We start from the raw sequence: 57515 nt of genomic DNA, 5'->3' as shown, positions 1-57515 counted from the left end.
AGGGCGACGCCGATGAGACTGGTCTCGACGACCCGGCCGGGGCGGACGCGGTGCATCCACAAGCCCATGAACAGGGCGATGGGGATCGTCATCGCGACGGAGAACGTGCCCCACGGGGAGTGGGCCAGCGCGTTCACGACCACCAGGGCCAGCACCCCGAGCAGGATGATCATGATGGCGAAGACCGCGACCAAGGCGGCGATCCCGCCCGCCCGGCCGATCTCCTCGCGGGCCAGCTGCCCGAGCGACCTGCCGTCCCGGCGCATCGACAGGAACAGCACCACCATGTCCTGGACCGCCCCGGCGAAGATCACCCCGGCCACGATCCACAGCGTTCCCGGCAGATAGCCCATCTGCGCCGCGAGGACCGGGCCGACCAGCGGACCGGCGCCGGCGATCGCGGCGAAGTGGTGGCCGAGCAGCACCCTGCGGTCGGTCGGCTGGAAGTCGACGCCGTCCTCCAGGCGTTCGGCGGGAGTGGCCCTGCGGTCGTCCGGGCGCAGGACGCGGCGGGCGATGAAGCGGGAGTAGAAGCGGTAGGCGATGGCGTACGAGCCGAGCGCGGCGACGACGAGCCAGACCGCGGAGATCTTCTCGCCACGGGCCAGCGCGAGGACGCCCCAGGCGACGGCACCCAGCAGGGCCACACCGGCCCACAGCAGGACGGACCGGAGTGACATACGCGACCTTTCGGGCGCCGACGGGTCGGTTTCGGACAGGGTGGACACAGGCATGGCGGCTCCTCACCGGGGCGGTGCGGGGCGCCTCGTGTCACGGGGCGCCCGGAGATCAGCGACGGCGGCTCTCCCGTCCGCTGTCGGTCTGTGCAAGAGTTGCCCACCCGCCGGAACCGGTTGACAGCGAAAGTCCATGACATTTCCCGCCGGTTCCGTGTCCTCCGATCGGGGTCACCGCGCAACTCCCCCGTGAGGAATCAGGCACACCAAGGACGGTGACCCATGGCCGACGGCACCATGACCGCGACGTTCCTCGCGGTGATCGGCGGAGCGTCGCTGCTCGCCGTGACCGCGCGGCGCCTGCGTCCCAGCGACCGGCTGCCGTCCCTGGAGGGCTGGGCGCTGGCGGACCGCAGTCTGGGGCCGGTGTGGACCTGGTTCCTGCTGGGCGGCACGATCTTCACCGCGTACACCTTCACCGCCGTGCCGGGCCTCGCCTACGGCAACGGCGCGGCGGCCTTCTTCGCCGTGCCGTACACGGTGATCGTCTGTCCGCTGGCCTTCGTGCTGCTCGGCCGTCTGTGGACCGTGGCCCGGGCGCACGGCTACGTCACCGTCGCCGACTTCGTCCGCGGCCGGTACGGGTCCGCGCCCGTCGCGCTGGTCGTGGCGCTGACCGGGATCCTCGCCACCATGCCCTACCTGGCGCTGCAACTGCTCGGCATCCGCGCCGTGCTGACGGCCGGCGGGGTGTATCCGCGCGGGGCGGCCGGTGACCTGGTGACGGTGGCGCTGTTCGCGGGACTCGCCGTGGCCACGTACCGGCACGGGCTGCGCGCGCCCACCGTCATCTCGGCGCTCAAGGCGGTGGCCGTCTTCGTGTCGCTCACCGCGGTGACCTGGCTGGTCCTGGAGCGGCTGGGCGGTCCGGGTGCCGTCTTCGAGGGGGCGGCCGGGCAGCTCGGCGACCGGGCGCTGGTCCTCACCCCGGCCCAGCAGCCCGCCTACGCCACCCTCGGGCTGGGTTCCGCGCTCGCCCTGCTGATGTACCCGCACGTGCTGACGGCGGGCTTCGCCGCCGACGGGCCGCGCACCCTGCGCAAGGTCTCGGTGGCGCTGCCCGCCTGGACGGCGCTGCTCGCGCTCTTCGGCGTCCTCGGTTTCGCGGCGCTCGCCGCCGGGGTGCGGGCCCCGGACGGCGCAGCCGAGGCGGCCGTGCCCATGCTGGTCGACCGGTTGATGCCGGGCCCGCTGGCCGGGCTGGTGTTCGGCGCGATCACCGTCGGGGCGCTGGTCCCGGCGGCGGTGATGTCGATCGCGGCCGCCACCAGCTTCGTCCGCAACGTGTACGTCGAGTACGTGCACCCCACGGCCACCCCCAAGCGGCAGGTCCGCATCGCCAAGGCCGTCTCGCTCATCGCCAAGGCCGGGGCCGTCGCCTTCGTGATCGGGCTGCGCGACCAGGACGCGATCAACCTCCAGTTGCTCGGCGGGGTCTGGATCCTGCAGATCTTCCCGGCCGTCGCCGTCGGCCTGTACACCGGACGGCTGCATCCCCGGGCGCTGCTCGCCGGGTGGGGCGTGGGCATGGCGGCCGGGACGTTCCTGGTCGTCCGCGAGGGGTTCTCCTCCATCGTGGGCTTCGGCTCGGGGCCGCCGGAGATCTACGCCGGCCTCGCCGCGCTCGTGCTCAACCTGATCGTCGCGGTGGCGGGCACCGCCGTACTCGAACGTCTCGGCGTCCCACGCGGCGCCGATCTGACCGACCTGCCGTCCCGCCTGACCCTCGGGCGGCGTCCGGAGACGGGAGCGAACCAGCAGTGAGACACAGACATCCGATACCGGTGCCGGAGCAGGGCGTCGAGGCGCTGACGCCCGCGCCGGCCGACCCGGCGGAGGTGGAGCGAGAGGCCGGACTGGCCGGTCTCTTCGAGTTGCACTACGCCTCGATGCTGCGCCTGGCCGTGCTACTGGGCGCGGATGATCCGGAGAACGTGGTGGCCGAGGCGTACTACCAGATCTACCGGAAGTGGCGGCGCCTGCGGGACACCGCGGCGGCGGAGGCGTATCTGCGCTCCACGGTGTGCAACCTGACCCGGATGCGCATCCGGCACCTCCAGGTCGCCCGCAAGCACACGGAGAACCCACCCGAGGAGACCGTCGTCTCCGCCGAGAGCGCGGCGTTGCTCCGTGACGACCAGCGCGTCCTGATCGACGCGCTGCAACAGCTGCCGGCCCGGCAGCGCGAGGCCCTCGTCCTGCGGCACTGGCTCGGGCTGAAGGAGGGCGAGATCGCCGCCGCGATGGGCATCTCCTCCGGTTCGGTGAAGACGCACACCGCACGCGGCCTCGCCGCACTGACCCAGGCGATGGAGGCCCGGCGATGAACCACACCGACCCGGACCGCACGGAGCGGGAGCTGACCGAAGCCCTGGCCGCCCTCGCCGGCGGGGTGCGCGCCGCGCCGGACGCCTATCGCACGGCACGTGGTGAGTGGCTGCGCCGCGAACGTCGTCGCCGACTGGTCCTCGCCGTGCTCGTGACCGTCGTGTTCGCGTTGGCCACACTGATCGGCCTGTGGGTGCTGAACGAGGCGCCGTCCCATCCGGGAGTGATCTTCTCGGGCCTCCCGGGCACCCGGGCCGGCACGGGGTAGGCGGACAGGCCCACGACGGCCCTGCCGCACCGGGCAGTGGGACAGTGTGACAGCCCCACCCGCCGGGGCGGCACTCCCGGACACCCGACCCCGGACCGTCCCGTCGGTGTCGAACCGCAGGAGGCGCGGTTGCGGGTCACCGGGCGGGTCAGGAACGTCCCCGCGGTTCTGACACATCTCGCCCGGGTGGCCGGTCGGTTCACGGGGTGCGGAACCCGCGGAACGTCACGTGCTTGCGGGTCTCGAAGCCGAGCCGTTCGTAGAGGGCGAGCGCCCCGGTGTTCGCCTCGGCCACGTGCAGGAAGGGACGGTCACCGCGAGCGACGACCCTCGCGATGTGCGCGCCCAGCAGGCGGACGGCGTGGCCCCGGCCGCGCGCCTCGGGCGCGGTGCAGACGGCGCTGATCTCCGTCCAACCGGGAGGCCGCAGCCGCTCCCCCACCATCGCCACCAGGGTCCCGCCGTCGCGGATGCCGAGGTAGGTGCCGAGTTCGTGCGTGCGCGGCTGGAAGGGCCCCGGCCGGGTCCGCTCGACGAGGTCGAGCATCTCGGGCACGTCCCCGGCACCGAGCCGGACCACGCCGGTCCCGGAGCCCTCAGGTGACGGGTCCGGGACACTGCCGCCGGCCCAGACCATCTGGCGGCCCTCGAGGACGAAGACCGGTTCCCAGTCCGGCGGCGGTGTCGCCGGGCAGCTGAACATGTCCGCGAACTCGCCCGGTCCGAGCAGCTTGGCCAGGTCGTGCCAGGCCGCCGCGTCCGGCTCGGCGGGCACCGCGGAGAACGTCGCGACTCCGGGTGCATAGGTGGCGGCACCGCCGAGCCGACGGGCGAGATGCGCGTGGTGCCCGCGGAGCGACTCGCCCACCGGGTCGTCGAGTGCGGCGGCGTCGCTGAGACCCGTCATCGTGCTGCGCCCTTCCATGTCCTGCCGCAGCCGGTCGGCCGGCGGGCCGACGCGACCGTCGGATGTCGGCAGCCATGCTAATCAGCGCGTCGCGACCGCATCCGGGCGCTACCGGCGACAGGCGCCGCACGCCACCCGAACGTCACCGGCGACGCCGACGGCGCCCGCATCCTGCGCAGCGTCCTGATGAAGCCGGAGTCCGAGGACCACGTGCAGCGCCTCCACGAGCGGGTGGCACGTCTCGCCCGGCCCTGAGCGCGGCCGCCGGGTACCCTCCACGACCGGGTCGCGCGTCTCGCCCGGCCCTGAGCGCGGCCGCACAGGTTCACGTCAGGTCGGGGTCGCCCCTGAGTGCGTGCGCCTCCGCGAGGAGGAGGTAGCTGCTTGCGGTCCAGGTGTAGGCCCGGTCGCGCAGGCCCGTCCCGACGAGGGCGTCGAAGTTCTCGGCGAAGCCGTGGGCTTCGCACAGGGCGCGGAAGCGGGTGCTGATGTCGTCCGCCAGGCGGTGGTGGCCGGCCCTGCGCAGGCCGTCCTCGATGAGGACGGTGGCGGGAGCCCAGATGGGACCGCGCCAGTAGCCGTCGTCGAGGTAGCGGGGTGACGTCGGCAGTTCGGTGGCGAGGCCGTACGGGGTCAGGTGGGCCTTGATGTGGTCGGCCAGGGCGCCGCTGACATGGGGAGGGAGATGCTCGCCGAGCACGATGGGCATCAGGTCGAGGAGACTTGAGCTGCTCCAGGTGTCCCCCGTGCCCACTCCCCGGGTGACGAACCGGTCGCCCCTCCAGAGCTGGTCCAGCAGGCTCGTCCGGGTCTCCTCGGCGGCACGCACCCAGCCGCGGGCCTCGTCCGCCAGACCCAGTTCCGTCGCCAGCTCGGCCAGTTCACGGAACTGGAGGACGAGGAAGGCGGACAGGTCGGCGGTCTCGACCACCCGCTCGGGGTCGAAGGTGGTGGCGTTGTCCCAGCCGCTGTCGTTGCCGTGCTGGTAGTGCGGGAAGGCGGAGCCCGGGGCGCGGCGGGCGGTGAGCCAGAAGTTCGTCCAGCGTTCCAGCCGGCGGTAGACCTCGCTCAGTTCGGCCGGGTCGGGAGGCTCAGGCAGGCGGCGGCGCAGGTGACCGTAGGCCCAGCCGTGGATCGGCGGTTTGACGAAGTTGTGCAGGACCTCGGAGTGGGTCACCGAGTCGGGGAGGGCGCCGCTGCCGTCCTGGTGGTCGAAGGGCAGGGCGAACTGGTCCCGGGCCAGTTCCGGGCAACCGGGCGCCAGGGCGAGGGCGTTGAAGCAGTGGTCCCAGCTCCACACCTTGTCCATCCAGTGCTTGGACATCAGCACCGCGGGCCGGGTGACCAGACCGGTCGGGTTCACGGTGGCCGACCAGACGACGTAGGCGGCCAGTTCCGCGGCCGGGGTGGCGGACGAACGCCAGGGGGCCACCGCGTCCACGAACGCGGCGAACGAGCCCTGCGCGGCTGCCGCGACGCCGGCGAAGTCCGCTGTGGACGTGTAGGGCGGGCGGGCGGTGCCGAGTTCCTCGATCGCCGTCTCCCAGGTCCCGTCGGGCCCGGCGGCGGTGGCGACACCCCGCTCGGCGCTGCCCAGTGTCTGGGCGCCGGTCGCGTCGAGGCCGCCGAACAGGGCGGTGACCCGGTACCGGCGTCCCGTCTCGTAGGACGTGAACACGTGGGCCCCGGCGGCGGCGTCGTGGAAGAAGTAGCTGCCGCTGAACGGCGTCAGGGTCCGTGCGGCCGCCCGTACGGCCATCCCCAGGCCGTGTCCCCGCAGTCGCACGGTGTCCGGCGACTCGTAGGCGAGGTCGACGCGCCCGTCCGCGCCGATCCAGCTGAGCAGGCCCGGTCTAGCCTCCACCCGGGTCTCGGCCCGGTCGCCCGTCACCGGGTGCAGCGGGGTGAGGCTCAGCACGGCGTGCATGCCGTTCTGGTGGGAGACGAGGTGCAGATCCTCGGCGTACGTCTTCTCCGCCACCACGGGCGAGATGCCGAACCAGGATCCGTGGGTGCTGAACGGGATGTCGTGGACGGAGAAGGCCGGGCCGGAACGGCTGGCGGTCATGAGGTGTCACTCGTTTCTCGAGCAGGGGGAAGGTCAGTCCTTGACCGCGCCGGCCGTCACGCCGGCGGCGACGTAACGCTGGGCCAGGACGAGGATGACCGCGGCGGGCAGCGAGGCCACGACGGCGGTGGCCATGATGGCGTTCCACTCCTGGTTGTTGTTGCCGATGTAGTGGTAGATGCCGAGGGTGATCGGCTCGTGCGCCCCTCCGTTGACGAGGGTGCCGGCGAAGACGAAGTCGGACCAGGACCACAGGAAGGCGAAGAGCGACACCGTCACCACGGCATTGCGGCTCATGGGCAGGACGATCGACCAGAAGGTGCGCACCGGGCCGGCGCCGTCCGTCCGGGCCGCCTGGAGCAGTTCACCGGGGATGCCGGACATGAAAGCGGTGAAGATCAGCACCGCGAAGGGGACGGCCAGGGTCGAGTCGGCGACGATCAGCCCGGGGACGGACTGGAGCAGGCCCAGTTGCAGGTAGATGGCGTAGAAGCCCATCGCCATGATGATGCCGGGGATCATCTGCGCGGCGAGGAGGAGGAAGCTCAGCACTCCCCCGCCACGCGGCCGCAGTTTGGCCAGGGCGTAGCCGGCGGGAGCGGACAGGGCGACGGTGAGGACGACGGTGCCCAGGCCGATGACCAGGCTGGTGCCCAGGTAGGGCAACTGCTCGTCGAGGACGGTGCGGTAGCCGGCCAGAGTGCCGTGGACGGGGAACAGGTGGGGCGGTGACTTGCGCATGTCCTGGTCGCGGGTGAGGGACACGTTCAGCATCCAGTAGACCGGGAAGAGCATGATCGCGGTCAGCAGGACACCGACGGCCGTCTTTCCCGGAGTGCGCGGGCTTTTCATGAGTACGCCTGCTTTCGCTGGGCCCTCATGTAGACGAGGCCGAACGCCAGGGCGGCCACCACGAGCAGGTTGCCCACGGCCGCGCCCGGGCCGAAGGCGGGCAGCAGGTTGCCGAAGCCGAGCCGGTAGGACCAGGTGGCGAAGGTCGTGGAGGCGTCCGCCGGGCCTCCCTTGGTCATGATCCAGATGATGTCGAAGACCTTGAGCGTGTAGACGAGTCCGAGGAGCAGCGTGATGGCGGACACGGGACGCAGCAGCGGGAAGGTGATGCTCCAGAAGCGGCGCCAGGCACCCGCCCCGTCCAGGGCGGCTGCCTCGTACAGACCGGAGGGGATGGACTGCAGGCCGCTGTAGAGCACGACCAGGTTGAACGGCACGCCGATCCAGACGTTCGCGATGATCACCGAGGTGAGCGACCAGGACGGTGACGTGAGCCAGTTGACGGCGTCGAGGCCGACGGCGTGCAGCGCCGCGTTGACGATGCCGGAGTCGCTGTTGAACATCCACGACCAGGTCGAGGCCGACACGATCAGCGGCAGCAGCCACGGGACGAGGAACAGCGCCCGAAGGGTCGCCGAGAGTCGGAAGTGCTGGTTGAAGAAGACCGCGAGGGCCAGCCCGATGGCGTACTGGAAGGCCAGGCACACGCCGGTGAAGACCACGGTGTGGAGCAGGGCCGGGGCGAAGGTCGGGTCGTCGAAGACCTTCCGGTAGTTCTCCAGGCCGGTGAACGGGGCGTCGCCCTGGACGAAGGAACGGACGGTGTAGTTGCGCAGGCTCAGGTCGAGGTTGCGGTACAGCGGATAGGCGTAGAAGAGGGCGAGGTAGAGGGTCACCGGGGTGAGGAAGGCCCAGGCGGCCCACTGCGGGGAGGCGGGCCGGCGGTTGCGCGGGGCGCGGTCCGGGGGCTGCGCGGCGTGGGCCGCGCCGCTCCGGACCCGCATGGAGCGGTGGTCCGGTGGTTGGAGGGTCTGCTTCATCGGTCCGCCGTCACTCGGCCGCGCCCTGAGCGGACGTCAGGGCGTCCTCGGGCGACTTGGACCCGCTCAGTGCGGACTGCACCGCCTTCCACATCTGCTCGGAGATCTTGGGGTACCTGGTGCCCAGGTCGTCGCTGGTGCGGCCCTTGGCCGCCTTGACCGCGTCGACCCACGGCTTCAGCGCGGGGTCGGCCGCCACCTGCTTCTTCCGGACCTCTTCGGTGGGGGCGACGTAGGACAGGGTGGTGTCGGTGTCGTACAGGTTCGTCGAGCTGGTCAGGCATGCCGTGAGCTTGCCCGTGGTGGCGTAGCGGGCGGTGTCGCTCTGGACGGGGACGGTGACGAACTCGCCGCCCGTCGGGGCCGCGGCGTCGCCTTTGCCGGTGGCCGGGACGGGCAGGACACCGAAGTCGAAGCCGGCCTTCTTGGCGGCCGCGAGCTGCCAGGTGCTGTTCTCGGCGAAGGCGTAGTCGCCGCTCGCGAACTCCTGCCAGCTGGTGGTCTGGGTGTTGTTGAGGACGGAGTTGGGGGCGTAGCCCTTGTCCAGCCAGTTCTTCCACAGGGACAGAGCGGATACGGCCTGGGGGGAGTCGAGCTCCGTCAGCTTCGCGCCGGAGCCCCAGAACCACGGCAGGAACTGGAAGCTGCCCTCCTCGGTGCCGATCGCGGAGAAGGTGATGCCCTTCTTGCCCGCCTTGTCGACCTTGGAGAGCGCCGCCGTCAGCGACTTCCAGTCCTTGACGGAGGCGATGTCGACACCGGCCTCCTCGAGGACCTTCTTGTTGTAGTAGAGCGCGAGGGTGTTGGCCCCGATGGGGGTGCCGTAGGTCTTGCCGTCCGACTGTCCGGCCGCGAGGAGGTTGGCGTCCACGGCGGAGGTGTCGAGCTTGTTCTCGTCGGTCGTGGTGAGCACGCCCGCCTCGGCCAGGGTCGACACCACGGGATTGTCGACGATGAGCACGTCCGGGGAGTTGCCCTGCTGGGCCGCGAGCAGCGTCTTGTTGGCGAGGTCGCTGGTGTCGAAGCCGGTCCGCTTGACCTTCACACCGGCCTTGTCGCCGCAGGCGTCCAGCAGCTTCACCCAGGCCGAGCCCTTGGAGAACTGCGGGTAGGGGTCCCAGATGGTGTAGGTGCCGCTGTCCGCGCCCTTGGTGTCGGTGCTGCCCGAGCCGGCGGAGCAGGCGGTGCCGGCCGCGGCGAGGACGGTCGACACGGCCACTGCGGCGAGGCGCCGTCTGGAGGAGCTGTGCATCGCTGGTTCCTTCGTTCTGGGCACAGGGGTGCCGTGGCGGGGGCGATGGGGGGAAGCGGGCACACCGGAGGGAGGCGGTAAGGGGGTGTGCTCGGAGAGGGAGGGAGAGGCGGGGTGGGGGCCGGATCAGGGCTGTGGGGAGCCGGAGGCGGGGCCGGTGCTGGCCCGCAGCGAGATAGGGGGTGTGAGCAGGTGGTGCCTGGCGGGGGCGCCGGGCTGGTCGAGCCGCTCCACCAGAAGTTCGACGGCGCGCCGGCCCAGTTCCTCCGCCGGCACGTCGGCGGCGGTGAGCTGCGGGGTCACCGTCTCCGCCCACCGGCTCGCCACCACTCCGGTGACGGAGAAGTCACAAGGCACATGGCGACCGGCGCGGGCCAGCCCTCGGTACAGGCCGCCCAGCGCGGCCTCGTTCAGGGTGACCAGGGCGGTGGTCTGCGGGTCGTCGTGCAGGATCCGCTCCAGGCACGTCTGGCCGGCGGCCGCGTCGTCCCCGCAGCAGTACGTCCGGACGGTCAGCCCGCGCTCGGCCGCGGCTTTGGTGAAGCCGTCCAGGCCGCGGTGCGCGGATTCGTACCCGGCCCGCAGGAGTTGTTCGGGCCGGTTGACGAAGGCCACCCGGCGGTGTCCCAGGTCGGCGAGGTGGTGGACGCACGCCGCCGCCAGCGCGGTGTGGTCCAGCCCCACCCACCAGAGGTTCTCCGGATGGGCGGTGCGGCCGATGGCGACGGCCGGGAAGTCCAGGGCGGCCAGGTGGTCGGCCCGGTCGTCCTCCAGCCGGATCTCCATCAGGATGGCACCGTCGACCCGCCGCTCCCCCAGCAGCCGCTGGAAGGACCGGTCGCTGTCCACACCGCTCGGCGACAGCAGCACGTCGTAGTCGTAGGCCGCTGCGGCCTCCACGACACTGCCGATGAAGTCCAGTTGCATCCCGGTGTAGTGGTTCCCGGCCGGCGGGAAGACGAGGCCGATCGTGCTGGTGCGCCCGTTGGCCAGGGCCCGGGCACTGGCGCTGGGCCGGTAGCCCAGCTCGTCGACCACCTGCTGGATCTTCCGGCGGGTGTCCTCCGAGACCGGGCGCTTGCCGCTGAGTGCGTAGGACACGGTGCTGCGGGAGACACCGGCACGTCGGGCGATCTCACCGATGTTCACGGCAACTCCTGGCTCGTCGAACCGGTTCGCATGGCAGGAACGTAGGAACTGCCCCGACTCCTGTCAACACCTCGAACGCACTTCGCTGGTCCGCCGGTGGAGTGCCCCAGATCTTCGTGCCGCAGGGATTGTCGGCCCGGGGCGCCGGTGCTAGCTTCGCGAACCGGTTCGACGCTTGCCCCCTCCGGTCGCGGAGGGACGGACCCCACGTCCCCAACCGCGCCCTCCCGCACCCGCCGTCCGGCTCATACGTCCGCCCCCTGCACACGCCACAGGTCGAACCGGTTCGACGAACCCGTGGGCCAACTGTCGCTCGACGGAGCGACGGCAGGACGACACCACGACACGACGACACGACGACTGAGGACGCCATCCATGCCATCCCCTGACAGATTCTCGCGGCGCCGGGCCCCGGCAGCCGTGGTGCTGACCCTCGGGGCGGGCCTGCTGGCCTCGCCGGCCACTCCCGCCCAGGCCGCCGAGCCCCCGAAGCCCGCCGCCCGCTACTCCTTCGACCAGGACGACCTTCCCTCCGGGAAGATCACGGACAGCTCGGGCAACGGCCTGACGGCGACCCTGGTGAACGGCTCCACCGCCCGATCGGTCGACGGCACGTCCGGAGGCAGGGCACTGTCCCTGCCCGGTGGTGCGCCCGCCTCCGACGGTGCGTACGTCCGGCTGCCCCGCCAGGTGCTCGCGGGCACGACCGACCTGACCGTCTCCGCCCGCGTGAAGTGGAGCGGCGACACCGCTCCCTGGCAGCGGATCTTCGACCTGGGCACGAACACCACCAAGTACCTCTTCAGCACTCCCTCCAACGGCGACGGGCTCTTCCAGACCTCCGTGACGACCGGCGGCGGGGGTGCGGAGAACCAGGTCCGCGGCTACGCGAGCCTGCCGGCGAACGAGTGGCGGACGGTCACCGTCACCCTCGACACGGGCGCCGGCCGGCTCACCACCTACCTGGACGGCGTGGCGGTCTCCTCCGCGGCGACCACCATCAAGGCCGGGGACCTGCTGGACGCTTCGGCCACCGCCGCCGGGTACATCGGCAAGTCCCTCTATCCCGACCCGCTGCTCCACGGCGCGATCGACGACTTCACCGTGTGGCACGCGGCGCTGAGCCCCGAGCAGGTGGCCGGTACCGTCGGTGCCGTGCCGACCCTCCGGGAACTCTCACGGACGTCCTTCGAGGTCCGTACCACCACCGGGACCGCCCCGGACCTGCCCGCCGCCGTCCGGGCCTCCTTCTCCGACAGCTACGACCGGGACACGCCCGTCACCTGGGACGCCGTGTCCTCCGAGAAGTACGCCTCACCGGGCACCTTCACCGTCGCCGGCACCGCGGCCGGACGGGCCGTGAAGGCCACCGTCACCGTGGTCCGCGAGGGGGAGCTCACCGTCGACCTCGGCTCGGACACCGGCGCGTTCCACGGTGGCGCCTCCGGCACCCTCTACGGCGTGTACGGGCCGGACGTCCCGACCAACAACCTCATCGAGGGCATGGGGCTGCGCACGGTCTCCACCAAGGCGCAGGACGGTCCGCAGCACCCCGGAGCGGACGCCCTGGAGGTGGTGAAGCCACTGGCCGACTCCACCGACGGTGATGTGTACATCTACATGACCGACATCCACCGGGGCTTTCCGTACCAGTGGCCCGGTGACACCCCCGCGGAGAAGCTGAAGCTCTACAAGGAGAAGATCGCCCAGCAGGTCGACCAGGTCCTGAAGCTGCCGAAGCAGTACCAGGACAACATCGTCTTCGTGCCGTTCAACGAGCCCGAGGGCAACATGTTCGGCACCGGTGAGTGGAGCTACGACAAGGTCAGCTGGCTGAGCGACCCCGACGCGTACTTCGCCGCCTGGGACGACACGTACAAGCTGATCAAGGGCAGGATGCCCGACGCCCGCATCGCGGGGCCCAACACCAGCGTCCTCTACGACCAGGTGAAGGGATTCCTCAGTCACGCCCTGGCCGCCGGCACCCTCCCGGACGTCATCACCTGGCACGAGCTCAGCCACCCGGAGGCGGTGCGCCAGAGCGTCGCGAAGTACCGCACGTGGGAGAAGGCCCTGTTCAAGGGCACCGACCGGGAAGGCACCCGGCTCCCCGTCAACATCAACGAGTACGCGTTCAACTACCACACCTCGGTGCCGGGCCAGATGATCCAGTGGGTGTCCGCGATCGAGGAGTCCAAGGTCGACGCCGACATCGCGTACTGGAACATCGACGGCAACCTGTCGGACTCCGCGGTGCAGTCGGGCCGCGGCAACGGGCAGTGGTGGCTGCTGAACTCGTACGCCTCGATGAGCGGCCACACCGTGACGGTCACCCCGCCCTTCCCCGGCGAGAACTATCGCATGCAGGGCGTCGCCACCCTCGACGAGAAGAGGAAGCAGTCCCGGCTGGTCTTCGGCGGGTCCTCCGGCAAGGGCCACATCACCTTCGAGGGCGTCCCGGAGAAGGTCTTCGGCAAGCGGGTGCACGCCTGGGTGCGGGAGATCGAGTGGAGCGGGCAGGTCGGCGACTCGCCCGGGCCGAAGCTCCTCGCCGAGACGAACCTGACGGTCGGTGACGACGGCACGGTGGCGCTCGACTTCGGCGACGGCGTCCTTCCGAAACTGAAGGAGTCCTCGGCGTACGAGGTCGTCCTCAGCCCGGCCGGGGAAGCGAGGGGCACACAGGCACCGCCCGTGCGCTGGCAGTCCTCGTACGAGGCGGAGGACGCCGCGCACACCGGCTCCGGCTGGTCGAAGAACGGCCCGGAGGGTTCACCGCGTGATGTCTCGAAGTTCTACACCTCCGGCGGCCACGACGTCGGCGGTCTGCGCACCGGCTCCGACGTCACGCTCGACTTCACCGTGGACGTGCCCGAGGACGGCACCTACGACCTGAGTGTCTTCGCCAACTCCCTCAACACTTTCGACAAAGTGAAGGAGCAGGGCCCCACCAACGTCTTCCTGCGCGTGGACGGCAAGGCGGCCGGCGAGCAGGAACTGCACCTGCCGCTCGGCTACAAGTGGGTCGTGTGGGACCACACCGACACCAAGGTCGAGCTCACCAAGGGCAAGCACACCCTGACGCTCGCCGCGAAGAGCGCCGACGGCAAGCGCGCCACCCAGGGCGACGCCATCGTCGACCGCCTCACCCTCTCCCTCCCCCGCGCCTCGGCGGACACCCAGGTCTACGAGGGGGAACTGGCATGGCCGGCCGGCGGGGCACGCCCGGTGTACGACCTTCCGAAGCCGGCGGCCACCGGTTCGGGCGCGGTCCGGCTCGCGAAGGGCCAGAGCGCGACGTTCTGGGTCTACTCACCGGCCGACCGCGAGGCCACCCTCCAGGTCGACACCCTCGGCGGCGGCGGCGCCCGGCTCTCCGTCAACGGTCATGACGTGCTGCGCCTGGCCAAGGACCGGAGCCGTGCGGCGGTCTCCCTCTCCGGCGGCGTCAACAAGGTGACGGTGACCGGCGGATCGAACACGACCCTCGTGGACCGCCTCACGGTCGCACCGACCGAGGGCGCCCTGCCGACGCGCACCTACGAAGCCGGGGACGCGACGCTCGCCGGTTCGGCCGCGCTCGCCCCGCTGTCCCTCGCCACCGACGGCACGGCGATCACGGGCATCGGCGGGTCCCCCGGCAACGACAACACCGCGACGTTCACCGTGACGGCCGAGCGGGCCGGCCTGTACGCGCTGCGCATCCGCTACTCCAACCCCGAACAGTCCGAGGCCACGCACTACAACCCCGACCCGCTCGCCCGCCACGCCGACATCAGCGTCAACGGCGGCACGGCGCGTCGCGTCGGCTTCCCGCACAGCTTCCACCGGAACAACTTCTGGGAGCTGACCGTCCCGGTCCAGCTGAAGAAGGGAAGAAACACGATCGGGTTCCGCTCCGAGGAACTGCCCAACTTCGACGGCAGCACCTACGCCTCGGACACGTTCCCCGGCCTCCTGCTCCGCTCGCGCTACGCGCCGCTGATCGACCGGATCACCGTCGCGCCCTACGCGCGCGAGGTGCGATGACCCGCTGACGCGCGGCGCCCGGGACCGTCCCCCTGGACGGTGCCGGGCGCGGCGCCGTCCTCATCTGGCCGTCCCTGGTCGCGGCAGGTCATCGGCGTCGCTGTTCCTGCCCTACGCTGGCGCGATGGGTGTGGGGATCGAGGTCCTGATCGTGGACTGGCCGCATGTGGAGGCGGTCGCCCCCGGCGACCGGGAAAAGTTGCTGATCGATGCCGCCTTCGGGGAGGCGTACAGCGACGACCTCTTCGAGCACGGCTGGTCGTGGCCTGCTCGGCCGGGTGATGCCTGGTACGGCAGGTACGCCTTTCAAAACTCGCTCGGCTCGTACAAGCCGCACTTCTGGGCCGGTCACCGCTGGGACCACATGCGCGACTTCGTCGAGCCCACGGTGCGCGACTTGCTGGACCGGTTCAACGACACGCTGTTCTGGCACGGTCTGGAAGACACCACCGGGACCGGTTCCGGGCTCCCCGAGCAGCCGTGCACCTGGGAGGCCGATCTGCTGCTGTGGTGCCCGCCCGATCATGTACAGCCGGTCTCCGGGTGGTGGAAGGAGGCGGCACCCCACCTGAAGGCTCTGCGCGAGCCGTTCACCCGGCACGCCGCGGATTCCGGCGGCTGGATCACGACCTTCGAATCGTTTGCCGGCCTCCTCACCGACTGGGGAGAGGTGGTCACGGAAGCGGAGCGCCGCGGTTGGGGCATCGTCGGCCTGCGCTGCTGACCGCACGCCCCGGGACGGCCGCGTGGTGCCGGCGCGTGACGCCGCGGTCCCCGGCCCTGTCGAGGCCCCGGTCGCGGCCCGCAGCCGGGCGGCGCCCCCTCACCCCGTCACCCCCGTCAGGGCGAGGAATTCGCTGCGGGAGCGGGCGTCGGAGCGCAGGAGTCCCAGGAGGGTGGAGGTCAGAGTGGCGGAGCCGGTGGCCTGCACACCACGCAGTGTCATGCATGCGTGCTCGGCCTCGATGACCACACCGACGCCTTTGGGCTCCAGGTGGGCCTGGAGCCAGTCGGCGACCTGCTTGGTCAGGCGCTCCTGCACCTGGGGGCGGCAGGCGAAGTGCTCGACGACGCGCGCCAGCTTGGACAGGCCCAGGATGCGGGCGCCGGGCAGGTAGCCGACGTGTGCGGTGCCGACCACCGGCAGGAGGTGGTGCTCGCAGACGGTGCGGACCGGAATGCGCCGGGCCAGGACGAGTTCGTCGTAGCCCTCGTCGTTGGGGAACGTGGTGAGGTCGAAGGGGCGGGGGCTGAAGAGTTCGGCGTACGCGCGGGCCATCCGGCCGGGGGTGCCGCGCAGGCTCTCCGAGGCCGTGGAGATGCCGAGGGCCTCCAGGAACCGGCCCGCCGCGGCCTCGGCGGCGGCCAGATCGATCCCGTCGGGTTCGTGCACCACCCGCAGGACGGGCCGTTCGAGTGCCGTCGCTTCGCCGTGCGGTGAGAGCGGGACCATGGCGACCTCCCAGGTTTCACCAACAAGTTTTTCCTTTATTCCGTGCCGGAGTCAAGGCGTGCACCCCACAGAGGCCGGATCGCTCTTGCTCCCACGTGCGTGGGAGTTACCGTGGACTCGTGGCTTCCGACCCGCCCCCGCAGGCCGATCCGGCCGCCGGCACCATCGACCCCGCCGGCGCCATCGATCCCGCCGACGCCATCGACTCCGTCAGCGCCCTGAGCGAGGACTCACGACGGCGCATGTTCGCCTTCATCCGGCGGGCCCGGCGCCCCGTCACCCGCGACGAGGCCGCCGCCAGTGTCGGCATCTCCCGCAAGCTCGCCGCCTTCCACCTCGACAAACTGGTCGACACCGGTCTGCTGCGCGCCCACTACGCTTCACCGGAGGGGACCCGCAAGGTCGGCAGGCAGCCCAAGGTGTACGAGCCCACCGGCGCCCAGATCACCGTGAACATCCCCGACCGGCGGCACGAGCTGCTGGCCGACCTGCTCCTGGACGCCGTGCTCAGCGACCGGGCCGACGAGACCGCCGCGCAGGCCGCGATGCGGGCCGCCCGGCAGCGAGGTCGGGAAATGGGCGAGGCCGTTCGGCACGAGACCCGTCCGGGCCGGCTGGGCCCCGAGCGCGGGCTGACCACCTGCGAGGGCCTGCTGGAGCAGTACGGCTACGAGCCCGTCCGGGAGGCCCCGACGCGGATCCGGCTGCGCAACTGCCCGTTCCATCCGCTGGCGGCGAAGGCGCCGGAGCTGGTGTGCGGTATGAACCAGGCGTTCCTCAGCGGCTACCTCGACGGCCTGGAGGTCGGTGGCGTGCGCGCGGTGCCGGCGCCCGAACCCGGGGAGTGCTGTGTCCGGCTCGGTTCCGACGGCGGCGAGCAGGCGACGCAACCGCCCCCGGGTCACTGAGAACGGGGATCGGGCGAGCCGCCCGATGGCCCTGCGGTTGCCGCGGCGCACGTCACGGGTTACCACGTGATTACCGCGTGTCACCCGCGACCGCGGCGAACCCAGGGAGATATCACATGGCACTCGACATCAAGCCGCTGGTGAAACCCTCCAGGCTCAGACGTCGCGCAGGCCTGGCGGGCGAGTGCCTGGCGGAGTTCCTCGGGACGTTCGTCCTCATCTCCTTCGGCTGTGGCGTGGTGGCGATGACGGTGGCCGCGCTGCCCGGCTCGGGCCGCACCGAGGGGCCCACCATCTTCTTCCTCGGCGCCGGGGACTGGCTCCTGATCACGTGGGGCTGGTGCATGGCCGTGATCCTCGGCATCTACGTGGCCGGAGGCGTCAGCGGGGCACACATCAACCCGGCCGTCACCCTGGCCTTCGCGGTCCGCCGCAGGTTCCCGTGGGTCAAGGTCCTGCCCTACTGGGCGTCCCAGGTGCTCGGCGCCCTCGCCGGGGCGGCCCTGGTCTACGCCGTGTATCACGACGCCATCAACGCCTTCGACGACGCCTTCAAGGGGCCGAAGACGGACGGGAAGACCCTCGCCTCGTTCTCCATCTTCGCGACGTTCCCGGCGCCGTACTTCGGCGGTGGCGTCTGGGGTCCGCTGATCGACCAGATCGTCGGCACGGCCTTCCTGGTCATGCTGGTCGTGGCGATCATCGACCTGCGCAACACGGCCGTGAAGGCGAACCTCGGCCCGGTGGTGATCGGCTTCGTCGTGGCGGCCATCGGCATGTCGTACGGGGCGAACGCGGGCTACGCGATCAACCCGGCCCGTGACTTCGGCCCGCGCCTGTTCACCTGGATGGCGGGATGGGACGGACTGGCTTTTCCCGGCAGCCTGGCCGGGGCGTTCAGCGACTACTGGTGGATCCCGATCGTCGGGCCGCTCATCGGCGGTGTGATCGGCGTGCTGGTGTACGACCTGTTCATCGGCGACGTGCTGCACGCCCGCGCGCTGCAGGGCGAGGCGCCGGAGCCCGGCCGGACCCGCCCCACCACCTCCGACGAGGAGTGAGCGGCATCTGGCATCGGCCGGGCCGCCGGCCGATGCTAGATTCCTCCGGGCGTCCGCCCAGGAGAGGTGCGGATCGCCGGCCGGGCAGGTCAACCGGCCCAGGTAAGGCCCGTATCGGATGGTGGCACGATCCATGACTGACCCGGAGGAGCTCCCCGGCGCGGCCGGCGCTCCCACTGCGCGGATCCTCGGCAACACCGGGGCGCTCGCCGCTGCCGACCCGGAAGCGACCGGAGCCCTGTGGCGACTGGCCGAGCCCGGCCGGCAGCTGGACGCCAACCTCATCCGGGTCCCGCCCCGGGGATCCATCGACGCGCACGCCGAACCCGACCTCGACGTCCTGCTGCTGGTCGTCTCCGGAGACGGCACCCTCGGCTCCGCTGCGGGACCGCACCCGGTGGAGCCCGGCAGCCTCGTCTGGCTGCCGCACGGCAGTGTCCGCAGCGTGACCGCGGGCACGGACGGCCTGTCGTACGTGACAGTGCACCGCCGCCGCCCCGGTATGCAGATCCAGGGCAGGCCCCGGGCATGACAGCCGTACCCGGCGCGTGAGGCGCGGCCGGGCCGGCGGCATTTCATGGGTCATGCAGGGTTGAGCGCAGGACTCCCGCGGAACACGCGTCCTCCGCAGCGGAAACAGATCCGAGGGAGGAATCGTGAGCCGGATTCTGGTGACCGGGTCCGCGGAAGGGCTGGGCAGGGCCACGGCCGAGACGTTGCTGGCCGCCGGGCACGACGTCGTGGTGCATGCACGGCGTCCCGAACGGGCCGAGGTTCTGGGCGACTTGGCCGACCGCGGGGCGGACGTCGTGGTGGGGGACTTCGCCGAGCGGGACGCCGTGCGGCGGATCGCCGACGAGCTGGACGCCTCACGGCCGCTCGACGCCGTGGTCCACAACGCCGGTGTGTGGAGCGGCCCCGCGGTCATGCCGGTCAACATCGTCGCGCCCTATCTGCTGACGGCCCTGCTGCGCGGGCCGCGCCGGCTCGTGTACCTGAGCAGCGGCTCGCATCTGGGCGGACGCCCGTCGGCGCTGGAGGGGACCGACTGGCGGGGCACGAGCGCCGGGTCGTACGCCGACAGCAAGCTGTTCGTGACGGCGCTGGCGGCCGCGGTGGCCCGGCTGCGCCCCGGGGTGGCGAGCAACGCCGTCGATCCCGGCTGGGTTCCGACGCGGATGGGCGGGCCCGACGCGCCGGACGACCTGGAGCTCGGCCACCGGACGCAGGAGTGGCTGGCTTCGAGCGACGACCCTCAGGCCCTGTCCACGGGCGGGTACTGGTACCACGGCAAACGGACGCAGCCGCACCGCGCCGTCCACGACGAGGCGTTCCAGGACCGTCTCGTGCAGGCCTTGGCGGAGGAGACCGGCACGGCGCTGTGAGCGGCGGTCCGGGCTTCCTTGTGCGGGCACCGACGGAGGAGACCGCCACGGCGCGGCGTGCGGCGGTCCCGGGCCTCCTTGTGCGGGCTCGGGCGGGTGCCTGCGGAGGAGACCGGCACGGCGCTGCATGCGGCGGCCCGTCCCCTGTCCCCCGCCACGCCCGCTCCGGTCGAACCCGCACTGCCGGGTGCGGGTCAGCGCAGGCGGGACGTCAGGCTGTACGAGCCGGACGGCAGCCGGTAACGGCCGCCAGGGTGACGGACGGCTCCCGGGCCACGAGGTGCGTGACGTCGTAGGCGAGGTAGGTGACGCGCGCGTCGTAGTTGGTCCAGCCCGGAGGGAGCAGTTCGAGCGTGGTTGCGCCGTCCTGCGGGACGGTCACGCGGTGCCCGTTGACGTGGGCCTCGTAGACCCCGAGCGCGGTGACGTACAGGCGGGCTTCACGGACCCGGCCCTCCAGCGGGACCTCGGTGCGCAGCATCGGCGCGCCCGGCGAGCGGGGCTCCTTGCCCCGCATGCCGATCCACGGCGCTTCGTCCCAGCCGGTGACGCCGTCGGTGCTCATCAGGCCGGTCTCGAACCAGGCGAGGGGGCCGCTGCCGATCCTGCGTCCGGAGGTGTCCCGGACGCTGACGGTCCAGTAGTAGCGGGTCGACGGCTCGAGGGGTCCGCCCCGGTAGCGGACGCCCACCGAATCGGCGGAGTGGACGCGGCCGCTGTTCCAGACGTCCGCCCGGGCCGGGGTCAGCCTGCCGGGGGACTCCGCCACGAGGATCTCGTACGAGCCCTGCCCGCGTCCGCGTCCGCCGGACCGCATGCGCCAGCCGAAGCGGGGGTGTGGGGCGTCCACGCCGAGCGGGTCGGTGCGGTGTTCGACGGTCAGCGCGTACACGGCTGCGTCCTCCTCGGGGCGGGGTGCCGCCTGCGCGCCTGAAACGATTCACAAACGGGCGGGGAATGCGTGGATCACCCTGCCCAGCGGTGGTGCCAGACCCCAGGGAGCCCCTTCGGCGACGTCAAGGCATTCCGGAGCCCGATCTGACGGGCTGTCGCGCTCCCACATGGGAGGGGCCGGACGGGGCACCCGTGTGCTCGTCCGGCCAGCTAGGGGAGCCGGTTCCGAAGGGCCCGGCACCGTACGCCCGGGGCCGACTGCGCGAGCCGAACGGGGAGTCGAGTGATGAGCGCCGAAGACGCCGACAAGCTGCTGGACGGGCTGACCGTGGACACCAGCCGGCAGGAGCAGCCGATCGTGCTGGACGGTGACGGGCGCCCCATCCGGACCTGGCGGGAGAACTATCCGTACGACCACAAGGTGAGCCGCAAGGATTACGAGCGGACCAAGCGCATCCTGCAGATAGAGCTGCTCAAGCTCCAGCGTTGGGTCAAGGACACCGGCGCCCGCCTGGTCGTCGTGTGCGAGGGGCGGGACGCGGCAGGCAAGGGCGGCACGATCCAGCGCCTCACCGAACGGCTCAACCCGCGCGGCGCACGCGTGGTCGCCCTGGACAAGCCCACCGAACGCGAGGCGGGTCAGTGGTACTTCCAGCGGTACATCGCGCACCTGCCGACGGCCGGAGAGATCGTCTTCCTCGACCGTTCCTGGTACAACCGGGCCGGCGTGGAACGGGTGATGGGCTACTGCTCCAAGGACGAGTACGAGCTGTTCCTCGACCAGTGCCCGGCCTTCGAGCGGATGCTGGTGGACGACGGGATCCTGCTGGTGAAGTTCTGGTTCTCGGTGTCGCGCTCCGAGCAGCGCACGCGCTTCGCGATCCGGCAGGTCGACCCGGTGCGCCAGTGGAAGCTCTCCCCCACCGACCTGGCGTCGCTGGACCTCTGGGACGACTACACGGAGGCGAAGGTGGACATGTTCCGCGCCACGGACACCGCACACGCGCCCTGGACCGTCGTCAAGAGCAACGACAAGCGGCGCGCCCGGCTGGAGACCATGCGCAGTCTGCTGTCGCGTGTCGACTACGCGAGCAAGGACCGCGAGGCGGTGGGCACCCCCGACCCTCTCATCGTGGGAGCCGCCGACACCCTGCTGGAGCCGGGCGAGGAGGACACCACACTGTCGCCCACTCCTTTGTTCCCCGGCGCCGAGGGACCCGGCAAGCACCCCGGGTCGGGCTGACGCCCCCGGGACCGGGGCCCCTCCCAGGAGCGGTGAGGGGCCCCGGTCCCGGGAGGGTGAGCAGCTCGGATCGGGTCACCGCCGCGCCGAGGCGATCGTTTGCGTGCGGTGGTCGTAGTACGCCCAGAGGGTCACGGCCACCACGGCCGTGAACCCGACCGACAGAACCCGCACCGCGCCACTGGTGAGGTAGGCGGCGCACCCCGTGAGCGCCGCACCGCACAGCATGATCACGCGACTGACCAGGCGGTTCTCGGGCGGCTGAGGGTCCTCCCGGTCCTTGAGGTCGTGCAGGGCGTCCTGGGCAGGATGGGCGGAACCGCGCCGTGCGCGGGCACGGTAGGTCAGTCCGTAGCTGATCAGCGCGTACAGCGCGAGAGCACCCAGGACCCAGAGCCAGACATAAGGGTCGTCATCACTCGATCCTCGTGCCAGGTACACAACACTTCTCCTTCGGAAGCGGGAGGGCGCGACGGTGAGCGGCGCTCAACTGCCGCCGCCGCCCTGCCGGTCACCGGCGGCCTCGGGGTCCGCCGGACGGAAGCACGCGGTCACGGTCTTGCCGTGCCGCTGGCACCTCATACCCCACTCGTCGGCAAGCCTGCGCACGATCGCGACACCGCGGCCGGAGACCTCACCCGGCTCCGGGTCACGCTGGCGCGGCAGCGTCGGGTCCTCGTCGTGGACGCTCACGTGGAGGCAGTCGCCGTCCCACGTCAGGACCAGGTGTGCGTCGCTGTGTGCGTGGATGTGCGCGTTGGTGATCAGCTCGGACACCGCCAGCACGACGGCGTCCACCGTGTCCGGCTCGGCAGCGGCCCAGGGCAGGGAGTCGAGACGCCCGCGCGTCCACTCCCTGCCCGCACGCACTCCTTCGGACATTCGGAACGAGTGCGCCCACCCCATCGCCTTTACCGCCACTGCACCCGGTCCCCTCTACTCGGTCCACACCGGCTCATGCGAGAACCGTGTACCCGGTCCGGGGCCCGGCAGGCATGAGGACAGGCGCGCCCGGCTCATCCCCGAGCAGGTCGGGCTGCCCGCCGGCGGCCGGAGCCGGATCCCGGGGCTGCGCCGGGAGGAGGGTGCAGTTCCCGCCGGTGTGAGCACCGAGTGGTACACGCGGCTTGGGACAGCGGCGCCCGGATCACCGACGCGCTGCTGCGCGCAAAGGCGGGCCGGTACCCCCACGGCCGGGGTCTGCGCGAGTTCGTGGGTGAACTCTTCACGGTCAGCGACGAGTTCCGCACTCGCTGGGCGGCTCACGACGTGCGGATCCACCACGGCGGGGTGAAACGCCTCCACCGCCCCGGGGCCGGTTTCCTTGAACTGACCCACCAGCCCCTGGACCTGCCGGTGTCCGCCCACGAAGCACTTGCTGACCCGCTGCACGGCTGGGCCCGGCACGGTGTACGAGGACCGGCTGAAACCCCTCGCCGGTTGGGCGGCGATCGGGCCCGGAGGAGCCGCGGTCCGCCGGTGAGGTGGATCGCTGAGCGCCGCTCGCGTCTCCCGGGGGCGAGCAGGACCCGCCCCGATGCGGATGGTGGGCGGGCCCTGCTCGTGCGCACCATTGTGGGGACCTCGGGGCGGGCGGGCCACGCGTGAGATCGCCCGATGTGCGCGCGGCGCGCACACCCGGCGTGCGCGGTGCACATCCCGTGCACCCGGCGCCACTCGCGGCCCGGCGCACCACCCGGTGCCGCATCGCGCCGCATCGCGCCGCCCGGTCGTCGCACGCCGCCGTGCTCGTGTCACATGGTGCAGCCCCGCGTGGGTAGGCGGTGCCCATGACCGACGGTGAGACGGACGGAGAGCGGGGCGTGCGGGTGACCGGGCAGGCCGCCGCAGACACAGGGCCCGGTGTGCCCGGGCGGGTGCCGTGGCGTGTCCTGGCCCGGCCGGGAGGTGAACGGTGGTAGACACGTACGCCACCGGCACCGCCGTCCCCGTGCGACCCCGGGTAGCACCCGTCGGCCTGCGGCGACGATACTGGCAGGCGCCCCCACCCCCGTTCACAGATGGACCCATGCTGACCTCCCTCACCGTCCGCCCCATGACTCCCGACACGGTGTGGCTGGCGCGCGGCCGCCACGCCCCGGGCCCCGCGGAAGACGTTCTCCGGCGCACGCTGCAGCAGCGCAAGGACAGCCAGGCGATCGACGACTTTCTGGAGTTGCCCGACGAGGGGGCCCCCTCGGCGGAGCGGGTCTTCGAGGCCCGCTGGCGCGCCGGTGCCGACGTGACCGTAAGGGCCCGGCTGAGCGTGCGGCCCGCCGGGGACGACGGGCACGGGCAGGAGTGGACACTGGTCGCGGAGGCCGAGCAGCCGTGGAGCGACGCCTGGCCCTCCCCCACGGGCCTGTTCTGGCCGGAGGAGCCGGACACCGCCTGGTGCCAGGACGCCGCCACGCGGCTGGCCCTGGGGGAGATCAACGCGCTGCCTCAGGACGACAGGGAGATCCGGCGCCTGCTGAAGAGCGCCGTGCGCGGCGGATGGCACCTCCACGTGGTCGTCCACGAGGCCATGACCACCGACGACCGAGGGCGTGCGCCGGTGGCGCGGTGGCTGCCGCCGGGCCTGCGTCACCGGGTGGTGGAACACCACGCCGCGCCGCAGCAATTGCGCGGGCTGAACTGGGCCCTGCGGGACTCCGGCGTCCAGGTGCCGCGCGGTGGCGCGGTGGTTCTGCCGGGCGTCCCGGCGCCGGAGGGCTACGAGGCCCAGGACTTCTCGGTCCGCGCGGTCTTCCTCGACGGCTCCGAGCCGGCCGACCTCGTCGACGCGGTGACCCGGTTCGCCGCGCTGCCCAGGCCTCTGCCCGACGGCGCGGCCGAGGCGCTCACCGCTCTGCGGGACGACTGGCACCTGCTGACGCTCCAGGAGGAACTGGACCGCCAGCGCGGCCTGGTGGCCATGTACGCGGAGGCGCTGGAGGCCATGACGAAGTCCCGTGACCTGTACCGGGCGGCGGCCGAGAGCGCCCACGAGGCCCTGGCCGCCTACCAGGAGTCCGCAGCGAGCGCTCCCGCGGTCCCACGGCCGTCCGGTCAGCCCGCGGTGTCCCCGCTCCAGCAGCTGACACGGACGTTCGAACGCTTCAAGGTCAAGCGCCCGGTGACCGCTGCCGGTGCCGAGCGCAGCCACGAGGAGGGTGACGAAAGGAGCACCGCCGCTCAGCACGCGACGTCCGAGGGGTGACACCTGCCTCGCAGGTGTCAGTCGTCGCCTCCTGGATACGCGGTCCGTACGGCATCACGGCCCGCCCCGGAAGGTCCCCCACGACATGGGCAACCACCAGCACCACTCGCGGACCACGCTCCGCGTCAACGGCAAACCCCACACGCTGACCGTCGACCACCGGCGTGTCCTGCTGGACCTCCTGCGCGAGGATCTCGGGCTCACGGGCGCCAAGAAGGGCTGTGACCACGGCCAGTGCGGCGCCTGCACGGTCCTGGTGGACGGGCGGCGGGTCAACAGCTGTCTGCTGTTCGCGGTCGCGCTGGACGGCTGCGAGGTGACCACGGTCGAAGGTCTCTCCGGCGACGGGGAGGAACCGCATCCGCTCCAGACCGCCTTCCTGGAACGCGACGCCTTCCAGTGCGGCTACTGCACCCCGGGCCAGATCTGCTCCGCGGCCGGTGTCCTCGCCGAGGCGGCGGCCGGTCACCCGTCGCACGTCACCGACCCTGCGGCGCCGTCGGGCGAGCCGGTGAAGCTGGACCGTGCGGAGATCCGGGAGCGGCTGAGCGGCAATCTGTGCCGGTGCGGTGCGTATCCGCGGATCGCCGAGGCCGTCGAGGACGTGATGCCGTGAAGGAGTTCGCCTACGTCCGCGCCGGCAGTGTCGAGGAGGCGACCTCCGCGTTCGCCTCGCACGCCGGCTCCCGCTATCTCGGCGGCGGCACCAACCTGGTCGACCTGATGAAGCTCGGCGTCGAGACGCCCGCCACGCTCATCGACGTCACCCGGCTGCCCCTGGACACGATCGACGAACTGCCCGACGGTGCCGTGCGCGTCGGGGCGATGGTCCGCAACAGCGACCTCGCCGCCCACCCCGTGGTCCGCGACCGGTACCCGGCGTTGTCCCAGGCGCTGCTCGCGGGGGCCTCCGGGCAGCTGCGCAACGCGGCGACGACCGGGGGGAACCTGCTCCAGCGCACCCGCTGCCCATACTTCCAGGACGTGTCGAAACCGTGCAACAAACGGGATCCGGGCAGCGGCTGCGGTGCGCGGGACGGTGTCCACCGTGACCACGCGGTGCTCGGGCAATCCGCGCACTGCATCGCCACTCATCCGTCGGACATGGCGGTGGCGCTCGCCGCTCTCGACGCGCGGGTCGAGCTGGTCGGACCCGGGGGTGCCCGCAGCGTTCCGGCGGCCGGCTTCCACCGGCTGCCCGGCGACCGGCCCGAGCAGGACACCGAGATCCGCCCGGGCGAGCTGATCACCGGTGTGGTGCTGCCGGCGGACACGGCCGGGGTGCCCTCGGCGTACCGCAAGGCCCGTGACCGGGCCTCCTACGCCTTCGCGCTCGCGTCGGTCGCGGTCGTGCTGCGTCTGGAGGACGGTGTGATCGGCCATGCCGGCATCGCCTTCGGGGCGCTGGCGCACCGGCCTTGGCGGGCCCGGCTCGCGGAGGAGGCGCTGCTGGGTGCGGCCCCGACCGTTGCGGCGTTCGAGCAGGCCGCCGAGCGGGAGCTGGCCGCCGCGCAGCCGCTGCGGGACAACGCCTACAAGGTGCCGCTCGCCCGCAATCTCGCCGTGGACGTGCTGACGCGGCTCAGCGGCACCGCGCTCACCGGGAGGGCCTCATGACCGGCAGTGTGGGCGCCCCGGTGGAGCGCCGGGAGGGACGCGAGAAGGTCGGGGGCACCGCCCGCTACGCCGCCGAGTTCCACGACCCCGGCCGGGCGCAGGCCTGGCCCGTACCGGCGAGTGTGGCCCGGGGCCGGGTGAGCGGCGTCGACACGGCGGACGCCCTGGCGGTGCCCGGTGTCCTCACCGTCCTCAGCCACGAGAACGCGCCGCGTCTCGCGGAGCCGGACGATCCCACGCTCGCCGTGCTGCAGAACACCCGGGTCCCGCACCGCGGTTGGTTCGTGGCCCTGGTCGTGGCCGAGAGCCTGGAGGCGGCCCGCGCCGGTGCGGCCGCCGTCCGCGTCACCTACGACACCGAAGAGCACGACGTGGCCCTCACGGCCGGCCACCCCGGCGTGTACGTGCCCGAGGAGGCCAACGGCGGTCACCCGGCCGTGCGGGAACAGGGCGACCCCGACGAGGCGTTCGGGTCGTCGGCCGTCCGGGTGGACGTCGCCTACCGGGTGCCGCCGCTGCACAACCATCCGATGGAGCCGCACACCAGCACCGCCCGGTGGGACGACGGCCGGCTGACCGTGCACACCTCCAGCCAGGGCACCGGTGCCGTACGGGCCACGCTCGCCGCGCTGTTCGGCCTGCCGCGGGAGCGGATCGTCGTCACCGCCGAGCACGTGGGCGGCGGCTTCGGGTCCAAGGGCACGCCCCGGCCCGACGTGGTGCTCGCCGCCATGGCGGCGCGTCACACCGGGCGCCCGGTGACGGTGGCCCTGCCCCGTCGCCATCTGGCCGCCGTCGTCGGACACCGCGCGCCGACCCTGCACAGGCTGCGGCTCGGGGCCGGCGCGGACGGCCGTCTGGTGTCGCTCGTCCACGAGGCCACCACGCACACCTCGCGCATCAAGGAGTTCGTGGAGCAGGCGGCGGTGCCCGCGCGGGTGATGTACGCCGCGCCGCACAGCCGTACGGTGCACCGGGTGGCGGCGCTGGACGTCCCGTCGCCGTCCTGGATGCGGGCCCCGGGTGAGGCTCCCGGCATGCACGCGCTGGAGTCCGCCATGGACGAGCTCGCCACCGAACTCGGCATGGATCCGATCGAGTTGCGCGTCCGCAACGAGCCGGGCGTCGAGCCCGACAGCGGCAAGCCGTTCAGCAGCAGGCACCTGGTCGAGTGTCTGTACGAAGGCGCCCGGCGCTTCGGCTGGGCCGGGCGGGACCCCCGCCCGGGCACCCGCCGGGACGGGCCCCTGCTGCTGGGGACGGGCGTGGCGGCGGCGACCTACCCCGTCATGGTCGCCCCGTCCAAGGCGTCGGCTCGCGCACGGCCCGACGGGACGTTCCTGGTGCGGATCAACGCGACCGACATCGGCACGGGCGCCCGGACCGTACTCGCGCAGATCGCCGCCGACGCCCTCGGGGTGCCCCTGGAGCGGGTCCGGATCGAGGTGGGCAGCACCGAACTGCCGTCGGCGTCGCTGGCCGGCGGCTCGTCCGGCACCGCCTCCTGGGGCTGGGCGGTGCACGACGCGTGTGACCGGCTGGCCCGGCGCCTCGCGGAACACCCGGGTGCGCTGCCGGAGGAGGGTCTGCACACCCGCGCCGAAACGAAGGGCACCGCGGACGCCGAGAGTGACTTCGCGCGGCACGCCTTCGGGGCGCACTTCGCCGAGGTCGCCGTGGACACGGTCACCGGCGAGGTGCGGGTCGGGCGGCTGCTCGGGGTGTACGCGGCGGGCCGCATCCTCAACGCCCGTACGGCGCGCTCCCAGTTCGTCGGCGGCATGACGATGGGCCTGGGCATGGCGCTGACCGAGGGCAGCACCATGGACGCCGCGTTCGGTGACTTCACCGAGTCCGACCTGGCGTCGTACCACGTGCCGGTGCACGCCGACGTCGCCGGGATCGAGGCGCACTGGCTCGACGAGGAGGACTCCCGGCTCAACCCCATGGGCAGCAAGGGGATCGGGGAGATCGGCATCGTCGGAACGGCCGCGGCCATCGGCAACGCGGTGCACCACGCCACGGGCGTCCGCCTGCGTGAACTCCCGCTCACGCCCGACCGGGTGCTGACCGGGCTGCTGGAGCGCCGGACTCAGCGGGCGGTGTGAGACGGCGGTCTTCCCGGTCCCGGATCGGCTACCGGAGACCGGGCGGCTGCGCGGAATCCGTCCCGTCCGGTACGGGCGCCGCGGGCCGCGTCCCCGCCGGATCCCAGCCAGTCGTCGGCAGGAGGAGCCGGCTGCGTGCGGGTCCGGTCCGGGTGGGGGCGAAGGGCCGGTCGGCGGTCCGGTTCGTCCGATCAGTCCGGCCCGTCAGGTCGGTCGGCTCCGGTTCCAGGGCCGGCGGCTGTGTTCCCGCCGCTGCCGCCGGGTGGGAGCCCAGGGTGACGGATGCGGCGGCCGCCAGGTCGGCCCCGAGGGAATGGGCGACGGGCCCGGAGGCCCCGCCCGGTGCGTCTCCTGCGGGCCTGTGGGCTGCGCGCTCGTCCGCTCCACCTGGTGCGTACCGGTGGCGACGGTCGTCTCGCGGACGGCTGGGCGGACCGTACGACTCGTCGGGTAGGAGGGGTGGGTTCGAGCCGGGGAATGAGGAGCGGGTGGTCGTGCCCGCCTCCGAGGGAGGAGCGCGGCCGCTCCAGCGCCCCTCCCTGTGACGAACGTCATCACGCTGACCGGCACGGGGCGCCCCTGTCCCTCCGTGCCACCCGGGTGGGCCACCGGGACGGCCCGCGCGCACGGGAAAATGCGCCGACTCGCCGACATGTCGGGCTCCGGCCGCAATACAGCCGCGCGAAAAGGGAATCCAGCTAGGGACATCCCGTGTCGCGGCATGCCAGGAGGAGGGCAACCCGTGGATACGACCACAAAGGTGATCGTCCTGGCCGCGGTCCTCGCGGCCGTCGTCCTCGTCATCGCCCTGGCCGTCTTCGTACGGCTGGTCCGGACCCGGCGCGATCTGCGCCGCGCGGGACTGCCCACGGGTCCGCGCTGGGCCTTCTGGGGCGCGGTCCTCTACCTGGTGCTGCCCACCGATCTGGTGCCGGACCCGGTGTACCTGGACGACATCGGAGTCCTGCTGCTCGCTCTGCGCACCGTCCGCGGCTCCCTCGGCGAACGGGAGCGCAGTACGGCACACCGGCCGGACCGGCAACCGGCCGATGACTACGGAAAGTAAGGAAACCAACCACCCGTTCGATTCGTATAAGTCTCTGGAAGCCGAAACAGAATCGGCGGACCGGGCGTATTCACCCCTGGACCGACGCCTGTTCGGCGCAGTACCGACGAGGGAGAGACGATGCAACCGTTCGCGCTCAACTACGCGCGCCCAGCAGTGGAGTTGGAAGCCGCCATTCCGTACGTGTACGACGCCGGACTGCAGTTGAACGTGCTCCGCGACGGCCGCGTCGCGGCCTGTGACTTCGCCCTGTTGAGGGAGTTCGGCACCACGACGTCCACGGCCGGCTCCAAGACGCACTTCGACGACTGATCACGGACCGCAGACTATGACCGTACTGATCCTCACCTGCGAGGAGGACGTGACCGCGGACATGGTGGTCGTGCACCTGAACGCAACGGGCGTGCCGGTGGTCCGGGTCGATCCCGCGGACCTGACCGGTGGTGTCGCGCTGTCGGGGGAATACGTGCACGGCCGGTTCCGTGGCCATCTGTCCGCCGGGGGGCGGCTGGTGAGCATCGGGGGGCTCCGGTCCGTCTGGGTGCGCCGTCCCGGCGTCCCCGCCGCGCGGGCGGCCCAGCCGTCCGACTGGCTGACCGAGGAGGCCGCGCAGGCGCTCTACGGCATGCTGCGGGGCTCGGACGCGCGCTGGATGAACCACCCCGACGCGGCGCGCCGGGCCCGCCACAAGCCGTGGCAGCTGCGGCTCGCCCAGAGATGCGGCCTGCCCGTGCCCGCGACGCTGATCACGACGTTTCCGCGCGCCGCCCGCGAGTTCGCCGAGCGCTACCCGGAACTGGTGGTCAAGCCGGTGTCGGGCGCGCATCCGCAGGACCCGCCGCGGGCCGTGCCGACCAGCCGGGTCGCGCCGGACACGGACTTCGCCGCCGTGGCGTTCGGGCCGACGCTGCTGCAGCGGCGGATCACCAAGCGGGCCGACATCCGGCTCACCGTCGTGGGCGAGCGGATGCTGGCCGCCCGCAAGGCGACCGCGCCGGACGCGGACCCGGACGACGTCGACGTGCGGTTCGCCGCGCCCGGCTCGCCGTGGATGCCCGTCGACGTGCCGTCCTGCATCGCGCCGGGCGTCCTGGCCTATCTGCGCGAGGCCGATCTGGCCTACGGGGCCTTCGACTTCGTCGAGGACTCCGATGGGACATGGTGGTTCCTGGAGTGCAACCAGTCGGGGCAGTTCGGGTTCGTCGAGGTGGAGACGGGTCAGCCGATCGCCCGCACCATCGCCGAGTGGCTGGCCCGGCCCGTCCCGGTCCAGCCCTCACCCGTCAACGGCGCGCGTACGAGGGCCCATTGAAAAGCCCGGGGGCCCGGCACGGGCCGGTCCCCGGGCCGTGGCCCCGCTCACTGCGGGCGCGGACCCGGGAGCATGCCCGCGCGCTGCCAGCCCGCGCCCGGGGACTGCGGCCGGTCGTAGCCGAGGGACTGTGAGGGCCGCATGACCAGCTCCAGTTCCCTGCTCACACGTTCGGCCTCGCGGCGCACCTGTGCCGGTACGTCACCGCGCTCCGCGATGAGTCGGTCGTAGATGGGGGAATCCTGGAACACCCGTCAACGCGCCTTTCTGCTCGTCGGCCCCGTGCGGGGGCGAGACTGCGAGTGTAGGCGGCACGGTGTCCCGGAGTGTGAATTCCTTGGGATGACTTGACGCAGACCGGACATCTGTGACATGAGGACGGCTGTTTTCCTCAGGCGCCCGTCGTGGAACCGGGCCGGACGACCATGAGGACGGTGACCGTCGCCCACAGCAGGTTGAAGACGCCGGTGAACATGGCGAGTTGCACGGTGGCGCGGTGGTCGGGCGTCCGCTCGCCCTTGAGTTGGCCCAGGATCTCCTCCTGCCGGGGCAGGACGAACGCGGCCAGGACGCCCGCGGCCGCGGCGGTCAGGGCGATGGAGGTGACGAGCCATCCGCTGCCGAGGACGCCCATCGCTGCCGCGGTGGCGAACCCCAGCAGGGGGACGGCCAGTCCGACGCCGGCGTAGACGCGGCAGATGCGGTGCAGGAGCGCGGCCGTGCCGGCGCTCGTGGGGGCCGCACGGCGTACGGCGGGCGGGAACATGCTGGCCGCGACGGTCACGGGACCGACGGCGACGATGGCGGCCAGGACGTGGAGGGACAGCAGGATCTTGGTCACGGGGCTCTTTCCGGTATGCGCGGTCGACGGCGCCCACGCTAGGACGCCTCCCGATGGACGCACAGGGGCGGGAACGACAGCTTCCAACGGGTTCCCGCCACCCACCCGACCTGCGTCTCAGCGCCGAAGCCGGCACCGGCCCCACGTCACAGGTCCGGCGGGAAGATGTCTAGGGTGGCCGCCATGCACTCCGTGGCGATCCTGGTTCTCGATCATGTGGTGCCGTTCGACATGGCGGCACCCCAGCAGACGTTCGCCTGGACCCGCCTGCCGGACGGGCGGCCCGCCTACCGGGTCCGGCTGTGCGCCGAGACACCCGAGGTGCGCGCGGACGGCGGCTTCACCCTGCGGATCGACCGGGGGCTGGAGGCGCTGGCGGAGGCGGACACCATCATCGTGCCGGGCTGCTCCCCCGACGCCGCGCCGCCCTCCGCCCGGGTGCTGGCGGCCCTGCGCGAGGCGGCCCGGGCCGGTACCCGGATCGCGTCGGTGTGCGTCGGTGCCTTCGTGCTGGCGGAGGCGGGGCTGCTGGACGGGCTGCGCGCCACCACGCACTGGGTGGCCGCCGGCGAACTGGCCCGGCGCTTCCCGCGGGTCGACGTGGAGCCGGACGTCCTGTACGTGGACAACGGCCAGATCCTAACCTCGGCCGGAGCGGCCGCGGCGCTCGATCTGAGTCTGCACATGATCCGGCGGGACCTGGGGTCGGCCGTCGCCGCGAACATCGCCCGGATGTCGGTCATGCCGCTGGAACGCGAGGGCGGCCAGGCGCAGTTCATCGTGCACCGGCATCCGCCCGTGCCCCGGGGGTCGGCGCTGGAACCGGTCCTGGAGTGGATCGAGGACAACCTCGCACGTGAGGTGACGCTGGGCGCCCTGGCGGAGCGGGCGGGAATGAGCGAGCGGACCTTCAGCCGCCGCTTCCGCGAGCAGACCGGCACCACACCGTTGCAGTGGCTGCTGCGGGCGCGGGTGCGGCGCGCCCAGTACCTGCTGGAGAACTCCGACCACTCCGTCGAACGGATCGCGCGCCAGGCGGGATTCGGCTCACCGACCGCGTTCCGGGAGCGGTTCCGCAAGGTGGTCGGCACCACGCCGTACGCCTACCGTGCGGCGTTCCACGGGCGGACGAACGCCTCGGCGGCCCCGTCCTAGGGGCCGCCGAGGCGCGCTGCCCGGTCCGTGCCGGGCCTTCGTCAACCGACCAGCGTCAGGCCGTTCTCCCCGTCCGCGTCCGCCGCGTCCGTCCGCCCCTCGGTGAGCAGCAGGACATCCGCCTTGGCAATGGCGTCACTGATGTCGGACGTCCCCATCATCACGCACAGCGTGTAACTGACGTCCTCCAGTTCGCGTGCCGCCGTCGGCACGTGCCTCTCCGACTGAGCGATCCTCAGCGACGCGTACCGCGTCAGCAACTCCCTGACGATCTTCCGGTCCGGTACAAGCACGTAGCGCCCCTCTCTGTGTTTTCGCTGCGTATGCCCGAACCACGCGGAAACATTCACACGATTTACTCACCTGGGGCGGATTTGACGAGAACTGATCGGATGCGACCGGTCTCAGGTGAGCTGACCGCTGTGCAGAGCCGTGTAGCCCCGCATGTGCGCAGGGGTTCCTCATGGCCCCCTTTCAGGCGGCGTCCAGCTCCGCCAGTTCGTCCGCTGTCAGGACGAGGTCGGTGGCGGCGAACGAGTCGCGGATGGTGTCGGGCCTGCTCGCGCCCGGGATCGGGACGACCACCGGGGACTTGGCGAGCATCCAGGCCAGGCACACGCGCTGCGGGCTCACCCCGTGGGCCTCGGCGATGCGGGCGAAGGGCGCGTGACCGGAGCCGAGTTCACGGGCCCTGGAGATCCCGCCGAGGGGGCTCCACGGCAGGAAAGCGACGCCGAGCTCGTCGCACAGGCGCAGCTCCGGGTCGCTGGAGCGGAAGGCCGGGGAGAACTGGTTCTGCACGGAGACCAGACGCCCGCCGAGGATTTCGTTCGCCTGCCGGATCTGCTCGGGGTTCGCGTTGGAGACGCCGGCCATGCGGATCTTGCCCTCGTCCAGCAGGTCGCGGATCGCGCCGACGGACTCGGCGTAGGGCACTCGAGGGTCGGGACGGTGGAACTGGTAGAGGCCGATGGCCTCGGCACCGAGCCGGCGCAGGGACTCCTCGCAGGCCGCCTTGAGGTGGCGGGGGCTGCCGTCGAGCGTCCAGCTGCCGTCCCCGGGGCGCAGGTGGCCTCCCTTCGTGGCGACCAGGACGTCGCCACCACGATCGTGGGAGGCGAGCGCCTTGGCGACCAGGGTCTCGTTGTGACCGACCTCGTCGGCGCCCAGGTGGTAGGCGTCCGCGGTGTCGATCAGGGTCACTCCGGCGTCGAGGGCGGCGTGGATGGTGGCGAGGGAACGTTCCTCGTCCGGACGTCCCTCGATGGACATGGGCATCGCGCCCAGACCGATCGCGCTGACCTCGACATCACCGATGCGGCGGGTGTGCATGGGTTCATGACCTCTTCCGGCTGTCGGACGATGGTGCATTCCAGCCTGGACGCCGCGCGGCCGGGGGTCCAACAGAAGAAGGAGAACGCATTCAGCACCCGGACCTCTGAATCGCGTCCGGCCCTCGACGGACCGGTTGTCACACCCGGATGAAACACCGCGCCCGAGGACTCAACTCCCCCACACGAAAAGCAGATCCGTCGGGTATTCCTGTGCCTCGCTGCCATATTCGAGAACCACTTCGGAGGTGGTTGTGAGCACAGAGGTGACAGCATCCGGTCCGGGGGAGACGGCGACGCACACGCCCGAGGGCACCGCGCAGCGCGTCGCCGGCCTGGAGCACCGCCGGGAGCGGGCGCTCGCCCCGGGCGGGCCACGCAGACGCGGGGAGTACCGGGCCCGGGAGCGGATCGAGCGGCTGCTGGACAAGGACTCCTTCACCGAGACCGGGCTCTTCGTCCGGGCCCGGCCCGCCGGGCACGACGCCCGCCGCCCCTGCGGCGACGGGGTCGTCACCGGGTACGGCACGGTCGACGGCCGCCCGGTGTGCGTGTTCGCGCAGGACTCCACCGTGTTCGGCGGCAGCATGGGCGAGGCCTTCGGGGAGAAGACCGTCGCCCTGATGGACCTGGCCCTGAAGACCGGCTGCCCGGTGATCGGCTTGAACGACTCCGGCGGGGCGAGGATCCAGGAGGGTGTCGCCGCTCTCGCGCTCTACGCGGAACTGGTACGCCGCAACGTCAAGGCGTCCGGGGTGATCCCGCAGATCTCCGTCGTCCTCGGCCCCTGCGCGGGTGGCGCGGCCTACTCGCCGGCGATCACCGACTTCACGGTGATGGTGGACGGCGCCTCGCACATGTTCGTCACCGGCCCCGACGTCATCGAGACCGTCACGGGCGAGCGCACCACCGCCGAGGAACTGGGCGGCGCCCGCGCCAGCAACACCGTCAACGGCAACGCCCACTTCCTGGCCGCCGACGAGGGGGACGCCCTCGACACCGTGCGCGACCTGCTGTCGTACCTGCCGGCGAACAACCTGGAACGGCCGCCGGAGTACGCCCCCGGGCACGCTCCGCCCGGGATGGCGCTCGACGAGGTCGTCCCGGACCGGCTCGGCGAGGCCTACGACATGCGGGACATCCTGCACGCGGTCGTCGACGACGGTGAACTGCTGCCGGTGCAGGAGCTGTTCGCGCCGAACATCATCTGCGCCCTGGCCCGCGTGGAGGGGCGGTCGGTGGGTGTCGTCGCCAATCAGCCGCTGCACGCCGCCGGGGTCCTCGACATCGACGCGTCCGAGAAGGCGGCGCGGTTCGTGCGGTTCTGCGACGCGTTCGGCATCCCCCTGCTGACGTTCGCCGACGTGCCCGGCTATCTCTCCGGGGTGCGGCAGGAGCAGGCCGGGATCATCCGCCGCGGCGCGAAGCTGCTGTACGCCTACGCCGAGGCCACCGTCCCCAAGGTCACGGTCGTGGTGCGCAAGGCGTACGGCGGCGGCTACGCGGTGATGGGCTCCAAGCACCTCGGTGCCGACGTCAACCTCGCCTGGCCCACCGCGCGGATCGCGGTGATGGGCGCCGAGGGGGCCGTGGGTGTCCTGCACCGGCGTGAACTCGCCGCGTCCGACCACCCGGAGGCCCTGCGCGCCCGCCTCCTCGCCGCGTACGAACGCACGCACGGCACCCCGTACCTCGCCGCCGAGCGCGGCTACGTCGACGCCGTCATCGCGCCGCGTGAGACCCGGGAACAGGTCTGCCGCGCCCTGCGCGCCCTGCGCGGCAAACGCGCCCCGATGCCGGAACGCCGGCACGGGAACATCCCCCTCTGACTCCCTCCCCTTCCCCTCTCCCCCCTTCGCGACCCGTAGGCCGATCCGCGCCGTGAGGAGCCCCGCTTGATGGACAGCCGCCGCCCCCCGCTCGCGCCCGAGTGCCCCACGCTGCCGCAGTACGTGCGGCACTGGGCCGAAGCCACCCCCGACCGCAGGGCCTTCACCTTCGTCGAGCACCCGGCGCCGCACTCGCGCGGCGTCCACCGCACCCTGACCTGGCGACGCCTGGACGTACGGGTTCGGTCGCTCTCCGCACGTCTGGCGGAGGAGACCTCGCCCGGGGACCGGATCGCGCTGCTGTGCCCGCAGGGCACCGAATACGTGACGGCCTTCCTCGCGGCACTGAATGCCGGACTGGTCGCCGTCCCGCTGTACCCGCCGGGCCTGCCCGGGCACACGAACCGGCTGGCGGGCGTCCTGGCCGACGCGCGCCCCGAGGTGGTGGTGACCACGAGGCGGACCCGGGACGAGGTACGGGACTTCCTCGGGACCGGCGGTCCGCGGATCGTCGTGGCGGACGAGGTTCCCGACGACGAGGGCCGGGACCTGCGACCGGTCGCCCGGGACCCGAAAGCCCCCGCCTACCTCCAGTACACGTCCGGCTCGACCCGCGCCCCGGCCGGTGTGGAGATCACCCACGGCAACGTCGTCGCCAACGCCCGCCAGGCGCTCACCGCGTATGGCCTCGACACCCGCCCGATGACCAGTGTGGGCTGGCTGCCGCTCTACCACGACATGGGACTGGTGCTCAGCGTCGCCGCCCCGGTGGCGCGCGGCGCGCTGTCGGTGCTGATGGACCCGGCGGCGTTCCTGCACGAGCCGGTGCGCTGGCTGCGGCTGCTCGCCGCGCACCCCGATGCCGTGAGCGCCGCGCCGAACTTCGCCTACGACTACTGCGTCGCGACCGTCACCGCCGACCAGAAGGAGGGCCTGCGGCTGGACAGGGTGACAGCGCTGATCAACGGCAGTGAACCGGTCCGCCCGGGTACGGCCGACCGGTTCCACGCGGCGTTCGCGGACCAGGGCCTCGTGCCCGGGACGCACTGCCCTTCGTACGGGCTGGCCGAGGCCACGGTGTTCGTGTGCGCGGCCCGGCCGGGTGAGCCGCTCCGCCGGTTCGCCCTCGACCGCGACGCCCTGGCGGCCGGAAAGGCCCTGCCCGCCCGGCCCGACGACCCCCGGGCAGTGCTGCTGGCGGGCTGCGGCACCCCCGCGGGCCAACGGGTCCGGATCGCCGACCCCGTGACACGGGCCCCGCTGTCGGAGGGCGAAGTCGGGGAGATCTGGGTGCAGGGACCGAACGTCGGCCGCGGCTACTGGGGCCGCGACTCGGAGGAGTTCTTCGGCGCGGAGTTCGCGGACGCCACGGCCGGCCCGGGGCGCTGGCTGCGCACAGGTGATCTGGGGACGGTGCTGGAAGGGCGGCTGGTCGTCACGGGGCGGCTGAAGGACCTGATCATCGTGGACGGGCGCAACCACTATCCACAGGACGTCGAGGCGACGGTGCAGGAGGCGCACGAGGCGGTGCGCCGCGACCGGCTCGCCGCCTTCGCGGTGCCGGGGGGCGCCGGTGGCGAGTGCGCGGTCGTCGTGGCGGAACACGCGCGGACCGTGCGGCTCGCCGAGCTGGACGTGGCCGCCCTGGTGCGTGCCGTGCGCAGCGCGGTCTCCGCCCGGCACGGACTGCGGCTCGCCGATGTCGTCCTGGTCCCACCGGGCACGGTGCCGCGCACCTCCAGCGGCAAGGTCTCGCGGGCCCTGACCCGCGCCCGGTACCTGGAGGGGGTCAGCGGCGGGCAGGTCGGGGCGGGTGCCGCGGGATGAGCGCCGTCGACGAGGCCGCGCTGCGCCTGCTGATCACCGAGCGGGTGGCCGCCTGGAACGGCGTCGCCCCGCAGGACGTGCCGATGGACCGGCCGCTCGCGGACCTCGGCATGGCCTCGCGCGATGCCGTCGCCCTGGCCGGTGAACTGTCCCGCGCCACGGGCCGCGACCTGCCGACGACCCTGCTGTGGGAGGCGCCCACCGGCCAGGACCTGGTGGCGCGGCTGTGCCGGGCGGGGGCCACGCGGGCGGAGGCGGCGCCGGCCCCGCCTTCGGCCCTGCCGGGGGCGCCGCCTTCGGCCCTGCCGGGCGGGACGGCAGAGCCGGTGGCGGTCGTCGGGGTCGGCTGCCGCCTGCCCGGCGGCGCGCACGGCCCGGGCGGCTTCTGGCGCCTGCTCAGTGACGGTGCCGACGCGATCCGTGGCGTCCCGGAGGACCGCTGGCGCGACTTCACCGCGTTCCCGCCCGCCGACGCGCATCCCTACGGCGGCTACCTCGACGACATCGCCGGGTTCGACGCCGATTTCTTCCGCATCACGCCGCGCGAGGCCGCGGTGATGGATCCCCAGCAGCGGATCCTGCTGGAGGTCGTCCACGAGGCGCTCGACCACGCCGCCGTGCCGGCCGCATCCCTGGCCGGCACGGCCACCGGCGTGTTCGTGGGCATCTCGGCGCCGGAGTACGGGCAGCTCACGGGCGCCGACCCGGCCGCCGTCGATCCCCGGGCGCCCGCCGGGGGCGCCCTGAGCGTCGCGGCAGGACGGCTCTCCTACGTCCTGGACGCGCGGGGTCCGAGCCTGGCCGTCGACACGGCCTGCTCCTCCTCGCTGGTCGCCGTGCACCACGCGTGCGTCAGCCTGCGCACGGGCGAGAGCGACACGGCGATCGCCGCGGGCGTCAACCTGCTGCTGTCACCGGCCGTCACCGTCGCCTTCCGCAGGGCGGGCGCTCTCGCGGCGGATGGACGCTGCAAGCCGTTCTCGGCGGCGGCCGACGGCATCGGGCGCGGTGAGGGCTGTGCGGCCGTGATCCTGAAGCGGCTGTCCGACGCCGAGCGGGACGGCGACCGGGTGCTGGCCGTCGTCCGCGCCAGCACCGTCAACTCAGACGGCCGCTCCAACGGACTGATGGCACCCAACCCGGCCGCCCAGCAGGCGTTGCTGGAGCGGGCTTACACGCAGGCCGGGATCGCCGCGGCTCTCGTCGACTACGTGGAGGCGCACGGCACCGGTACCCCCCTCGGTGACCCGATCGAGGCGGAGGCGCTCGGCGCGGTGCTCGGGGTGGGACGCAACCCCGATCAGCCGCTGCTGCTCGGTTCGGCGAAGGGCAACCTCGGTCATCTGGAGTCCGCGGCGGGCATCGCCGGGCTGGTGAAGACCGTGCTGGCCCTGCACCACGACGCCATACCGCCGTCCCTGCACTGCGAGCGCGGCAGCTCGCTCAGCGATCCCCGGCTGCGGGTGGTGACCGAGCCGGAGCCATGGCCCCGCTACAGCGGGACGGCCGTGGCGGGGGTCTCCGGGTTCGGCTTCGGCGGCACCAACGCGCACGTGGTGCTGGAGGAGGCACCACCGGACCTGGTCCCGGCACGTCCGGCCGAGGAACCGGCCGCGCGCTTGCATCTGCTCTCCGACTTCGACGCCGAGCGCCTGCGCGACACGGCGGGCCGGCTGGCCGCCCGGCTCCGCGACAGCCCCGCGCACCCCGCCGACGTGGCCCGGACCCTGGCCGGGCGCACCGGCCGGGGCCCTGTGCGGGCCGCCGTGATCGCCCGCGACCGTGCCGAACTGGCCGACACCTTGGACGGGTTGGCGTCCGGGCGTTCCGATGCCCGGGTGACGACCGGTGACCGCGACCGGGTGGGACGCGGGACGGTGTGGGTCTTCTCCGGCTACGGCAGCCAGTGGCCGGGTATGGGCCGCCGATTGCTGGCCGAGGAGCCCGCTTTCGCCGCGGCCGTCGAGAAACTCGACCCGCAGCTCGCCCCGGAGTGCGGCCTGTCCCTGCACGACCGGCTGTCCTCCGGTGAGGGCCTCCACCGCTTGGAGGTCGCCCAACCTGTGCTGTTCGGTGTGCAGTTGGCGCTGGCGGAGCTGTGGCGCTCCCACGGGGTCGAGCCCGCCGCCGTGATCGGCCACTCCATGGGCGAGGTGGCGGCGGCGGTGTGCGCGGGCGCGCTGGACGTGACGGACGGGGCGCGTGTCATCGCCGTGCGGGCCCGGCTGCTCAGTGGCCTGCGGGGCGGCGCGATGGCCGTGGTGGATCTGGACGACGCCGAACTGGACGCGCTGGGGCGGGACTTCCCGCAGGTGCATGTCGCCGTGCACTCCTCTCCCCGGCAGAAGGTCGTCACGGGTGAGAAGGGCGCGGTGGCCGCACTCGTGCGCCGGCTGGAGGGGCAGGGCCGGGCGGCCCGGGCCATGGCCGTGGTCGGTGCCGGGCACTCGCCGCAGGTGGACGGACTGCTGCCGGAGCTGGTGGCCGCACTGTCGGGCATCCGGGGCCGGCAGCCGTGTGTCCCGGTCCACTCCACGGTTCTCGACGACCCGCGTGGGGACTGCCTCTTCGACGCCGCGCACTGGGCCGCCAACCTGCGCAGGCCCGTACGGCTGGACCGGGCCCTCGCGTCCGCCGCGGCCGACGGCCACACGGCCTTCGTCGAGGTCTCCCCCCACCCGGTGCTGACAGGGGCCGTGGCGGACACCGTGCCGGGCGCTCTCGCCCTGGCCACCCTGCGCCGGGACGCCGACGGATCGGAGGCGTTCGCCGGGCAGTTGGGCGCCCTGTACACGGCCGGGCAACGGCTTGCCGTGCCGCCGGGGCGGGTGATCGACCTGCCGCTGCCCCGCTGGCGGCACGTACGGCACTGGTGGACGGACGGCCGGGGCACGCGCCCCGCTCCGGCCCCGGAACGGGGCGTCCCCGAGGTGCCGCGGCGCAGCACCGACGGGGTGCCCCAGCGCGCCAACGGTACGGGGCCGGAGCGCGCCACAGGTGAAGTGCCGTACCGCGCCGCCGGTGAGGTGCCGTACCGCGCGGCCGGTGAAGTGCCGTACCGCGCCGCTGGTGAGGTGCCACATCACGCCACCGGTGAAATCCCGTACCACGCGGCCGGTGAGGTGCCGTACCGCGCGGCCGGTGAACTGCCGGGAGCCCCCACCGTCCTGGCTCGCCTCACCCATCACATCGCCACCGTCACCGGCCACTCCCCCGCCCGCGTCACTCCCTCCACCGCGTGGGCCGACCTCGGGCTGGACTCGCTGATGGCGGTCCGCATCCGCACCGCGGTGGAGCTCGAGTTCGGTGTCGAACTGCCCCTGCGCGAACTGTTCGCCGCCGTCACCGTCGACGACGCCGCCACCCGCATCGAGCGTGCCCTCCCCCGCGACGACACCCCGGTGCGGCCCCTGCGCGCCACCGGCTCGCGGCCCCCGCTGTTCCTCGTCCACGCCGCCGGCGGCCCGGCCGGCGTCTACCGCCCGCTCGCCGAACGCCTCGGCGACGACCAGCCGGTGTACGGGCTGGAGCGGATCGAGGAGGCCCGGACCGTGCCCGAGAAGGCCCGGCGCTACGCCGAGGCGATCAAAGCGGTGCGCCCCGACGGCCCGTGTGTGCTGGGGGGTTGGTCCTTCGGCGGGTTCGTAGCCCAGGAGACCGCGCGGCAGCTCACCGCCGCAGGGCGGGAGGTGCGGCTGGTCGTCCTCATCGACTCCGTACGGCCTCTGCCCACCCCCGGGCTGACGCGGTCCGACCGGATGCGGGCGCACTTCGAGGGCTTCGCCCGGCACGTCGCCGACACCTACGGTGTGCAGTTGGACCTGCCGTACGACGAACTAGTCGCCATGGACGACGACGCGGCCCGGATCGACAGCGTGCTGCACACACTGCGCGAGGCCGCCGACGTACCGGCCGCGGCGCTGGAGCACCAGCGGGCCTCCTACCTGGACATGGGCGTCGGCGAGTCGCACTCCCCCGCCGCCCATGACGGACCGGTGGTCCTCTACCGGGCCACGGCACCCGCGCCGCACACCGTGCGCGACCCGGCGTACGAGCGGGACGACCGCGCGCTGGGCTGGGACGAGGTGTGCCCCCGCCTGGAGGTGGTGCCGGTGGCCGGTCACCATCTGTCGCTGCTGGATCCGCCGCACGTCGACGCGATCGCCGCCCACCTGAGCCGGATGCTCGCACAGCCGGCCCCCTGACATGGAACCCGAGGAGCCGTCATGTCCCACCTGCCGCAGAAGCCCGCCGCCGGAGTGTCCCGGCGCACCGTCGCCGGCGCGGCGGCCGCCGCCGGTCTCGCCGCCCTGTTCGCAACCGCGGCCGCCACGGCCCCGGCCCGGGCGGCCAACCGGCTCGGCCCACGCACGCTGGATGTCTCCGTGTCCTCCGCCGCGCTCGGCCGCAGCGCGCCGGTGCGGCTGATCCTGCCGTCGGACTTCGGGACGCGCCCGGAGAAGAAGTACCCGGTGCTGTACCTGCTGCACGGCGCCCATGACGACTACACGTCCTGGACGCGCGAGACGGACATCGAGGCGTTCACCGCGGGCCGCGACCTGATCGTGGCCATGCCCGACGCGGGCCCGACCGGCATCCCGAGCGTCTGGCGCAACGGCCCCGACTACGAGACGTTCCAGGTGAAGGAGGTGCCGGCGCTGCTCACCCGGGACTACCGGGCCTCCGGCGTACGGGCGGTCGCCGGCGTGTCCACCGGCGGCTATGGGGCCATGGCCCACGCCGCCCGCCACCCCGGGACGTTCACCGCGGCCGCTTCCTACAGCGGCATCCTCGACACCACGGCCCCCGGCGTTCCCGCCATCATGGACGCGATCGTCGCCCGCGAGAATCTGCCGGCCGCGTCCCTGTGGGGCAGTCCCCTGCTGAACCTCCCGACCTGGCGGGACTTCAACCCGCGGGCCCGCGCCACGGGGCTTCGCGGCACGGCGCTGTACGTGTCCCAGGGCAGTGGAGTCGGCAACGGCGGCGATCCGCTCCCCGGCATACTGGAGAGCGCCCTGTGGCCCTCGGCCCAGGGCTTCGCCCGCACGCTGGGCCTCATGGGGATCCCGGCCACCACCCACTTCCACGGGGGCGGCGGGCACGACTGGACCCACTGGAAGCCGGAGTTCACCGCCTCGTGGCCGGTCCTCGCCCGTGCGCTGGGGGTGCCCGAGTGACGGGAGTGCCGTCGGGGCACGGAACGGAGCGGAGGGATCGTCCGTCAGACTCAGGACTTCCCCCTCGTCCCCCAGGCGTCGGCCCGCGGGTGAGCCGCTTCCGGTCGAAAGGAGTGTCCGTGATGGCTGTGCCCACCCCGCACGGCGTGCCGGACCGCCCCACCGCGCCGCAGTTCCCCCCTGAGCTGGCGAAGGTGCTGCGCGCCGATCTGGCGGCCGTCGCCGACGAGGTGGAGGAGGAGGTCCGCCGCCAGGTCCCCGAATACGCCCGGCCCGCCGACGGGACGTACCGCCAGAACCTGCGGTCCGGCGTGGTGCAGGCGCTGACCCTCTTCGTGGACCACATCGCCGACCCGCGCGACGACGCGGGTGCGATCGCGGCGACGTACTACGAACTGGGGCGGGGCGAGGCCCTGGAGGGCCGCAGTCTGGACGCCCTGCAGTCCGCGCTGCGGGTCGGCGGCCTGTGCGCCTGGCGGCAGATGGGCCGTACGGCGGAGGAACTCGGCCTGGACTCCACCGTCGTGGCCGCGCTGGGGGAGCTGGCGTTCCGGACGGTGCACGAGGTCGCCCAGGCGGCCGCTTCCGGTTATGCCGAGGCTCAGTTGCGCAGCTCCGACGAGTTGGAGCGGCGCCGCAAGCGCCTGCTCGACCTGCTGTTGGAGGACGGGCCGGTTGCCTTGGAGGCCGTGCAGGACCTGGCGCACGGTGCGCGCTGGCCGGTGCCGCGGACGGTGGCGGTCGTGGCGCTCGCCGCGGCGCCGGACCGGCGGGAGGAGGACCGGCCGCTGGCGGCCGCGGGCGCGCTGGTGGACATGGGGTCCAGGCCGCCGCGCATGCTGGTGCCCGAACCGGACGGCTCGGGTGGCATCGCCGGCCGCGCGTTCGCGCTGGCGCTGCGCGGCCGGCCGGCCGCGATCGGCCCGACGGTCGCGGTCACCGAGGCCGCGCAGTCGCTGCGCCTGGCCTCCCGGGCGCTCGGGCTGATGGGCCGTGGGGTGCTGCCCCGCCAGGGCGTGGTGCGCTGCTCCGAGCACCTGTCGACGCTGCTGCTGTACGGGGACGAGCCGCTGCTGGAACGCCTCCAGGCGCGGGTCCTCGCTCCCCTGGACGCGGTCTCGGCGGGGCAGCGCGACCGGCTCGCCGAGACACTGCTGGCCTGGCTGCTCAGTGGCAGCAACGTGCCGGACGTCGCCGTGCGGCTGCACATCCACCCGCAGACGGTCCGCTACCGCCTGCGCCAACTGGAGAAGCTGTTCGGGGACGCCCTGCACGACCCGGCGACCCGCCTCGACCTCATTCTCGCGTTGCGCGCGGACTCACTCCACGCGCGCCAGAATTGATCTCGCATTCGACAGGCGCACGCAATCGGTGCACGCAATCGGTGGACCAAACCGGCGCACTCAATCGGTTCACTCAACCGGCACACTCAACCGGCACACTCAACCGGCGACAAAAATCTGCGGGGTTTCCATAATCCCGTCCATAACAGCGGGCATGGAAATGCCCATACGTTCGGGGCGTCCTTTTTCGCAGGCGCTTCACGCGCCTCCCACGCGGAGGATCCCCATGCGTATCCGTATGTGTCTCGCGGCGCTCTCACTGGCCGGCGGGGCCGGTCTCGCCACCCTCTCGGCTCCCCCGGCCCTGGCCGCGGCCTGTTCCGACATCGAGGTCGTATCGGCTCGCGGCACCTTCGAGCCGGGCACGCTCGGCTTCGTCGTCGGCGACCCGGTGTATTCCGCGCTTCAGAAGAAAGCGGCGGGAAAAAACCTCTCCAGCTACAAGGTGAACTACCCGGCCGACCTCTCCCCCACGTCCGCGGCACAGGGAAACCTGGATCTGGTGAACCACGTGAAGAGCCAGGCCGCCACGTGTCCGGGCCAGAAGTTCGTTCTCGTGGGCTATTCGCAGGGTGCGAACGTCGTCGACAACTCGATCGGCATCAGCAGCGCCGGCGCGGTGGTCGGCAGTCCCATCGTGGCCACGCTGCCCGCGGCGGTGGAGCCGAGGGTCGCCGCGGTGCTGCTGTTCGGCAACCCGATCCGGGCGCTCGGCAAGAGCGTCACCGGCACGTACCAGAGCCGCACGCTGGACCTGTGTGCCCAGGGCGATCCCGTCTGCGAGAACGGCGGTGGTGACGTCGGGGCGCACCTGAGCTACCGGGACGACGCCGAACAGGCGGCCGCGTTCGCCGCGGGCAGGCTCTGAACCGGCGTCACACGAGGGGGCCCGGGAGGAGTTCCTCCTGGGCCCCGGGCGTGCGTACGGCGCCCCAGCAGGGACGCGTCTCCGTCGGAGCGGTGATGTGCCGGCGCTCCCCACCGCGTGATCGAGCAGCGCAACCGGCCCCTCCGGGCACAGCGCGCCTCGGGATCTTCGCCCACTTCCTGCGGGAGCCACCGGCCATCGGCCACACTCGTCACGCGACGTGCACGCGTCGCCACCGACTGGCATCTTCTCGGGGGATCTGTGATGACGTTCGGGCCTGGATCGCGGGAGTTGCTGTCACGCGTGGAGGAGCGGGCGCGTCTACGGCGGCTCGTCGCCGATGCCAGACAGGGGCGAAGCGGCGTTCTCGTGCTGCGGGGCGAGCCGGGGATCGGCAAGAGCGCCCTGCTGGAGGAGGCGGTGGCGCAGGCTGCGGGGATGACCGTGCTGCGGGCCACGGCCATCGAGATGGAAGCGGAACTGGCCTTCGCGGGGCTCGGTGAGCTGGTGCGTCCCGTGGTGCACCTCATCGACCGGCTGCCGTCGGCGCAGGCGAGCGCCCTGCGCACCGCCCTGTCGCTGGAGGAAGGGCACACTCCGGACACGGTGACCCTGGGAGCCGCCACACTGACGCTGCTCACGGATGCTGCGGCCACCTCTCCCGTCCTGGTCGCCCTGGACGACGCCCACTGGATGGACGAGGCCAGCGCACGGCCCCTGCTGTTCGCCCTTCGGCGCTTACAGGCCGAGGCGGTGGCGGTGCTGGTCACGGCACGCGACGGCGAGGAGTGCCGGTTCAGCGAGGCCGGCCTGCCGACCGTGGTGCTCACCGGACTCGAACCGGCCGCAGCCGCCGCGCTGGTGCGAAGGGTGGCTGACATCCCCGCCGACAGCGAACCGTTCAAACGCCTCTACCGGGAGACCGCCGGCAACCCGCTGGCCCTGCTGGAGGCAGCGCCCGCGCTGGGCCATGCCGAAGGGGCCGTGCAAGCCCCCCACGGTCCCCTGCCGGTGGGCCCGCGGCTGACCGCCGCCTATTCCGCCCGGTTGGCCGGCCTTCCGGAGGCCGGTCGCCGCGCGGTGACGGTCGCGGCAGCGGGATACACGGAGGAGGCAGCGGTCCTGGAGGCAGCGCTTCGTCAACTTGCCCTGGACACACGGGTCCTGGAGGCGCTTGAGACAGCGCACCTCATCGACCGGTCCGGCGGCAGGGTGAGGTTCGTACATCCGCTGCTGCGCGCCGCCGCGTACCACACGGCGGGCGCCGAGCAACGACGAGAGGCCCACCGTGCCCTGGCCGGGGCACTCGCCGACCGAACCGGTCCGGTGGACCGTGACCAACACTGCTGGCACCTCGCCGCTGCGGCGGCCGGCCCGGATCGGGCCGCAGCATCGGCGCTCGCCGACACCGCGGCCAGGGCCCGCGACCGGGGTGCTCTGCCCGCCGCGGTGCGTGCCTTCGAACGAGCCGCCGATCTTTCGGCCGCCCCGGTCGACCGGGGCCGCTACCTGCTGGCTGCCGCCGAGGTCGCGCAGCTCGCCGGCCGAGAGGACCAGGCACTGGCTTTGGCCGAGGCGGCGACGAACGCCACCGACGATGCCGCGGTGTGCGCCGGGGCGACCGGGATGCGCAGTCAGATCCTGCTCCTGCGCCGGCCACCGCGCCGTGTCCACGACCAGTTGGTGGACATGGCCGTAGGACTTGAGGCGGCGCAGGCGGTGCCTTTGCTGGTCGCCGCCGCGGGCGCGGCATGCATGGGTGGCGCGATCGCCCAGGCGCGCGCGACCGCCGATCGAGCCGCCGCGACGGCCTGCGACGGTGACGCCTCGGCCTTCGATCGCCCTGCGGCCCTGATGCGGGCCCATACGATGATGCTGGCCGGCGAACGCACCGACGCCGCCGCCGTGTTGGATGCCTGCGACACGTTCCTCACCACCACCGACCCGCTCTCCATCGGCGTCGAGGCGACGAGCTTCTCCACGATGGATCTCATGTGGCTCGAACGGTTTCCCGCCGCGCGGACCCTACTGGAACGAGCCATTCGCAGTGCGCGCAGGATCGGCGCCTGCGAGCGGCTCGTTCCGTACCTGACCGTCCTGGCCGAGACCCAGCTGCGCACCGGGTGCTGGGACGACGCCTACGCCCTGGCGGGCGAAGGTGCTGCCCTCGCCGCGGAGATCGGCCAGCCGGTCCTTCAGGCCTACGCCGTCTCCACGTTGGCCCGGATCGAGGCTGCCCAGGGACGCGCCGAGAAGTGCGCCGAGCACGCCCGCCAGTTTCGCGCACTCGTCGAGGGCCGGGGCGCGGAACTGGTCAGCCCGTACTTGGAGGCCGCACTCGGTCTCCTCGACCTGGGCACCGGCAAGGACTCCGACGCCGCGGCCCGTCTCCGTGACCTGCAGCAGCAGGTGACCGCTGCAGGGCTGAGGGAACCGGTCGTGCTGCAGCATCAGCCCGACCTGGTCGAAGCGTGCCTGGCCGCAGACGACTTCTCCGGGGCGCGGGCCGCGCTGGACGAACTCATGGGCCAGGTCCAGCAGGCGCCTTCCGTGTGGGGACGTGCGGTGAGCGCGCGGTGCCGAGGGCTCGTCCACGCCGACGAGGACGCTTTCGAGGAGGCCCTGCGTCACCACGGGCAACTGCCCGATCCCTACGCCAAGGCCCGCACCGAACTCGCCTACGGCCGCTTCCTGCGGAGGAGGAGGAAGCGCGGTGACGCCCGCCGTCCGCTCGTCGCGGCCCGCCAGGTGTTCGAGCGGCTTCGCGCGGATCCGTGGACGGCGCTCGCCGAGAGGGAACTCCGGGCGGCCGGGTTCGACACACCCACCCGCCGCGGCCATGAGCCCGTCGCGCTGACAGAACGAGAGACGCAGATCGCGGTTCTTGTCACCAAGGGCCACACCAATCGCGAAGTGGCCGCGACGCTCTTCCTGTCGGACAAGACGGTCGAGTACCACCTCAGCCACATCTACGCCAAGCTCTCCATCCGCTCACGAGTCGAACTCGCCGGTCGCCTGGCCGTCGGCTCGCACGTTCCCGCATGACTGGGTGTACGACCGCGCAGGCCCGCGCACTCGCGCGTCCTCATATGAAGCACGCTCAAGGCTAGGGAGATCCCTGGTGTGTCCCCAGGGTGTCACTCCGTAGCGTGCACAGCGCTACGTGCTCCTCGGCCGCGTGATCGTGATGGACGAGCCATGCCATACGGACCCATGCGGACCCATGCGGAAATTCGTGCTCTTAACAATCTTGTGGTGCGGCGACGACTTTCCCTCGAGCGCGTCGAGAAGGCGGGGGCGGCCCCCGCCGGACGCGAGGAAAGGCAGGACTGCGATGACAACCGACGACCGTGACCTGGTTGCCAGGTATCGCGCCGGGGAGTACGAGGCCGGCCGACAGTTGCTGGACCGCCATTGGCACACCCTCGTCAAGGCGGCGATGCCCAAGCTGGGCAACAACTGGCACGACGCCGAGGAGGCCGTCGTCGACGCCTTCGCCGCGCTGGCGAAGGACACCAAGCCGATCAGGAACGCGGAAGCCTGGCTGAGGACGGTGGTCGGCCGCAAGGCGGTGGACCTGGTGCGAAGGAGGCCACCGACGCCGGCCGGCGAGCCCGAGGAATCACTGCCTGCCAGGGATCCGGGAGTGGAACGGATCACCGAACAGCGGGCCTTCGTCGCCCTTCTGCAAGCTCTGGACCACGAGGAACGGCGCATCATGGCGGCGGCCGTCGACGACGCCACCACGGACAAGCCGGCGCTCGAGCAAGCGCGGGCGCTGAATCTGCAACTGCACGCGGGCTATTACCCGGGAACTCGTCGCGCCCGGCAGCAGGCGGCCGACGCGCGGCTTCTGCTGCACATGCTGCAGTCGGCCGAGCCCTGCCCGGGACTGCTTCTCGCATGCGGAACGACGCCCGGCCAGGAGGGCCCCGGGCTGACCCCACGGGGTCGCAAGGAAGGACTGGAGCACGTCGAGGAGTGCGACGCCTGCCAAGCCGTGCGGGACAGGGTGAAGCACCGCGCATGGGTGCCGGGGGTGGTGGCCGCCCCGTCGCCGGAACTGTACGACCGGATCCGCGAAGTCTGCGACGCGACGAGCCTGAAGTCCACAGGGACGAGCACGGCACGGCAGGAAGCGAACACCGGTGCCGAGCGCGGCTCCAAGAGTGCCGGAAGGCGCGTTGGCGCCAGGGGCGCCCTCGCAGGTGCCGCCACCGGGAGCGCGCGTCGGCGGCCGCGCCGACGGGCCGGCAAGGCCCTGACGGCGAGCCTTGCCGCACTCCTCGCCGCCATCGTCTTCGCGAACGAGGGCAGGGGGAGCATCTCGCTGCCCGACATCAGCAGCGTTCCGGGGCTTGAGGAGATCACCGCCCAGGGAGGTACGTCAGGGGAATCGTCCTCCGGGAACTCCACAGGTGGGAACGGAGGCGCCGGAGGCGGGGGCAGCGAGAACCGACGCTCCGACAACGGCGGTAAGGAGAACGTCGGTAGGGAGAAGGGGGACAGCGAGAACGGGGGCAGCCAGAACGGCGGCTCCGAGAACGGCGGTTCCGAAAACGGCGGCAGCGAGAACGGCGGGTCGGGAAACGGCGGCTCCAAGAAGGGCGGTTCGGAAGACGGCGGCTCAGAGGACGGTGGCTCCGAGAACGGCGGCAGCGAGAACGGCGGTTCCGAGAACGGCGGTTCCGAAAACGGCGGTACGGGCAACGGCGGAATCGAGGACACCACCGGTCCCACCGTCAGCCTGGCCGGGATCAGCACGGACGCGCTCGGCCAGGAGGTCCTGGACAACCACGGCTCGCTGATGCAGACCTGCGGCCCGAGCGGAACACCCACCACCTACAGCGTGCGCGTGGCGGCATCCGATCCCTCGGGGATCTTCCGGCTGACTCTTTACATCCAGCACCCCACCGACGGGACGTACACGTCCAGCTCGGGCGTCGCTGACGGCGATGCCGTCCGTTTCGACATCCCCGCCTACCGGACGGGTCCAAAGCCCCTGGAGACGGTGCAGTTGCGGCTCTACGCCCTGGCCAAGGACATGAACGGCAACCGCACGGAGGCCGATCTCGGGACGCTGCCGCTGTACGAGTGCGGCGAGCCCGGCTGACCGGGCGACCCGGGCGCCGAGCCGTCCCAGTCACCCGTCCACGTCCTCACCCCCGGAGCAGCACATGACGTACGTGTCCTCACCCGGGCCTGCCGGCCCGCCCAAACCCCCGCCCGGAGCATCCGGCCCGCGCGAGAGCGGACCCTGCGCGGCCGGCCCGTTCCTGCCCCTGCACACTGCCCTGGTCCTGCTGACGGCGATCGTCATCGGTCTGATCGTCGCCGTCCTCACCTTCCTCAGCGGCACACCGGCCGCCGGAGCGGCCCTCGCGGGCCTGCTCAGCACCGGAAGCGGTATCCCCGTGCTGCGCAGGCTCATCGGCTGACGGGCCGACCGTCACCCGGGCGGGCCGTCCCTCCGGAACGGCCCGCCCGTCGGTGGCGCCGGTGGCAGAGACCGCCGGCGCTTCGCACAGCGACACACGCCCGCTGCCGCGCCGGTCGGCCACGCTCCGGCCGCGCGGCGCCATTGGAACGGAGAAGACGCATGCGCCGTAGAAGCACCCTCCTGCTCCTCGTTCTCCTGATCTCGCTCATCCCCGGGCCCACAGCGTACGCATGGGGCCGGGAGCGAGCCGTCCCGCCGTCCGGAGCCGTCGAGTCGAGCGGGATCGTCTCGCTGTCCCGCGGTCCGGGCCTGCTCGACCTGTTCTGGATCCGGTCGGACGGGGCCGTCGCCACCGCCTACTGGAGCGACGGCCGTCAGCTATGGGATCCGCAGCTGGTCGCACCCCCGGGCTCGGCCTCGGTGGGCTCGCTCAGCGGCGGGCTCGCCGCCGTGGCACGCAACCCGAACCACTTGGACGTCTTCTGGGTCCGGCCCGACGGCGGGGTCTCCAGCAGCTGGTGGGACGCCGCCTCCCGGCGCTGGGCCACACCCTTCCCCATCGCTGCCGCCCGCAGCGCCCTGCCGGGCACCCTGGCCGCCGTGTCACGCAACCCGGACCAGCTCGACGTGTTCTGGATCGGGCCGGACCGGGCCATCGGCACAACCGCCTGGAACCCCTCGCACGGCTGGCTGCGCCCATGGCCGATCACGGCACCGGCGGCCGTACGCCACCCGGCGGGCGCTCTGTCGGTCGTCTCCCGCGTACGCGACCAGCTCGACCTGTTCTGGGTCCGGCCAGACGGCGGGGTCTCCACCGCGTGGTGGAACGCCCGGGCCAACTGGCCCTCCCGGTCCATCGCGCCATCCGGGCACGTCCTCGTCGGGGACCGGACCGCACCGCAGCGCGCGGCGCTCACCGTCGTGTCGCGCAGCGCCGATCAGCTCGACGTGTTCTGGATCGGCCCCGACCGAGCGATCGGCACCACGGCATGGAACCCGCGGCTCGACTGGCCCGCGCCCTGGCCGATCACCGCGCCGGGCGCGGCACGGCCCGGTGCGCTCGCGGCTGTGGCGCGCACCCGCACGCGGTTGGAGGTGGCCTGGATCTCTCCCGGCGACCGACTGCACACCTTGTCCCTCGACGACGAGGTCCCCGGGGGCTGGTCGGGCTCGCCCGCCACGGCGGCCGGCAGCGCCCTGCCTGGAGCCGTGAGCTTGATCTCCCGCCGTCCCGGTCACCTCGACGCCTTCTGGGTCCGCCCCGACCGCCGGATCGGCACCGACACCTGGGACACCGAACACCTTCGGGTGCACGTCCTGCTGGTGGACCGCCCGGAGAGCGACGCCGCCGCGTTCCGTACCAAACTCGCCGACGTGACCGCGTTGTTCGGCAAGGTCGAGGTGATCGTCGACACCGTCTCGGTCGAGCATCGCGCCATACTCGGCGCCGAGAGCGTCGACGTGGGCGCCTGCGATGCGGACCATCCGCTGACCTCCGACCAGACCGAACTGTTCGGCCATCGCCCGGACGGCGTGCCCGACACGGATGTGGTCGTCTATGTCGTGGGGTCCCTGCTGCCCGTCACGCGCACCGGTCCGATCCTCGGGTGCGCGAGGCATCGGCCCGGCAAACCCGAAGTGATCGTCGACACGGACATTTCCTGGGGTGGCCTGGCACACGAGATCGGCCATCTCCTCCTGGGCCCCGGCCACGAGAACAACCCGGACAACCTCATGTACGGATCGGAGGAACTGCGCAAGGTGCCGCCGGACATCCTGTCCCGGCAGAGGACCAAGATGTACGCCGGCAGCCTCACCCATCCCTGATCCCCCGCGATGACCGTGCGCGCCGGATGAGCCGACGGGTCGGACAGGCGCCGGGCACGCACTGCGGCTACGACCGGGTTGACGCGACGCTGACCGAAGAGACGGAACCTAGCTCGGTGACCGCGCGAAGCCGGCGAGGCTGGTGGACACGGGCTCCGGTCGGCCGTTGTTCTGCACGGGCGCCGCGGTCAGGACGTCGAGGTGCTGGTAGCCGTCGGCGACCACGGGGTGCAGGTCGGCCGGGACCCGGCCGGCCAGCAGGCCCTCACCCGCGAGCACGGTCAGCACCGGGTTCGCCTTGAGTCCGCCGGGGTGGACGACGAGCTTCTTGACCTGCGGCGAGGTGGCCAGCCGGATGTCCGTGACCAGCTTGGTCGGGAAGTACTGCTCGGTGAAGTCCAGCGGCTGCTCGGCCAGGCTGCGGGCCAGTTGCCGCACATCGGTGACCTCCTCGCCGGGCCCGGTGAACGGGGTGCCGTCGGCGGACCGGTGGCCGGGGTCGTCCGCGGCGCCGACGCGATCGTAGTTGCGCCAGGTGTAGAGCGGGCCCCGCGGCCGGTCCGGGATGGCCTTGTACGCCGTTCCGTGGAGCCCGGGTGCGCCGTCATCGCCGTTGGCGACGGGGAAGCTCTTGTCGGCGATCGGTCCGCCGTCGAAGAAGCCCACACTGGTCTGCAGGAACGCCAGCGGTACGGAGTTGTCGTCCAGCAGCGCCCCGAGCACGGCCCCGTTGGTGAGCCGGAAGTCCTTCACGGCGGGTGTGCCGGTGAGGAACGCGGCGGTGTCCTTGGCGAACAGGAAACGGTTGGTGGTCTCGATGTTGAGGTTGGAGGGCAGGTAGCGGGGCAGGTCCGCCTCGCCGTCCAGGTCGTCCAGGGCGCCGAGACCGGCGATGCCGAGCAGGGTCATCGTCTCGGGGTTGAGCAGCACCGGCGCGGACAGGGTGCGGGGCAGTACCCCGCTGTCCAGTCCGGCCTGCACGACGTCGTGACCGAGGCCGGTGTCAGGCAGGTTGGTGTCACCGGGAATGCTGCCGCCGAGGTCGGCCAGTGAGGTGGAGACGGTGGTGTCGAGGGCGAAGTAGCCGGCGCACTGGTTGTACCCGGCGTCCGCGGTGGTGGCGCGGTTGCCGTCGAAGTCGGCGACGGCGAAGTACCCGGTGATCACGCCGCCCAGCGAGTGCCCGCCGCACAGCACTTTGCGCTTGCGCTGCGTCTGGGCGGGCAACTCGGCGGTGAGCAGGTCGTACTGGTCGCGTACGGTCTGCTCGATGCCGAGCTTCGCCATCCAGCCCAGCTGGGCGTTGCCCGCGAAGCCGGCGAAGGTCCGGCCGCCGACCTGCTTGCCGCGGTAGTAGTAGTCGACGGCGGTGTGCTGGTCGCCGGAGGCGATGCCGGTGCGGTCCTCCAGGCAGTTGGAGCGCCGGTCCAGGGCCCAGAACTCGATGTGCAGGCCTTGCCGGGTGGCTTTCGTGACGGTGTTGCGGGCGACGCTGTCGAACGCGCCCGCCCCTTCCAGGATGCCGGGTTGTGCGATGAGGATCCGGTCGGCGTCGGCCGACGCGGCGGGGCCGTCGGCGGAGCGGTAGCGCAGGTACGACAGCCAGTCGCACGCCGCAGGGCGGGGTCCTGCCGAATCCGGCAGCGGCAGCTTCACCCGCACCGTCGTCTCCGTCACTCCGGTCACCGGCGAGGTGGACTGCACCGGTGTCTCGGTGCGCGCCCCGTCCGCCCGTGCGCCCGGAGCGGCGGCCGTGAGTGTCCCGGCGGTCAGCAGCACCGCCAATGCGGCACGGCGCCACTTCCCTCTGTCTCTGCGATTCATGTCCATGCCACGGACGCTAGGGCGGTGGCCCGGCCGCCTTCAGGCAGTGCTGATGAGAACTCAGCTTCCGGATCGCGCCTTGTCACGGGCGCACAGCCGGCCCCGGGAACGGGCCAGGAACACGGTGTCGTACCGCTTCCGGGCCCCACCGAGCTGCGAACCGGCCGTTTCGGGAGCATGGTGGGGCTATGGACGGTCAACCCCCTGTGGTCGTACAGCCGCCCGCGACGGACGGCGGACGGCTGGTGACCATCCATGGCGAGCGCATGGGCGTCGCCTACAGCCTCTTCGACGTACTGGACCTGCTGCACCGCGAGGGCCTGCCCACCACCGACACGGCGGTCGACGACACCGAGCTGATCGAGTGGCAGGGCGGCGGCCCGTACGACTGGAACAGCGGATCGTCCGACGAGGCGTGAGCCCGCGTACACCCGTGGCGGCCCCGCCCCTCCTGGTCAAGAAGCAATGGCAGTCGGGATGTTGGCCACGGAACCGGCAGCGGTGTCACTTGGCCGGCTCCCCGGGCGCGGCGCGCTCGACGCGACGTGATCGGTGCCGGGCGCTACGCTGCGCGAAAACAACCCTTTTGCACCATTCTGGAGGTTCTCATGGCCTCGCGCCTCAACCCGTACCTCACCTTCAACGGTGATGCCCGGCAGGCGATGGAGTTCTACCAGGAGGTCTTCGGCGGCACTCTCGACCTCAACAGCTACGGCGAGTTCGGGCAGCCGGACGCCCCGAACGCCGACAAGATCATGCACGGCATGCTGGAGACGACCAGCGGCTTCACCCTGATGGGCGCCGACAATCCGCCGGGCGTGGAGTCCGCGCAGGGCAGCCCCTTCTCCGTGAGCCTGAGCGGCGACGACGAGGCCGAACTGCGCGGCTACTGGGAGAAGCTGTCCGAGGGCGGGTCGGTGTCGGTGCCGCTGGAGAAGCAGATGTGGGGTGACGTGTTCGGCATGTGCACCGACCGCTTCGGCGTCCCCTGGATGGTCAACATCAGCACGGAGAGCTGAGCAGCTCGGCCCGCCGGCCCGGATCCACCAGCACCTCGACGTCGGCCAGGGAGAAGTGACGACCCGGGCCGGAGTGTCAGGAGCTCGTGAGGATCACGAGCTCCTGGGTGGCCCGGGTCATCGCCACATAGTGGTCGACGGCGCCCTCGACGCCGTCGCCGAAGTTCTCCGGGTCGACGAGCACGACCAGGTCGAACTCCAGCCCCTTCGACAGCTCCGGGGTCAGCGACCGGACACGGGGCGAGACAGGCCGGAACGCGGGATCGCCGATCACACAGGCGATCCCGTCGGCATGACCGGCCAGCCAGGTGTCGAGGACCGGCATCAGCTCCGCGGCGGACCCGTGACGGACGGGGACGCCGCCGCTGCGGATCGATGTCGGCACGTTGGCGTCCGGCAGAGCGGCCCGGATGACCGGCTCGGCCTCCGTCATGATCTCGGCGGGTGTCCGGTAGTTGATGCTCAGGGACGCCATCTCGATCCGGTCCAGGCCGGCCCGCTCCAGGCGTTCCCGCCACGACTCCGTGAACCCGTGCCGGGCCTGGGCGCGGTCCCCGACGATGGTGAAGCTGCGGGACGGACAGCGCCGCAGCAGCATCCGCCATTGCGCGTCGGTCAGTTCCTGCGCCTCGTCCACCACGATGTGCACGAACGGCCCGGCGAGGCGGTCCGGATCGGCGGCGGGCAGGGCGCTGTCGTCGGCCAGGGAGTTGCGCATGTCCTGGCCGTGCAGCATGACCAGTACGCCTTCACCGTCGTCGTAGCCGTGCGCCTCCAGCAGGTTGTCGATGACGTCGGCCATACCCTCCTGCTGCGCGGCGACTGCGGCCTCCCGCCGGCGCCTGCGGCGTGCGGCCTCCGGGTCGCCGAGCCGTGCGCGGGCCGCGTCCAGCAACGGCAGGTCCGACACGGTCCAGGCGTGCGGCTGCGCGCGCTGCAGGGCACGCACCTCGTCGCGGCCGAGCCAGGGGGCGCACATCCGCAGGTAGGCGGGCACGGACCAGAGGTCCCCGACCAGGTCGGCCGCCTCCAGCAGCGGCCAGGCGCGGTGGAGGACGCCGAGCAGTTCCCGGTCCCGGGACAGGGCCCTGCGGAGCACGTCCTGGGGGACGTCGCCGTCGTGCCGGTCCACGAGGATCGTCAGCAGCGCGTCCCAGACCTGGCCGCGTGCCTCGTTGTGCGGTGTGCCGGGTTCCACCGCGTCGAAGGCCGCGGCCCAGTCGGTGGCGGTGAGGCGGATGCCGGACCAGTCAGTCGTGACGGTCATCGCCTCGGTGGGCGGCTCCTCGTAGAACCGGACGGCTGTCTCGATCGCCCGCACCATGTCCGCGGACGATTTGAGGCGGGCCACCTCCGGGTCGGCCTCGGGCGTCGCGGTGGCTCCCTCGTCGACGAGGTCCGCCAGGATGCAGGTCTGCACGCCCTCCTCGCCGAGGCCGGGCAGGACGTCCGACACGTAGGACAGGTAGGGCCGGTGGGGGCCGACGAACAGCACGCCGCCCCGGCGGTGCTGCCCGAGGCGCGGGTCGGAGTACAGCAGGTAGGCGGCGCGGTGCAGGGCGACGACGGTCTTGCCGGTGCCGGGGCCCCCGTCGACGACCAGGGCGCCGCGGGAACCGGCACGGATGACGGCGTCCTGGTCGGCCTGGATGGTGCCGAGCACATCCCGCATACGAGGCGAGCGGTGGGTGCCGAGGCCTGCGATGAAGGCGGACTGGTCGTCGAGCGCGGCGTGCCCGGCGAACGCGTCGGCGGTGAACACCTCGTCCCAGTAGTCGCCGACCCGCCCGCCGGTCCAGCGGTAGCGGCGACGGCTGGTGAGACCCATCGGGTTGCCGTGGGTGGCCCCGAAGAACGGCTCGGCGGCCGGAGAACGCCAGTCGACCAGCAGTCGGCGGCCCTCGCTGTCCGTGAGACCGATCCGTCCCACGTACACGGGCTCGGAACCGTCCGCGCCGACCATGCGCCCGAGGCACAGGTCCAGGCCGAAACGGCGCAGGGCGCGCAGGCGTGCGGTCAGCCGGTGGATCTCGGCGTCCCGGTCCATGGCCTGCCTGCCCTTGCCGCCGGGGGCCCGGCGCTCGGCCTCCAGGCGGTCGGACAGGCCGGTGATCGACTGCTCGAGGCATTCGGCGACGGCGGCGAAGTGCCGCTCGTCCGCGGCGATCGACGCCGGGTCGGCCTTGTGCGCGAGGCGGTCGGGCAGGGCGAA

At 72.3% G+C, this 57515-nt stretch carries 47 protein-coding genes and 1 pseudogene (2 of these 48 cut by a window edge); 31 read left to right on the top strand and 17 right to left on the bottom strand.

The annotated features are described in order from the left end of the window. A protein-coding gene (locus ACIQU3_RS20425; protein WP_403926898.1) for a carbon starvation CstA family protein crosses the window boundary here: on the bottom strand, positions 1–734 show its 5' end (the start). The gene continues 1456 nt to the left of window position 1, outside the view; 734 of the gene's 2190 nt are visible here — the first part of the coding sequence; its start codon is at positions 732–734; its stop codon lies off the left edge, out of view. Positions 735–959: 225 nt separating this feature from the next. On the opposite strand from ACIQU3_RS20425, the gene ACIQU3_RS20420 reads away from it, so the two are divergent. Genes ACIQU3_RS20420 through ACIQU3_RS20410 form a run of 3 tightly spaced genes read left to right on the top strand, consistent with a single transcriptional unit; the run spans position 960 to position 3333 of the window. Further along, the gene (locus ACIQU3_RS20420; RefSeq protein WP_403926895.1) at positions 960–2501 is read left to right on the top strand and encodes a sodium:solute symporter; all 1542 of its coding nucleotides are present in this window, start codon (positions 960–962) and stop codon (positions 2499–2501) included. Continuing rightward, positions 2498–3064, top strand: coding sequence for a SigE family RNA polymerase sigma factor (locus ACIQU3_RS20415; RefSeq protein ID WP_403730841.1), 567 nt, complete (start codon positions 2498–2500; stop codon positions 3062–3064). The genes ACIQU3_RS20420 and ACIQU3_RS20415 overlap by 4 nt, the downstream gene beginning before the upstream one ends. Further along, positions 3061–3333: a hypothetical protein gene (locus tag ACIQU3_RS20410; RefSeq protein WP_403730838.1), complete on the top strand. Its 273-nt coding sequence runs from the start codon at positions 3061–3063 to the stop codon at positions 3331–3333. The genes ACIQU3_RS20415 and ACIQU3_RS20410 overlap by 4 nt, the downstream gene beginning before the upstream one ends. A 199-nt stretch (positions 3334–3532) precedes the next feature. Here the strand turns inward: ACIQU3_RS20410 and ACIQU3_RS20405 are convergent, their stop codons facing one another. From ACIQU3_RS20405 to ACIQU3_RS20380, 6 genes are all read right to left on the bottom strand, one after another. Next, positions 3533–4240 (bottom strand): GNAT family N-acetyltransferase, encoded by a 708-nt coding sequence (locus ACIQU3_RS20405; RefSeq protein ID WP_403730836.1) that lies wholly within the window; start codon positions 4238–4240, stop codon positions 3533–3535. Positions 4241–4565: 325 nt separating this feature from the next. Then, positions 4566–6308 carry an amylo-alpha-1,6-glucosidase gene (locus ACIQU3_RS20400; RefSeq protein WP_403926893.1) on the bottom strand — a complete coding sequence of 581 codons (1743 nt, stop codon included), beginning with the start codon at positions 6306–6308 and terminating at the stop codon, positions 4566–4568. A gap of 33 nt (positions 6309–6341) precedes the next feature. After that, a complete protein-coding gene (locus ACIQU3_RS20395) occupies positions 6342–7160 on the bottom strand; it encodes a carbohydrate ABC transporter permease (protein WP_403926891.1) in 819 nt (272 codons plus the stop codon). Further along, on the bottom strand, positions 7157–8140 hold the full coding sequence (locus tag ACIQU3_RS20390; RefSeq protein WP_403926888.1) for a carbohydrate ABC transporter permease: 984 nt from the start codon (positions 8138–8140) through the stop codon (positions 7157–7159). The genes ACIQU3_RS20395 and ACIQU3_RS20390 overlap by 4 nt, the downstream gene beginning before the upstream one ends. Positions 8141–8150: 10 nt before the next feature. Next, entirely contained in the window at positions 8151–9392 is a 1242-nt protein-coding gene (locus ACIQU3_RS20385; protein WP_403926886.1) for an extracellular solute-binding protein, read from the bottom strand. A 126-nt stretch (positions 9393–9518) separates the two neighbouring features. Next, a complete protein-coding gene (locus ACIQU3_RS20380; protein WP_403926883.1) occupies positions 9519–10541 on the bottom strand; it encodes a LacI family DNA-binding transcriptional regulator in 1023 nt (340 codons plus the stop codon). A gap of 375 nt (positions 10542–10916) precedes the next feature. Between ACIQU3_RS20380 and ACIQU3_RS20375 the strand changes: the two genes are divergently transcribed. Then, the gene (locus ACIQU3_RS20375) at positions 10917–14570 is read left to right on the top strand and encodes a LamG-like jellyroll fold domain-containing protein (RefSeq protein WP_403926881.1); all 3654 of its coding nucleotides are present in this window, start codon (positions 10917–10919) and stop codon (positions 14568–14570) included. 124 nt (positions 14571–14694) lie between these two features. Next, on the top strand, positions 14695–15294 hold the full coding sequence (locus tag ACIQU3_RS20370; protein ID WP_403730812.1) for a hypothetical protein: 600 nt from the start codon (positions 14695–14697) through the stop codon (positions 15292–15294). Positions 15295–15393: 99 nt separating this feature from the next. Here the strand turns inward: ACIQU3_RS20370 and folE are convergent, their stop codons facing one another. After that, entirely contained in the window at positions 15394–16023 is a 630-nt protein-coding gene (gene folE / locus ACIQU3_RS20365; protein ID WP_403730809.1) for a GTP cyclohydrolase I FolE, read from the bottom strand. A gap of 119 nt (positions 16024–16142) precedes the next feature. Here folE and ACIQU3_RS20360 point away from each other — a divergent pair, with 119 nt between their 5' ends. From ACIQU3_RS20360 to ACIQU3_RS20345, 4 genes are all read left to right on the top strand, one after another. After that, positions 16143–16931: a helix-turn-helix transcriptional regulator gene (locus ACIQU3_RS20360; RefSeq protein ID WP_403926878.1), complete on the top strand. Its 789-nt coding sequence runs from the start codon at positions 16143–16145 to the stop codon at positions 16929–16931. 116 nt (positions 16932–17047) lie between these two features. Then, the gene (locus ACIQU3_RS20355) at positions 17048–17992 is read left to right on the top strand and encodes an MIP/aquaporin family protein (protein ID WP_403730803.1); all 945 of its coding nucleotides are present in this window, start codon (positions 17048–17050) and stop codon (positions 17990–17992) included. 133 nt (positions 17993–18125) lie between these two features. Continuing rightward, positions 18126–18524 (top strand): cupin domain-containing protein, encoded by a 399-nt coding sequence (locus tag ACIQU3_RS20350; RefSeq protein WP_403730800.1) that lies wholly within the window; start codon positions 18126–18128, stop codon positions 18522–18524. 124 nt (positions 18525–18648) lie between these two features. Beyond that, on the top strand, positions 18649–19377 hold the full coding sequence (locus ACIQU3_RS20345) for an SDR family NAD(P)-dependent oxidoreductase (protein WP_403926876.1): 729 nt from the start codon (positions 18649–18651) through the stop codon (positions 19375–19377). Positions 19378–19612: 235 nt separating this feature from the next. Here the strand turns inward: ACIQU3_RS20345 and ACIQU3_RS20340 are convergent. Beyond that, positions 19613–20317: pseudogene (locus ACIQU3_RS20340) on the bottom strand (alpha-L-rhamnosidase N-terminal domain-containing protein); the annotation flags it as partial. A 240-nt stretch (positions 20318–20557) separates the two neighbouring features. On the opposite strand from ACIQU3_RS20340, the gene ppk2 reads away from it, so the two are divergent. After that, positions 20558–21514 (top strand): polyphosphate kinase 2, encoded by a 957-nt coding sequence (ppk2, locus tag ACIQU3_RS20335; RefSeq protein ID WP_403730791.1) that lies wholly within the window; start codon positions 20558–20560, stop codon positions 21512–21514. A 75-nt stretch (positions 21515–21589) separates the two neighbouring features. On the opposite strand, the gene ACIQU3_RS20330 is transcribed toward ppk2, so the two are convergent. Continuing rightward, entirely contained in the window at positions 21590–21955 is a 366-nt protein-coding gene (locus ACIQU3_RS20330; RefSeq protein ID WP_403730788.1) for a hypothetical protein, read from the bottom strand. A gap of 45 nt (positions 21956–22000) precedes the next feature. Next, the gene (locus ACIQU3_RS20325) at positions 22001–22435 is read right to left on the bottom strand and encodes an ATP-binding protein (RefSeq protein ID WP_403926874.1); all 435 of its coding nucleotides are present in this window, start codon (positions 22433–22435) and stop codon (positions 22001–22003) included. 192 nt (positions 22436–22627) lie between these two features. Here ACIQU3_RS20325 and ACIQU3_RS20320 point away from each other — a divergent pair, with 192 nt between their 5' ends. The 8 genes from ACIQU3_RS20320 (at position 22628) to tgmB (ending at position 30819) form a co-directional block, all read left to right on the top strand. Then, positions 22628–23122, top strand: coding sequence for a hypothetical protein (locus tag ACIQU3_RS20320; protein WP_403926871.1), 495 nt, complete (start codon positions 22628–22630; stop codon positions 23120–23122). 448 nt (positions 23123–23570) lie between these two features. Continuing rightward, a complete protein-coding gene (locus ACIQU3_RS20315) occupies positions 23571–24716 on the top strand; it encodes a hypothetical protein (protein ID WP_403926869.1) in 1146 nt (381 codons plus the stop codon). A gap of 85 nt (positions 24717–24801) precedes the next feature. Beyond that, on the top strand, positions 24802–25332 hold the full coding sequence (locus ACIQU3_RS20310) for a (2Fe-2S)-binding protein (protein WP_403730775.1): 531 nt from the start codon (positions 24802–24804) through the stop codon (positions 25330–25332). Then, positions 25329–26333 carry an FAD binding domain-containing protein gene (locus ACIQU3_RS20305; RefSeq protein WP_403926867.1) on the top strand — a complete coding sequence of 335 codons (1005 nt, stop codon included), beginning with the start codon at positions 25329–25331 and terminating at the stop codon, positions 26331–26333. Before ACIQU3_RS20310 ends, ACIQU3_RS20305 begins: the two co-directional genes overlap by 4 nt. Beyond that, positions 26330–28441, top strand: coding sequence for a xanthine dehydrogenase family protein molybdopterin-binding subunit (locus ACIQU3_RS20300; protein WP_403926864.1), 2112 nt, complete (start codon positions 26330–26332; stop codon positions 28439–28441). The genes ACIQU3_RS20305 and ACIQU3_RS20300 overlap by 4 nt, the downstream gene beginning before the upstream one ends. Positions 28442–29183: 742 nt before the next feature. Further along, the gene (locus tag ACIQU3_RS20295) at positions 29184–29507 is read left to right on the top strand and encodes a YkvA family protein (protein WP_403926862.1); all 324 of its coding nucleotides are present in this window, start codon (positions 29184–29186) and stop codon (positions 29505–29507) included. Between the two features lie 120 nt (positions 29508–29627). Continuing rightward, positions 29628–29819: a putative ATP-grasp-modified RiPP gene (gene tgmA, locus ACIQU3_RS20290; RefSeq protein ID WP_053673313.1), complete on the top strand. Its 192-nt coding sequence runs from the start codon at positions 29628–29630 to the stop codon at positions 29817–29819. 16 nt (positions 29820–29835) lie between these two features. Next, positions 29836–30819 (top strand): ATP-grasp ribosomal peptide maturase, encoded by a 984-nt coding sequence (gene tgmB / locus ACIQU3_RS20285; RefSeq protein WP_403730760.1) that lies wholly within the window; start codon positions 29836–29838, stop codon positions 30817–30819. Between the two features lie 47 nt (positions 30820–30866). Here the strand turns inward: tgmB and ACIQU3_RS20280 are convergent, their stop codons facing one another. Both ACIQU3_RS20280 and ACIQU3_RS20275 read right to left on the bottom strand, forming a co-directional pair. After that, positions 30867–31070, bottom strand: a complete 204-nt coding sequence (locus ACIQU3_RS20280; protein WP_361927555.1) for a hypothetical protein — start codon at positions 31068–31070, stop codon at positions 30867–30869. Positions 31071–31210: 140 nt separating this feature from the next. Further along, positions 31211–31660 (bottom strand): hypothetical protein, encoded by a 450-nt coding sequence (locus ACIQU3_RS20275; RefSeq protein WP_403926859.1) that lies wholly within the window; start codon positions 31658–31660, stop codon positions 31211–31213. A 183-nt stretch (positions 31661–31843) separates the two neighbouring features. Between ACIQU3_RS20275 and ACIQU3_RS20270 the strand changes: the two genes are divergently transcribed. Then, positions 31844–32815 carry a GlxA family transcriptional regulator gene (locus ACIQU3_RS20270; protein ID WP_403926856.1) on the top strand — a complete coding sequence of 324 codons (972 nt, stop codon included), beginning with the start codon at positions 31844–31846 and terminating at the stop codon, positions 32813–32815. Between the two features lie 41 nt (positions 32816–32856). Here the strand turns inward: ACIQU3_RS20270 and ACIQU3_RS20265 are convergent, their stop codons facing one another. Both ACIQU3_RS20265 and ACIQU3_RS20260 read right to left on the bottom strand, forming a co-directional pair. Then, positions 32857–33108, bottom strand: coding sequence for a DUF5133 domain-containing protein (locus tag ACIQU3_RS20265; RefSeq protein WP_234848339.1), 252 nt, complete (start codon positions 33106–33108; stop codon positions 32857–32859). A gap of 181 nt (positions 33109–33289) precedes the next feature. Further along, on the bottom strand, positions 33290–34147 hold the full coding sequence (locus ACIQU3_RS20260) for an aldo/keto reductase (RefSeq protein ID WP_403926853.1): 858 nt from the start codon (positions 34145–34147) through the stop codon (positions 33290–33292). A 265-nt stretch (positions 34148–34412) separates the two neighbouring features. On the opposite strand from ACIQU3_RS20260, the gene ACIQU3_RS20255 reads away from it, so the two are divergent. The 10 genes from ACIQU3_RS20255 to ACIQU3_RS20210 all read left to right on the top strand — a co-directional run bounded on the left by ACIQU3_RS20255 (position 34413) and on the right by ACIQU3_RS20210 (position 52460). Then, positions 34413–35975: an acyl-CoA carboxylase subunit beta gene (locus ACIQU3_RS20255; RefSeq protein WP_403926850.1), complete on the top strand. Its 1563-nt coding sequence runs from the start codon at positions 34413–34415 to the stop codon at positions 35973–35975. Between the two features lie 69 nt (positions 35976–36044). Further along, positions 36045–37802 carry a fatty acyl-AMP ligase gene (locus tag ACIQU3_RS20250; RefSeq protein WP_403926847.1) on the top strand — a complete coding sequence of 586 codons (1758 nt, stop codon included), beginning with the start codon at positions 36045–36047 and terminating at the stop codon, positions 37800–37802. Beyond that, positions 37799–42007 carry an acyltransferase domain-containing protein gene (locus ACIQU3_RS20245; protein WP_403926844.1) on the top strand — a complete coding sequence of 1403 codons (4209 nt, stop codon included), beginning with the start codon at positions 37799–37801 and terminating at the stop codon, positions 42005–42007. Before ACIQU3_RS20250 ends, ACIQU3_RS20245 begins: the two co-directional genes overlap by 4 nt. A gap of 21 nt (positions 42008–42028) precedes the next feature. Continuing rightward, entirely contained in the window at positions 42029–42982 is a 954-nt protein-coding gene (locus ACIQU3_RS20240; protein WP_403730734.1) for an alpha/beta hydrolase, read from the top strand. A 122-nt stretch (positions 42983–43104) separates the two neighbouring features. Beyond that, the gene (locus ACIQU3_RS20235) at positions 43105–44325 is read left to right on the top strand and encodes a PucR family transcriptional regulator (protein ID WP_403926841.1); all 1221 of its coding nucleotides are present in this window, start codon (positions 43105–43107) and stop codon (positions 44323–44325) included. Between the two features lie 226 nt (positions 44326–44551). Then, positions 44552–45193, top strand: coding sequence for a cutinase family protein (locus ACIQU3_RS20230; protein ID WP_403926838.1), 642 nt, complete (start codon positions 44552–44554; stop codon positions 45191–45193). A 264-nt stretch (positions 45194–45457) separates the two neighbouring features. Then, the gene (locus ACIQU3_RS20225; RefSeq protein WP_403926835.1) at positions 45458–48238 is read left to right on the top strand and encodes an AAA family ATPase; all 2781 of its coding nucleotides are present in this window, start codon (positions 45458–45460) and stop codon (positions 48236–48238) included. Between the two features lie 178 nt (positions 48239–48416). After that, positions 48417–50306 carry a sigma factor gene (locus ACIQU3_RS20220; RefSeq protein ID WP_403926832.1) on the top strand — a complete coding sequence of 630 codons (1890 nt, stop codon included), beginning with the start codon at positions 48417–48419 and terminating at the stop codon, positions 50304–50306. 64 nt (positions 50307–50370) lie between these two features. Then, complete coding sequence (locus ACIQU3_RS20215; RefSeq protein WP_403730718.1) at positions 50371–50631, top strand: hypothetical protein; 261 nt, start codon at positions 50371–50373, stop codon at positions 50629–50631. 161 nt (positions 50632–50792) lie between these two features. Then, on the top strand, positions 50793–52460 hold the full coding sequence (locus ACIQU3_RS20210) for a hypothetical protein (RefSeq protein WP_403926829.1): 1668 nt from the start codon (positions 50793–50795) through the stop codon (positions 52458–52460). Positions 52461–52568: 108 nt separating this feature from the next. Here the strand turns inward: ACIQU3_RS20210 and ACIQU3_RS20205 are convergent, their stop codons facing one another. Next, on the bottom strand, positions 52569–54290 hold the full coding sequence (locus ACIQU3_RS20205) for a hypothetical protein (protein WP_403926826.1): 1722 nt from the start codon (positions 54288–54290) through the stop codon (positions 52569–52571). A gap of 182 nt (positions 54291–54472) precedes the next feature. On the opposite strand from ACIQU3_RS20205, the gene ACIQU3_RS20200 reads away from it, so the two are divergent. Together ACIQU3_RS20200 and ACIQU3_RS20195 are read left to right on the top strand one after the other, a co-directional pair. Further along, positions 54473–54703, top strand: a complete 231-nt coding sequence (locus ACIQU3_RS20200) for a hypothetical protein (RefSeq protein WP_362245784.1) — start codon at positions 54473–54475, stop codon at positions 54701–54703. Between the two features lie 189 nt (positions 54704–54892). Then, complete coding sequence (locus tag ACIQU3_RS20195) at positions 54893–55303, top strand: VOC family protein (RefSeq protein WP_403730707.1); 411 nt, start codon at positions 54893–54895, stop codon at positions 55301–55303. A gap of 76 nt (positions 55304–55379) precedes the next feature. On the opposite strand, the gene helR is transcribed toward ACIQU3_RS20195, so the two are convergent. Further along, on the bottom strand, positions 55380–57515 hold the 3' portion of the coding sequence (gene helR, locus ACIQU3_RS20190; protein ID WP_403926823.1) for an RNA polymerase recycling motor ATPase HelR. Its footprint extends 24 nt past the window's final position; only the last 2136 of its 2160 coding nucleotides appear in the window; the start codon falls outside the window, past its right edge; the stop codon is at positions 55380–55382.

It is taken from the genome of Streptomyces sp. NPDC101110, assembly GCF_044759525.1.
In the GTDB taxonomy this organism is placed as follows: Bacteria; Actinomycetota; Actinomycetes; order Streptomycetales; family Streptomycetaceae; genus Streptomyces.
The sequence above is the reverse complement of the archived record's forward strand: the minus strand, read 5'-3'. Positions and strand labels throughout refer to the sequence as shown.

Excerpts from the sequence above, each read along its gene's own strand:
- ACIQU3_RS20260 (WP_403926853.1), bottom strand. The coding sequence starts at position 34,147 with ATGCACACCCGCCGCATCGGTGATGTCGAGGTCAGCGCGATCGGTCTG.
- ACIQU3_RS20300 (WP_403926864.1), top strand. The coding sequence starts at position 26,330 with ATGACCGGCAGTGTGGGCGCCCCGGTGGAGCGCCGGGAGGGACGCGAG.
- ACIQU3_RS20205 (WP_403926826.1), bottom strand. The coding sequence starts at position 54,290 with ATGGACATGAATCGCAGAGACAGAGGGAAGTGGCGCCGTGCCGCATTG.
- ACIQU3_RS20355 (WP_403730803.1), top strand. The coding sequence starts at position 17,048 with ATGGCACTCGACATCAAGCCGCTGGTGAAACCCTCCAGGCTCAGACGT.
- folE (WP_403730809.1), bottom strand. The coding sequence starts at position 16,023 with ATGGTCCCGCTCTCACCGCACGGCGAAGCGACGGCACTCGAACGGCCC.
- ACIQU3_RS20230 (WP_403926838.1), top strand. The coding sequence starts at position 44,552 with ATGCGTATCCGTATGTGTCTCGCGGCGCTCTCACTGGCCGGCGGGGCC.
- ACIQU3_RS20235 (WP_403926841.1), top strand. The coding sequence starts at position 43,105 with ATGGCTGTGCCCACCCCGCACGGCGTGCCGGACCGCCCCACCGCGCCG.
- tgmA (WP_053673313.1), top strand. The coding sequence starts at position 29,628 with ATGCAACCGTTCGCGCTCAACTACGCGCGCCCAGCAGTGGAGTTGGAA.
- ppk2 (WP_403730791.1), top strand. The coding sequence starts at position 20,558 with ATGAGCGCCGAAGACGCCGACAAGCTGCTGGACGGGCTGACCGTGGAC.
- ACIQU3_RS20350 (WP_403730800.1), top strand. The coding sequence starts at position 18,126 with ATGACTGACCCGGAGGAGCTCCCCGGCGCGGCCGGCGCTCCCACTGCG.
- ACIQU3_RS20225 (WP_403926835.1), top strand. The coding sequence starts at position 45,458 with ATGACGTTCGGGCCTGGATCGCGGGAGTTGCTGTCACGCGTGGAGGAG.
- ACIQU3_RS20395 (WP_403926891.1), bottom strand. The coding sequence starts at position 7,160 with ATGAAAAGCCCGCGCACTCCGGGAAAGACGGCCGTCGGTGTCCTGCTG.
- ACIQU3_RS20420 (WP_403926895.1), top strand. The coding sequence starts at position 960 with ATGGCCGACGGCACCATGACCGCGACGTTCCTCGCGGTGATCGGCGGA.
- ACIQU3_RS20370 (WP_403730812.1), top strand. The coding sequence starts at position 14,695 with ATGGGTGTGGGGATCGAGGTCCTGATCGTGGACTGGCCGCATGTGGAG.
- ACIQU3_RS20270 (WP_403926856.1), top strand. The coding sequence starts at position 31,844 with ATGCACTCCGTGGCGATCCTGGTTCTCGATCATGTGGTGCCGTTCGAC.
- ACIQU3_RS20245 (WP_403926844.1), top strand. The coding sequence starts at position 37,799 with ATGAGCGCCGTCGACGAGGCCGCGCTGCGCCTGCTGATCACCGAGCGG.
- ACIQU3_RS20400 (WP_403926893.1), bottom strand. The coding sequence starts at position 6,308 with ATGACCGCCAGCCGTTCCGGCCCGGCCTTCTCCGTCCACGACATCCCG.
- ACIQU3_RS20315 (WP_403926869.1), top strand. The coding sequence starts at position 23,571 with ATGACTCCCGACACGGTGTGGCTGGCGCGCGGCCGCCACGCCCCGGGC.
- ACIQU3_RS20410 (WP_403730838.1), top strand. The coding sequence starts at position 3,061 with ATGAACCACACCGACCCGGACCGCACGGAGCGGGAGCTGACCGAAGCC.
- ACIQU3_RS20375 (WP_403926881.1), top strand. The coding sequence starts at position 10,917 with ATGCCATCCCCTGACAGATTCTCGCGGCGCCGGGCCCCGGCAGCCGTG.
- ACIQU3_RS20195 (WP_403730707.1), top strand. The coding sequence starts at position 54,893 with ATGGCCTCGCGCCTCAACCCGTACCTCACCTTCAACGGTGATGCCCGG.
- ACIQU3_RS20220 (WP_403926832.1), top strand. The coding sequence starts at position 48,417 with ATGCGGAAATTCGTGCTCTTAACAATCTTGTGGTGCGGCGACGACTTT.
- ACIQU3_RS20240 (WP_403730734.1), top strand. The coding sequence starts at position 42,029 with ATGTCCCACCTGCCGCAGAAGCCCGCCGCCGGAGTGTCCCGGCGCACC.
- ACIQU3_RS20390 (WP_403926888.1), bottom strand. The coding sequence starts at position 8,140 with ATGAAGCAGACCCTCCAACCACCGGACCACCGCTCCATGCGGGTCCGG.
- tgmB (WP_403730760.1), top strand. The coding sequence starts at position 29,836 with ATGACCGTACTGATCCTCACCTGCGAGGAGGACGTGACCGCGGACATG.
- ACIQU3_RS20310 (WP_403730775.1), top strand. The coding sequence starts at position 24,802 with ATGGGCAACCACCAGCACCACTCGCGGACCACGCTCCGCGTCAACGGC.
- ACIQU3_RS20200 (WP_362245784.1), top strand. The coding sequence starts at position 54,473 with ATGGACGGTCAACCCCCTGTGGTCGTACAGCCGCCCGCGACGGACGGC.
- ACIQU3_RS20215 (WP_403730718.1), top strand. The coding sequence starts at position 50,371 with ATGACGTACGTGTCCTCACCCGGGCCTGCCGGCCCGCCCAAACCCCCG.
- ACIQU3_RS20250 (WP_403926847.1), top strand. The coding sequence starts at position 36,045 with ATGGACAGCCGCCGCCCCCCGCTCGCGCCCGAGTGCCCCACGCTGCCG.
- ACIQU3_RS20405 (WP_403730836.1), bottom strand. The coding sequence starts at position 4,240 with ATGACGGGTCTCAGCGACGCCGCCGCACTCGACGACCCGGTGGGCGAG.
- ACIQU3_RS20210 (WP_403926829.1), top strand. The coding sequence starts at position 50,793 with ATGCGCCGTAGAAGCACCCTCCTGCTCCTCGTTCTCCTGATCTCGCTC.
- ACIQU3_RS20385 (WP_403926886.1), bottom strand. The coding sequence starts at position 9,392 with ATGCACAGCTCCTCCAGACGGCGCCTCGCCGCAGTGGCCGTGTCGACC.